Here is a 55391-nt window from a genome sequence, read left to right as displayed (position 1 = left end):
CGCGTCGGCGAGGGACTGCAGGGGCTCGGCGACGGGCTCGGTGTAGACGCCTTCGCCGGAGTCGGTGTTGTCCTCGATCTTGACGGTGAGGTCGCCGTTGATGCACTCCACGAAGATCTCGTCGTCGATGGAGACGTGCGGGTGGCGGCCGGTGACATGGTGCTCGCGGCCGGTGGGGGTCCACTCGAAGTCGTAGGGGTCGGGCCAGACGGCGTCCGCGTCGCCGCGGGCGTCCATATAGGCCGGTTCCTTGCCGGGGGCGAGCTGCCAGCGCAGGACGCGCTGGTCGGCGAGGTTCTCGCCGATCTTGAAGACGGCGAGGAGGCGGCCGTCGACCTCGCGCACCTGGAGCAGCTCGGTGGACCGGTAGTACCGGTACATCTCGGTGAAGTCGGCGGTGAACTTCGGCTGGTCGAGGAGGTGCCCGGGCTCGGTGACCTCGGTGAACGCAAATTCGTTGCCCTCGCGCTTGAAGTCGTGGAGCGCGAAGACGTCGCCGACCTCAGAGTGGGACTTGAGTCCCATGTGGACGTTGTAACCGAAGAGGAGGCGGTTCCCGACGCGGGCGATGTCGCGGGGCACGCAGTTGTTCGCGGTGCGGATGCGCGTGGTGCCGAGGAGGGTGAGCCCGGTGGAGCCGAAGGCGTCGGTGCGGGCGGTGTTGAGCGCCTCGGCGCGCCCGGCGAGCTCGTCGGCGAAGTCGGCGAGGCGGGACGAGAGGACCTCGTACGTGCCGGCGTCGAGGGCGGCACTGGCGACGGCGCCTTCAGCAGCGGTTCCGGTAGCGGTCTCTTCGGCCATGGGTTCCTCTGGATGTTCGGTTGCGGGCCTAGGCTCTTGCGGCTGGAGGCGGGTCGCGGGGCGGGCCTGCGGCCCGCGAGCGGGCCGGGCCATAGGGCGTGCCCCTTCCCACCCGCATCCACCTCCGACCAACCGAAGAAATGGGACGACTGTCCCACACGGGTCCGACATCGGCCGTTTCGGCTGGTCAGCGGCGCGGGCCTGCCGGCCCGGGCCGCTCAGTCGCGGGCGCGGGCCTCACGGCCCGCGCCCTGTCGACTGTTACTTGGCGATCTCTAGCGCAGGCTTCTCGGCGACGCCGAGCTCCTTGGCCTTGCCGAGGAGGCCCGAGAGCACGTCGTGGTCGCCGCCGCCCTGCATGAGCTTGACGAGCGCGGCGGAGACCGTCAGGTTCTTGACGTCCTCGCTGCCGACCCCCGACAGGACGCCCTTGAGGTCCTCGGCGAACGACGTGGAGCCGTTGCTCCAGGTGGCCGCAACCGACTGCGCCACTTCGGAGTGGGCGACGAAGCCGTCGACGGCCTTGCCGTAGCCGATCGCGCCGACGACCCGGTCGAAGAACTGGGTGTCGCCGCCGACCAGCGAGATGTCGGCGTTGCTGAGCCCGGCGGAGATGACCCCGGCCTGCTGCTCGGCGATCGAGCGGCGGGCTTCGATCTCCATGCCCCGCAGCTCCTTCTCCATCTCCAGGCGCAGGCGGTACTCCTCGTGCCCGCGGCTGGCGTCGGAGAGCGCGTCCATCGCCACGGCCTTCTCGGTGAGGCCCACGGACTCGGCGAGGAGCCGCTCGCGCAGGGCGTTCGCCTCGGCGGTGCCCTTCGCGGCCTGGGCCTCGGCCTCGGCCAGGCCCTTCGCGGAGGTCGCGGTCGCCTCGGCCTTGCCGATGGCGGCCTGGGCTTCGGCCTCGGCCTTGCCCTTGGCCTCGGCGGCCTTCGCCTCGGCGAGCCCGCCCTTCTCGATCGCGTCCGCCTCGGCCTCGCGGACCTGGACGGCGGCCAGACCCGGGGCGGCCGCGATGGCCTGGTCCCCTTCGGCCTGGCGGATCTTGGCGCGGGCCTCGAGCTCGGCGGCCTGCTGGGCCGCTTCGGCCTCGGTGAGGCGCTGGCGCGCAAGGTGCTTCGAGGCGGCTTCGCCGGCCTCGGCGGCCTTGATGTCCTTGACCAGGCTCTCCTGGGCCTCGGCCTCGGCGAGGATGATCACGCGCTGGCGCTCGCGCTCGGCCTCTTCGACCGCGCGCAGTCGCTTGATGCCCTCTTCCTGCTCGGCGACGGTCTTCTCGACGGCGATGCGCTCGCGGATGACGTCGGCGATGTCGCGCTTCTGCGCCTCGAGCTCCTTCTGGGCGGCGATGCGGGCGAGCTCTTCCTCGCGCTCGCGGCCGACGACCTCGAGGATGCGGTCCTTCTCGATGCGCTCGGTCTCGACGGCGATGACGCGCTCGCGGTTCTTCTCGGCGACGGCGATCTCGCGGAGGCGGTTCTCGTGCTGGATGCCCGTGGCCTCTTCGGTCTTGATGCGTGCGGTCTCGCTCTTGAGGCGCTCCTCGGCCTGGACCTTCTGGACCTCGGCGGACTCGCGGGCGCGCAGGGTCTCGATCTCGCGCTGCTGGCGGATCTCGGCCTCGGTCTGGCGGCGCTCGAGTTCGAGCACGGCCTCGCGGGCCTCGACGTCCTGGCGCTTGATCTCCTTCTCCTCGGTGCGGCGGTGCTCGTTCGTGGTGACCGCTTCGATCGCGGTGAGCTGGGTGATCTTGCGGATGCCCTGCGCGTCGAGGATGTTCTTGGGGTCGAGCTGGTCCATCGGGGTCTGCTCGAGGTAGTCGATGGCCGCGTCCTCGAGGGAGTACCCGTTGAGGTCGGTGCCGATGACGTTGAGGATGCGGTCGCGGAACTCGTCGCGGTTGGTGTACAGGTCGGTGAAGTCGAGCTGCTTGCCGACGGTCTTGAGCGCCTCGGCGAACTTGGCGTTGAACAGCTCCTGCAGCGTGTCCTGGTCGGAGGCGCGCTTGGTGCCGATCGCGCCGGCGACGTTGAGGACGTCCTCGACCGTGGCGTTGACGCGCACGAAGAACGTGATGGAGATGTCGGCGCGGATGTTGTCCTGGCAGATCAGGCCGTCCTTGCCCGCGCGGTTGATCTCGATGGTCTTGACCGAGATGTCCATGTACTCGGCGCGGTGGATGATCGGCAGCACCAGCGCGGAGGTGAAGGAGACCTTGCGGGTGCGCAGCTTCGTCACGACGAGGGCTTGGCCGGGCGCGACCTTCCGGTACAGCCGGACGACCATGAGTATCACGCCGATGAAGACGAGCGCGCCGACCACGAGGCCGATCAGCGCCGTCGAGTTGGAGGTGTCCATGCGATGGTTCCTAACGAGACTTCGGGGGAACGGGGACTTTCAGGCGGGGCGACGCGCGAGCCAGCGCCGCCGCGGCGGGCGTGACCACACCCTAACCAAGGCGCGCCAGGTTGTGGGTACGCGAGGGTGGTGCGGGCACGAATCGGGGGAGCGCAAACCGGGCACTCGGTGGCAATACGTGGCGGTCCACTGTGAGGTGGGAGTGAACTCACGGTGCGGCGGTGCTCAGGACTCCATGACGAGGCCCGGCGGGAACGCCACCGGTACGACCAGGAAGACCTTCTCGACCTCGTCGTAGTCGAAGACCACGACCTTGGAGTGGCGCGCGAACAGCTCCTCGTCGAGTCCTTCGGGCTCGTGCGGGGAGCGGCGCACGTTGATGAGCAGGAGGCTGCCCTCGTCGTCGGTGATCTCGGCCTGGCCGGAGTCGAGGGTGACGGTGCCGGTGCGCACCACGCAGACCCGGCCGACGAGGTCGGCGTGCGCGGTGGCGGGCGCGTCCTCGAAGAGCCGGCCGAGGGGCTTGGTGAGGAGCTTGGCGCCGAGCATGCCGACGCCGATGCCGGCGACGAGCACGGCGGTGCCGGTGAGGGCGGGCGGGATGAACATGTCCGCACTGCGCACCCAGGTGGTGCCGAGCACGGTCACGATCCAGCCCAGGATGATCCACAGCGAGAGGACGACGGTGAACGGGACCGCGCCGAACCCGAAGGCCGACCAGAAGCCGCCGGCGTCGAGTTCGGCGTCGCCCACGTCCACGATGTCGACGTCGAGCGCGCCGATGATCACCGTGATCCAGTAGAGGACGACGACGACGAGGCCGAAGGAGAAGACGACCGGTGGGAAGGATAGGGCTATATCCAGGAACTCACTCATGGGGCACGGGTCCTTCTTGGCGAAGCCGAGGGCCCGCGGGCAGCGGATGCGGGCGCTTGCGGCGCTGTAGGCGTTCGGCCGGTCTCTCCGGGTCAGCGAGATCGGGCCTGCTTCTAGGGTAATGCACGCGCCCCCTCCGGGGAAGGTTGCGCAAAGCGGACGGTCGGCCCGCCGACCGGCGATGCGGACGGGATCGCGGCGGCACTCCGGGAAGTACCGGGGCCCCTCCCCCTCCCCCCACCCCCCGCTCCCTGTCGCTCGTGTGCGGATGACGGTCGATGACGGTCGTCGTCTTCCCTGAGGCCTCCCCTCCCTTCCTTCTCGCTCGTTCCGTTGGGATTCGCGCTTGGTGGCAATGATGGCGGGGCGAAGCTGAAGCCACGCTGAAGACGCCTGAAGGCGACTTCAGGAAACGCCGCGGGCCCCGGGCCCGCGTCCGGGCCCCGGCACTGGGCAGGGCCGGGGCGCCTCTCCGCGATATGGTGTGACCGGTCGAACAGCTCGTCCGTTCGCAAGGCGGACAGGCCGTCACTCACATCGCGCAAGGAGGTCCGGTGCCCGGTTTCCAGACCGCACTGGCGAACGCGGCCGCAGGCTGCGACGCCGCCGCCGCCCGCCTCGCCCAGGTGGCGCAGCGCCTCGGCGACGCCGCCTTCCAGACCCCGGTGGACCCCGGGCTCCTCGCGGCCGAGCGCCAGGTCGCCGACGCGGCCGCCGCCTCCGCGCAGCAGCTGCGCGCCGACCCCGAACTGCTCCACGCCGGACGCGTCATCCTCCATGAAGGACGGACGCTGCCGCTCGTCGTGCCGTTCGGCGCCCGCGGGCACCTCGCGACCTCGGTGGACGCCCGCGTCGAGGGCGTCGCGAACCTCGTGCGGACCGCGATCCTCCACGCCGTCGGCACCCGCGAACCGGGCGGGCTGCGGGTGGTCGGGATCGACACCGCGACGCTCGGGGCGTCGTTCGCGCCGCTGCGCCCGCTCGCCGACGCGGGCGTGATCGAAGCGGTCGCCACGGACGCGCGCGCCGCGGCCGACGCCGTGGCCCTCGCCGAATCCCAAGTGGCCGAACGTATCGCGGGCCGCCGCACCGACCGGATGCTGCTCGTCGTGGCGTCGCTCGGTGAGGCGCCGCGCCAGCTCGTCGAACGCCTCTACGCGCTGGCGCGCTCGGGCCTGGCGCACGGCGTCACCGTCCTCGGCTGCGGGCTGCCCGAACTGCCGCAGGCCGCCGTCATGCACGCTTCGGCCGGGGCCGTGACGATCACGAATCCGCCCGCGGCGCCGTTCGGGCGCGGCGAAGGCCTGGCCGCGCCGGTGGACTGGCCTGAAGCACTCGACCCGTCCTTCGTGGCCGGTGAGGCGCTGCGGCTCGCCGAGCGCGCCAAGGCCGCCGCGACCCTCACGTTCGCCGACCTCATCCCGGCCCGGCCCGAGTCGGGCGACCCGTCACGGGGCCTCGAAGTCCTCATCGGACGCGACGCGGCCGGGGAAGTGCGGCTGCGGTTCGACGACGCGACCCCGCACTGGCTCGTGGGCGGGCGCACCGGCGGCGGCAAGACCGTGTTCCTCCTCGACGTCCTGTACGGGCTCGCCTCCCGTTACGCCCCTTCGGATCTGGCGCTGTTCCTGCTTGACTTCAAGGAAGGCGTCTCGTTCACCGAGTTCATCCCGACCGAGCGCGACCCGAGTTTCATCCCGCACGCGCGCGCCGTCGGCGTCGAGTCCGACCGCGAGTACGGGCTCGCGGTGCTCAAGACGCTGAACGAGGAGATGACGCGCCGCTCCACGGTCATGAAGCGGTACGGGGTGGCGTCCTTCGCGGGCCTGCGCGAGCACGAGTCGTACCCGCGGATCGTGTGCGTCGCCGACGAGTTCCAGGTGCTCCTCGCCGGGAACGACCGGGTCGCCTCCGAAGCCGTTGCGCTGCTGGAGAACCTGGCGCGCAAGGGCCGGTCGTACGGGGTGCACCTCGTGCTCGCCTCGCAGACCGTCTCGGGGATCGAGGCGCTGTGGGCGAAGAAGGACTCGATCTTCGGGCAGTTCCCGATGCGCATCGCCCTCCCGGGCGCGCGCACCGTGCTGGAGACGAACAACGATGCGGCGTCGCGGATCTCGCTCGGCCAGGTCGTGGTGAACACCGAGGCCGGCACCGCCGGTGCCGACCGCGTCGCGCGCTTCCCCGACACCGACACGCACGTCATGCACCGGCTCCGCGAGCAGCTCGGCGAGGCCCACTCGGGCGTCGGCGCGCCGCGGGTGTTCTACGGATACCGGCCCGTCCACCTCGCCGAGACCCTTCCGGGCGAACGGAAACCGGGACGCGCCCTGCTCGGCCGCGAAGTCTCGCTGCGCCTCGACGCCGCCGGCGTCGACCTCGACCGCCGCCCCGGCCGGCACCTGGCCGTGCTCGGCTCCGACCCGGTGGGCGGCGAAGCCCTCGAAGCGGCCGTCACGAGCCTCACCGGGAACGGCGCCTCGGTCTGGGCCGCCGACTTCACCGGCGCCGCGATCCTGCAGGATATATCCTATAGGATTTCACCCGAGGCGTTCGCGGCATCGCTCGCCGAGATCCCCGACGACACCGCCGTCGCCGCCTGGGGCCTCGACGCCGCCGCCCTCGACCTCAAAGCGCAGCAAGCACTCCGCGCACTCCTGCGCACCGGCCCCGCGCGCGGCGTGCACCTCCTCGGCTGGTGGCGGAACCTCCGCCGCTTCACCGACGACATCGGCGGCTCCGCCGGCCGCGAGGACGTCGCCTGCGCGCTCGTCCTCAACCTCCCCGGCGGCGAGATCATGAGCCACTTCGGACAGCAGTTCCAGCACTGGAACCCCCGCGCGGGCAGGGCCCTGCTCATCGACCGCCACGCAGACACCGGCGGCGGCAGACTCGTCGTCCCGTTCTCCCGCAACGAGGACCACGGGCCCGGCCCGCAGCGCAGCGGCGGCAACACCCCGATGGAGAGGACCCGCCAGTGAGCGCCTTCGACGACTACATCGCGCAGCTGCGCCGCCTCGACGACGCCCGCCGCACCGCCGACGAGGCCGCCGCCCGCACCGCCACCGCAACGGAATCCCTAGGCCAGCGCACCAGCCGCCTCGCCGAGCAGGCCGCCGCCCAGCGCGCCGTCGTCGACGACCTCGCCCGCGCCGCGCGCATCGCGCCCCCGCGCCGCGCACCGAACCCCCCGCCCCTGCACGGCGACCCGACGGCCGACCTGGACGCCGCCGAGACCGATCTGCGCACGGCCGGCGCGGAACTCGAGGAGGCCAGGTACCTCGCCCACCGGGCGCCGCTCCTGCCGCGCTGGCGCGCGGACGAGCGCAACGGGCTGGTCTACGGGCTGTTCGCGCTCGTCTGCGTCCTGGTGCAGCTGCTCGTGCTGCGCAACCTGCGGGCGGAGGACACACTCGGCGTCGGCCTGCTCGCGGCGGTCCTCATCGGGGCGCCTATCGGAGCGTTCGGCTTGGGCTGGTTGACGATCGGCGTCGCCGCCCGCCCGAAGATCGGCGACGAGGAGAAGCGCCTGGAGCGCAATTACCGCCTCGGCCTGGTCGTCTGCGGCTCGACGCTGGTCGTGGCGTGCCTCGGCTTCTTCAGCTAGGTGGCATTCGCGGCTTATAGTCGCGGCAGCAGCACCGCGCGGGGCCGTTCCCGCCCCTTGCCTTGCGTTGCGCGAGCAGAAGGCTGACACCATGTCCGATTCCAGCGAGCACGGTTCCGACATCACCCAGTACGCCCCGGTCCAGAGCCCGGGCGCGGGCGAGCGGATCGCGAACGACATCCCCCTGGCCAAGCCCGTGTACGGGATCGCCCAGGAGATCAACGACGCCGTCAACGGCGACACCTCCATCGCGGACGCCGCGGGCGGCATCGCCGCCGACCTCGGCATGCTCGCGGCGGGCGGGCTCATGTTCATCAAGGACCCCGTCTACGCGCTCGCGAACGCCGGGCTCACGATCCTGCTGGAGCTGGTGACGCCGTTGAACGACCTGCTCGAGATGGTCTCGGGCGACCCGGGTCAGATGCAGCAGCAGCAGGAGGTCTGGGGCCAGGTCCAGGAGGCGCTGGGCGCGCTCGGCGAGGAGGTCGGCACCGCCGTCGAGTCGGGCATCCCGAACTGGCAGGGCTCGGCGGCCGACGCGGCCTACAACCAGCTGTACGGACTGTCGGCCGCGATCGGCGCGATGGGGCACGAGGCGGGCGGCATCAAGCAGCTGCTGGCCTGGGCCGAGGTGGTCGCGCAGACGATCTACGACGTCATCAAGTCGATCCTCGCCGAGCTGGTGTCGTGGCTGATCATGCGGGGCCTGGTGGCGTTGGCGGCCAGTTCGTTCACGTTCGGCGCGGCGTTCGCGGAGTTCCTGATCAGCGGCATGGTGAAGGCGATGTCCGCGATCTCGCGGGCGATCGACAAGTTCGCGAAGGCGGGCAAGATCTTCGCGAAGATCGCGCCGCTGCTGTCGAAGTTCTTCCTGCCCGCGGGCAAGCCGCTGTGGAAGGCCGTGCTGATGCGCGGGCTGATCACGGGCGGCATCACCGCCGGGCTCGGGGCGGCCACCACGGGCATGCAGCAGTTGTCGGGCGGATCCGGCGGGCAGTCCGCTTCAGTCTCGGCGGGGAGCCCGGTGGGGCTCACTGTGGACCTGGACGAGCTGGACGCCCTCGCGTCGGCGCTCGAGGGCCTCTCCGGCAACGGCGAGTCGATCAACTCGGTCGCCTCGGGCGCGGCCTCGGAGGAGATGACCTGGGGGCTGACGGGCCTCTTCTTCGCCTCGTCGTACCAGGGCTCGTGCGAGGAGGCGGTCGCGTCGACCGGGCAGCTCTCGGGGTCGCTCAACGGGCACGGGCAGATCCTGCGGGACTGCAAGGCGGCATACTGCTCCTCTGACGAGGTCGCCGCGGCGGAGTTCGAGGCGAAGTACAACGAGCTGGCCTAGGAGCCGCACATGGAGGTCTTCGCCCAAGGCGTCGTCGAGGTCGTGTTCGGCGAGGCGTCGCGTGCTGCGCGGCGGCGACGGGCTGCGGGGTTCGCGGCTTCGGTCGGCCTCGGCTTCCAGGAGGAGGGCCGCCCGGGGGACGTCGAGGCGTCGGGGTGGTTCGACGAGCTCGAAATGCTGGGCGTGCCGTTCGTGCAGCCGGTGGCCGACACGTTCGCGGGCTCGTACCAGGGGCGGGACGTGCTCGGGTTCGAGAACCCGGTGTGGAGCAAGCGCAAGCGCCGCCACACCCCGTACCGGTTCACGGCGGTGCGGCTGGCCCGGGCGGTGCCGGACCTGCTGGTCACTGCACCGAAGGACGCGGCCGTGAGCGGGCAGTGGTTCTGGCCCGACCCCAACCGCATGCCGCTCCCCGTGCCGCAGGACTCGGACCGGACGGTGCTCGCCGCCGACCCGGCGCTCGCCGACATGGTCCTCGATCGGCTGATCGCGGCCGGGGAGCGGCCGCTCGACCGGTCGTGGACGGTGCGGGAGAACTGGGCCGTCGGCTGGCATCGCGGCCGCCTGCGGACCCGCGGCGCGAACGATGCGGCGGCGGCGCTGCGGTTCCTCGCGGCGGCCGCCGAGGCCTGCGAGCGCTGAACGCCGGGCGACGCGGTGCGATACGGACGTTGACGCCGTGACACCCGGTTCGACCCGGGTGTCGGCAGACGCCGTGACACCCGGTTCGCCCTAAGGTGCCGGCAAATGCCGGGGCACCCGGTTCACCTTGGAGCGCCCGCTGGATCAGACCCGGACGATCATCTTCCCGGTGTTCTTGCCGCGCATCATGTCGAGGAACGCGTCGACCGCGTGCTCCACACCGTCCACGATGGTCTCGTCGTAGGCGATCTTGCCCTGGCCGAACCATTCGGCCATGCGGGTGCCGAACTCTTCGCGCAGGTGCGTGTAGCCGCCGAGGGTGAAGCCCTTGATGGTGAGGCTCTGCTGGATGACCTTGGCGAGGTTGTCCGGGCCGGGCGCGCGCTCGGTGCTGTTGTAGAGGGAGATCGCGCCACAGGCGGCGATGCGGCCGTCGCGGTTCATGACGTCGAGCGCGGCCTCGAGGTGGTCGCCGCCCACGTTGTCGAAGAAGACGTCCACGCCCTCGGGCGCGAGGGCCTTGAGCTGCTGACGGACGGGCGCGTCCTTGTAGTTGAACGCGGCGTCGTAGCCGTACTTCTCGGTGAGGAGGCGGACCTTCTCGGGGCTGCCGGCGGAGCCGATGACGCGGCCCGCGCCGAGGAGCTTCGCGATCTGGCCGGTCGCGGTGCCGACGGCGCCGGCCGCGCCGGAGACGAAGACGGTGTCGCCCGGCTGCAGGTCGGCGATCGCGGTGAGGCCGACGTAGCCGGTCATCCCGGTCATGCCGAGGATGCCCAGGCGCAGCGAGAGCGGGACGCCCGGGATCTCGGGCACGACGGTGAACCCGGCGGCGTCCTCCTGGACGAGGTCGCGCCACCCGTACTGGTGGAGGACGACCGAACCGACCGGGAGCGCCTCGGCGGCGGACTCCACGACGCGGCCGACCGCACCGCCGGTCATGGTCTCACCCAGGACGAACGGCGGGATGTAGCTCTTGGCGTCGTTCATGCGCCCGCGCATGTAGGGGTCGACCGAGAGGAACGAGTTCGCGACCCGCACCTGGCCGGGCGCGAGCTCGCCGTAGGCGACCTCCGCGATGCGGAAGTCCTCGGGCTCGGGCCAGCCCTTCGGGCGGCGTACGAGCTGGATCTGGGTGCTGACGGCTGCTGACATGACGGTTCCCCTCGTTTTTGTAATGATCGTTCTACTAATATATACTGGAACGATCATTACGCAAAGAGAGGTCGGTCATGGGGCGCACGCAAACCTTCGACACCGGTGAAGTGGTCCGGGCCGCCCGCGGGGTGTTCTGGAAGCACGGCTACGAGGCCGCCTCCGTCCCGGCGCTCGAAGCCGCCACCGGACTGCGCCGATCGAGCATCTACAACGCCTTCGGCAGCAAACGCGGCCTCTTCGACGCCGCCGTCGCCTCATACCTCGACGAGATCGTCCGCCCCCGGCTGGAGCCGCTCAAAGCCGAGCTCCCGGCCCCCAACGCGATCCTCGACTACCTGCACGGCCTGCGCACCGGGCTCGAACAAGCCGGCTCCTTCACCTCCGCGAACGGGTGCCTGCTCATCAACACCGCCGGAGCGCCGATCGCCGACGACGCCACCGTGCGCGACACCGTCGCGGCCTACCGCGCGGAACTGCGCGAGGCCATCGGCAACGGCCTCCGCCGCCACCTCGCCGACGTTCCCGCCGACCAGGTCGAGCGGCTCACCGAGACCTGCACGGCCCTCGTCGTGGCCGCCTACGCGCTCACCCGCGTCGACAACGCCAGCGCCCTCAGCAGCATCGACACGGCCCTCGACCTCATCGACCGGGCTTAGGCGTCCTTGCGGCGCTTGAAGAGGTACACCAGGCCCACCGCGGGCAGGACCAGCGGCACGTAGCCGTACCCGGATCCGAAGTGCGACCACACCGAGGGCTCCGGGAACCAGTGCGGCACCGCGAAGCTCAGCGCGCCCACCGCGAGCACCCCGGCCATCTCCACGCCCACCGCGAGCATCGCGAGGGCGCCCGCGCCGCGGATGATCGCGATCGCGGCCACCAGGTAGATGAGCGCGGCGATCGCGCTCAGCGTGAAGCTCACCGGCGCCTCGTCGAACTTCACGACCACCTGGAACACGGCCCGCACGCCCGCCGAGACGGCGAACACCACGTAGACCAGCACGATGAGGCGGCCGAACCCGGCCGCGAGCGCGCGCGGCGCCGCCTCGGCCTCAGACATGGACCTGCAGCTCCCAGATCTGGTGGACGCGCAGCATGAGCGCCGCCACGATCACGCCCGACGCCGCCACGGTCCCTATCCCCCACCGGCTCCGGTCGATCGAGCCCCAGAAGCACGCCGCCACGGGAACCAGAATCGTCGTCACCAGGTAGGAGAAGAAGAGGGCCTTCCCGTCGCCGGCCTCGCCCGGCACGATCGCGATCGACACCGCGAGCTGCACCAGGAGCAGGACCTCCAGTGCCGCGACGCCGATGAGGTGGCGGCGGCCGACGAGCTGGGAGCGGGCGGTGTCCACGAAGAACCAGGCGCTCATCGCCAGCGCGGCGGCCTGGACGGCGAGGTAGAGCCATTCGATCACGCCTCGACGCTAATACAGGCCTCCGGCGGCGAATCCGAGGCCGCACCGCGAAGTGGCCGCGCCCGGCCCGCCCCGCTCGCCCCGCGAGACGCCCGGGCGGTGCGCGGGCCTGCGTCGGGGGCTCGTGCGGCGAGAGGCCGCACCGCGAAGTGGCCGCCGCATGCCTCGGCCCGGCCCCGGCAGCCCCTCCCGTGACGCCTGAGCGGTGCGCGGGCCCGCGCCGGGGCTTCGCGCGGCGAAGCGTGCGGCTCGGAAACTCGGCGGCGTCCCACCGCGCGACTAGACTTCGCGGCATGGCTGATCTCACGCACGTCGACTCCACCGGGGCCGCCCGGATGGTCGACGTCTCAGAGAAGGACGTCTCGCACCGTTCGGCGCTCGCGACCGGGCGGCTCCTGACCACCCCCGAGGTGGTCGCGGCGCTGCGCGAGAACTCGCTGGCGAAGGGCGACGCGCTGGCGACGGCGCGGATCGCGGGCATCATGGCCGCGAAGCGCACGCCCGACCTGGTGCCGCTGTGCCACCCGATCGCGATCAGCGGCGTGAAGCTCGACCTGACGGTGACCGACGAGGGCGTCGAGATCGCGGCGCGCGTGAAGACCGCCGACCGCACCGGCGTCGAGATGGAGGCCCTCACGGCCGTCTCCGTGGCGGCGTTGACGTTGGTGGACATGGTGAAGGCCGTGGACCCCGCCGCCGTCATCGCCGACATCCGCGTGGAGGAGAAACTCGGAGGGAAGACCGGCACATGGCACCGATAAGCACGCTCGTCGTCGTCGCGTCGAACCGCGCCGCCGACGGGGTTTACGAGGACACGTCCGGGCCGATCCTGATCCAGGGGTTCGCCGCCGCCGGTTTCGACGTGGCCGGGCCGGTCGTCGTGCACGACGGCGACGAGGTCGAGCAGGCCCTGCGCGACGCGGTGGACGACGGCTTCAGCCTGGTCGTCACCTCCGGCGGGACGGGGCTGACCCCCTTGGACCTGACGCCGGACATGACCAGCCGCGTCGTCGACTACGAGGTCCCCGGCATCGCCGAGGCCATCCGCGCCGCCGGGCGCGCGAAGACGCCGCACGCGGCGCTCTCGCGCGGCATCGCCGGCGTCGCGGGGAAGACCCTGATCGTGAACCTCGCCGGGTCCACGGGCGCCGCGAAGGACGGGCTGGCGGTCCTCACCGCCGAGCTCATCGAGCACGCGGTGTCCCAGCTGCACGGCGGCGACCACGCCCGCAGCGATGACGCCGAAGCGGCGCCGGAGTTCAGCGAGGTGGCGAGCGTAGCGCAGGTGCACGGCACCGGTGCGACGCAGCCGCTCGGCGAGATCCCAAGCGCGGCAATGGGATCCGGCGGCACCGAGACAACGCACGCGCCCGGCGACGACACTGACGCACACCGGAGGCAACCCTGATGACCACCCCGCTCCCCTGGGCCGTGGCCCGCGAAACCGCTTGGGCCGCAGGCTATGCGGCCAGGACGCCCGCGGTCGAGCTGCCGTTCGGCGAGGCGGTCGGCTCGGCGCTGGCCGCGCCGCTCGTGGCCGTCTCCGACCTGCCCGCGTTCCCGACCTCGGCGGTCGACGGGTGGGCCGTCGCCGGTGAGGGCCCGTGGCGCGTCGAACCGGCGCAGTTCGGCGGGGCCGTACTGGCCGGCCAGGTGCCGGAGGCGCTCAAACCCGGGCAGGCGGTCAAGATCGCGACCGGCGCGCAGGTCCCCGAGGGGACCGAGGGCATCATTCGCCTGGAGCACACCGAACTTGAGGACGGCCTGGTCAACGGGCCCGCCGCGCGCGAATGGCGCGAGGCCGGCGAGGAGGCCGCGCAGGGCGAGGAGCTGCTCGCGGCCGGCACCCCGATCAGCGCGCCCGTGATCGGCCTCGCGGCCGCCGCCGGGCACGCGACACTGCCCGCGCACGCCAGGCCCGCGGTCCGCGTCGTCGTCTTCGGCGACGAGCTGCTGACCTCCGGCGTCTCCCGCGACGGCCGGGTGCGGGACTCCTTGGGGCCCATGGTCCCCCACATGCTGACGGCCGCCGGCGCGGCGGCCGGGCCGAGCATCGGACCGGTCGAGGACACCCTCGAAGCGCACGTCGCGGCGCTGCGCGAAGCGCTCGCCGACGCGGACCTGGTGTGCACCACCGGCGGCACCATGGTCGGCCCGGTCGACCACCTCCACGCCGCGCTCGCCGAGATCGGCGCGGAGTACGTCATCAACACCGTCGCGGTGCGGCCGGGCTTCCCGATGCTGCTGGCGCGCACCGAGGACGGGAAGTTCATCGCGGGGCTGCCGGGCAATCCGCAGTCCGCGGTGATCGCGGTCGTCTCGCTCGTCGCGCCGCTGCTCGCGGGCCTACGCGGCCTGCCGCTGCCGGAACTCGGCTCCGTGACCCTCGCCGAAGACGTCCCGGGCCGCGGCGGCTTCACCCACCTGGCCCTGGTCGACCGGGCCGGGCACCGCCTCGGCCACCACGGCTCCGCGATGCTGCGGGGCCTGGCGAACGCCGCCGGGTTCGCCGTGATCGGCCCCGACAGCGCTGGGGCCGAAGGCGCCACAGTCGAACTCGCCACCGTCCCTGGAGCGTGAACCCATGATCCGCGCACACGTGCTCGATGCACCGCTCGACGTCGCCGAGCACGAGGCCGCGGTCGCCGCGGCCGAGGCCGGGGCGGTCGTGTCGTTCTCGGGCGTCGTCCGCAACCACGACCACGGCCGGGGCGTACTCCGGCTGTCCTACGAGGGGCATCCGTCCTCGGGCGAGCTGCTGCGCACGATCGCCGAGGAGATCGCGGCCCGGCCCGGCGTGCGGGGCGTCGTCGTCTCCCACCGGATCGGCGACCTCGCGATCGGCGACCCGGCCCTCGTCGCGGCCGTCGCCGCCGAGCACCGCAAGGAGGCCTTCGACGCCTGCGCCGACCTCGTCGACGAAGTGAAGGCCCGCCTCCCCATCTGGAAGCACCAGTTCTTCGACGACGGCACCGACGAATGGGTCAACTGCCCTTAGCGCCGAGCGGTGCATGTCGGGCTCGCAGCGATGCCCGGCGAGCCCGACCCCGCGCTTGCCGCCCGCCGGGATCGACCCGTACACCGACACCGACGGACTCTCTCAACGACAACGGCCGCGGGGCTGGGCCCCGCGGCCGTTTCGCAAAATGTCGTACCCGTGGTGCAGGGTTTATACCGGGGGCCCATCGATGTCCGATTTGCCGGGACCCTCCGCTCACGTTCGCCGCGTCAGGCCGAACCCTCGCCGCCGGCGCCCTTGCTCTCGTCGCCGCCCTTGGCTTCGCCGCCGTCGTCGTCCTGCTGCTTGCGGCCCACGGTCTTCACGAGCACCACGCCGCCGACCACGACCACCAGGAGGCCGAGCAGGATCGCGGCCAGCGCCGCGCCCGTGTTCGAGTCCTCTTCGGCGGCGCCGGTCGCCTCGTCGGTCTCGCCTGCAGTCGGTTCCTGCGTCGTGGGGTCCGCGGTCACTTCGGCGCCGGTCGTGGCTTCGGCGGTCGGTTCCGCGCCGGGCGCGTACAGGCCTTCGGGGATCGACTCGACGGTGAACGTGATCGCGTCGTCCACCCGGTGCCCGTCCTCGGAGATCACCCGGAACGCCAGCGTGTACTCGCCGGGGGTGGTGTAGAGCATCGGCTGGATGAACGTGTCCCCGTCGTAGGCCGGGTCGGCCACGTCGACGACCGTGCCGGCCGGGTCGGTCACCGCGATCTCGGTCGAGGCCTGGTCGAGGATCTCGGAGAACGTGGCCGAGACTTCGGCGGGCGCTTCGGCGACGGTGGCGCCGTCCTCGGGGTCGGTGCCCGTGAGCGCGGCGTGCGCCGCGGCCGGGGAGGCGAGGCCGAGCGTCAGGAGCGCGCCGCTCGCGGCGGCCAGCGCGAGCGCGGCGGCGCGCCGGGCTTTCGAGCGAAGTGTGGGAGTTCGATCCATTTCGCCATAGTGCCACGGAGCGTTCGGTTCCCCGTTGCGGGAAAGGTCACATCAATCACCAGGTCACAGGAGTGGCGTGACGGACGGTGAGCAACGTCGGCGAATATGGCCCGGTTGGCGCAGATAGTACCGCTGACCCTCGTGTTGACGATCGCGAGAAGTTGTGGTGTGCTTACGTCCATGGTTGAACCGATCCGATGGGGAATCCTGGCGACCGGTGGAATCGCATCGACCTTTGTGGAAGATCTTGCCCTCCTCGACGATTGCCGCGTCACTGCTGTGGCCTCTCGATCGGCGGAGCGCGCCGCCGCGTTCGCCAAGAAGCACGACATCCCCCAGGCCTGGGAGTCCGTCCAGGCCCTTGCGGCGGACGACGAAGTAGACATCGTCTACGTCGCGACCCCGCATTCCCATCACTACCTGCCCACCCTCCAGCTCCTCGAAGCCGGCAAGCACGTCCTGTGCGAGAAGGCCTTCGCCTACAACGCCTCGCAGGCCCGCACGATGTTCGACGTCGCCCGCGAGCACCAGCGGTTCCTCATGGAGGCCATGTGGACCCGCTGCAACCCTGCGATCCGCGAGATGCGCCGCGCCATCAAGGAGGGCATGATCGGCGAGGTCGTGTCCGTGAACGGCAACTTCTCCTTCGCCGGAGACATCCCGCCGAGCCACCGGCTCCGCAACCTCGAGCTCGCCGGGGGCGCCCTCCTCGACCTCGGGGTCTACCCGATCACCTTGGCGCACTTGGTCCTCGGCAAACCCGACTCGGTCCAGGCCCACAGCGTCATGGACACCACCGGGGTGGACGCGCAGACCGCGCTGACCCTCAAGTACCCGAACGCGATCGCGCAGCTCTCCTGCTCCTACCGGGGCGGGCCGGCCAGCGAGGTCACCATCAGCGGCACCTTGGGCCGCATCGAACTGCGCGACTACGCTTACCGCCCGAGCGGCTACACGCTGGTCCGGTACGAGGAGTCGCCCCGCGAGTTCGAGGCGCCGTACGTCGGCCACGGCTACGTCCACGAGGCGCTGGAGGTGCACCGGGCGCTGCGCCAGGGGCGACTCGAGTCGACGCTCGTGCCGCCCCAGAGCACCATCGAGGTCATGGAGATCATGGACGAGGCGCGCGCCCAGATCGGGCTGCGCTACCCCGGCGAGACCCACCCGAGGTAACTCAGGCCTGAAGGCCCGCAGGCGGATCAGTACTCGATCTGCTTGCGGGCCTCTTCGCGCTTCGCCGCGATGGCGGCGTGCTTCTCACGCAGCCACGCCACCCGGTTCTCGGCGGTCTCGATCGCGGTCTGCTCGGCCTCCTCGACGAGCACGCCGCGCCGCGCGGCCTCCTCGCGGAAGACCTGGTCGAGGCCGGGCAGCAGGGCCATCACGGGGCCGGTGAAGAACCCGGTCTCGGCCTCCTTCGTGCGGATCCAGCCCTTGTACTCGATCTCGCAGACCACTTGGCGCCGACCGGCTTCGGGGTCGCGGATGGCGAGGTCGGCGACCATCGCCCAGATCGTGAAGATCGCGGAGGTGGCCTTCTCGGCGACCCAGCCGCGGCCGGGCACGAGCGGCAGCAGGTTCTCGATGCTCTCGCTGAACGAGTCGGTGGAGAGCTTCTGGATGATGCCGTCCAGGGAACGCGTGCGGATGGCCTTCACCTTGGGCCACTTGGCCGTGGAGCCGTCGAAGCCGACCTCTTCGGGGCCGATGTCGATGGTCCCGAAGTTGTCGAGCAGGCCCAGGAGCATCCCGGTCCCCATGGGGGGCTTGCTGCCTGAGGTGATGAGCTTGCCGAGGCTCCACTGCCACTCCTCCTGCACCGGCGAGGCCGGCAGCGGCAGGCGCCGCAGGAGCTCTTCGAGGTCGCCCTCTTTGAACGCGGTCTTCGCGTCGCTCGCGAAGTTGACGGCGCCGTCCCGCTTGGCGACCGCATAGCCGGTGGTGGCGTCCACTTTGCTCTTGGCGAGGCCGACGGCGGCGTCGCGCTTCTCCCGGGCCGCGTCGACGCCCACGTCGACGACCATCTTGCCCGCTTCCTGCGCGCGCTGCTTCATCTGCTCAAGGCGGTCTTTCATTCCCATGCGAGCAAGATACAGCTCTCGGGCCAGTCACCCGGTTTCGCGGCGTCGGGGGCCTGTCGGCGCCGGTCTAGAGGCCGCGTTCGCGGTCGAACCGGGCGCGCTGGTCCTCGGGCAGCGTGCTGCGCACCATGCCCATCACGTCCATGCGGTCGCCGAGCAGCGACTGGGCCATCTCGGTCATCTTGACGCCGTACTCGGCCTTGGCCTGCTCGATGAGCATCATGATCGACGGCGCGAGGGACTGGCGCATCCGCATCGCGTACTCGTCGATGCCGATCTGGGCGACCTTCCCCTCGGCGTCGAGCTTCACGCGCAGGAGGCCGTCCTCAGAGACCACCTCGACCTCGCTGGCGCCCATCTCATCAGCGAGCTGCTCGTACCTCGCCATCATCTGCTCGGCGTCGGCCTGCATCTGCTCCAGGCGCCGCAGCATTTCCTGGGGGTCGCGGTTCCGGTCGGTCATCGTCACGCCTCCGTCTCGGGGTCGACCCGCGGCAGCCCGCCGCCGAACACGTTCTCGCTGACCGGCAGGCCCATGATGCGGCCCATCTCGGCCGAGAGCTCGGCCTGGACCTTGTGCTCGGCCGCCCGGATCGTCTCGACGATCGCCTCGCCGAGTTCGACGCCGCTCAACTGGAACGCGCTGAGCCGCAGATCGAGCTCCCGGAGGTCCCCGGCGGCACCGGTGACGACGCGGACGGAGCCGTCCTCGCTCACCGCCTCGCCCTGCGCCTCGACGGCGAGGCGCTGGATATCGGCTGCCTTGCGCTGCATGTCCGCTGTCGGGTCCGCGTCCACGGCGCCTCCTCTCGATTCCCCGCGACCGGGCTTCGCCCGCGGTTCACCTGATGCTAACCGGGCCCCGCTAGCGACCGAACACAGCGTGCGCACGCCGTCGCACAGTCCGTGCCGGCCTTTGCGCCCGACCGCACCCCGGTCTCCGACACCGACAAAGCCGGGTCCCGACGCGCTTCCGGCCGGGACCCGGGCGTTCACTGCTACTTGCCGTCGAGCTGCCCCTGGAGGTTGCCGAACTCGCCGGCGATGTCGCCGTCGGCCGCTGCGTAGTCGTCGGCGCACTGGCGCAGGCTCGTCGCCGTCCCGGTCTGGGCCGTGGAGAGGTCGCCGATGACCTCGGTGAGGCCCTGGCCGGTGTCGGTGTACTTGCTCGCGAAGATCATGCCCGGGAGGCCCCAGGTCATGTCCGCGGACGTGGCCTCCTGGGCGACCGACTTGATCGAGTCGGTGTTGCTCGCCAGGCCGTCGAGCGCCGAGGCGGTGGCCACCAGCTCGTCCGGGTCCACGGCCAGCTGCCCGCCGCTGCCGCGCGAGATGCCGCTCTCGTTGGGCATCAACGCGTCCATGGCGGCGTTCTTGCCGATGTCCTTGCCCTGCATGACCGCCCCGAGGCCGCCGACGGTGGCGATCGAGAGGCCGGCCTTGGCGCCGATGGCCTTCAGGAAGTCGAGGAAGCCGCCCGCGCCGCGCAAGATCGTAGGGTTGTCCAGCAGGAACTTTCCGAGGAAGCCGTAGAGCATGCGGAAGAGCTTGCTGGCCTCGGAGAACTTCCGGAACGCGCGGCTGAACATCGAGTACGACTTGTAGGCCGCCGAGAGCAGGAACGTGGCGACCGAGGCGCCGAACGTGAATGCGCTGGAGGCCAGCGCCACGAGGCCGCGCATGATCAGCCACGACACGAGTTCGGCGATGATCGAGCGGATGACCGCTTCGATGGTCTCGGCCAGGAGCTTCGACCACTTCAGGAGCTGCTGCACGCCCTCGACCTCGTGCGCGGCCGCGAAGGCGGAGGCCTCGAGGCCGCCGAGCTGGTCGAACGCGGCGTCGGCGGCTTGGCCGGTCCACGAGGTCAGGTGGCTGTTGACGGCGTCGGCGGTCTCGTCCTTGAGCGCGGTGAGCGCCTCGGCGACCTGGCCCCAGACATCGATCTGGACCTGCATCTCGTCGGGGTCGCCCGAGACCGCGTGCAGCATCTCCTGCAGGGGGTCGACGAGTTCGAGCACGATGCTCAAGCCGGCGTTGACGAGTGCGTAGACCGGGTCGCGGACGGCGAGCATCGCGTCGAGGCCGAGGGTGTAGATGTCGCCGGCGAGCCCCGCCGCGGAGGCCATCCGGTCGTCGCCGGCCACCGTGCCGTAGATGTCCTCGGCGGTCTTGTAGACGCTCTTGACGACGGGGGTGCCCTGGGCGATGTCGGTGAGGGTGCCGTCTTCGGTGGGCTTGTCGTACTGCGAGATGTCGGATCCGTGTTGATCGGCGTTGCCTGCCATGGCATCAGACTCCAGTGGGCCGGGGGATGAACACTCCGTGTCGCTTCGGGGTCGGCGACCGGCCCAATCTAACGCATCCGGGCAATCCCCGGTCAAGTGTCGTTCCCTCACATACGGTCGCAGCGACCCGCCAGCGCGCGGAGGAACGCCACCTCAGCGTGCAGACCGCGCTTGCCCCGGCGGCGGATCCGGTCCCCGAACACGACCGCCCAACCGCCGAGGAGCGCCCATGAACGGCGGGGTTTGGCGAGGAGCTCGCGCTCGTCCAGAAGGTGCCGGGCGAACGCGTGGTCGACGGCCGAGACCCGCAGCAGCCGCTCGGCCGTCGCGTCCTGCAGGTGGAACCTGGTCGCCCCTGGGAGCCAACCGCATTCATCGCTCGTCATCACCGGGACCCACTGCCGGACGACCAGTCCGGGGCGCGGTCGCTGCAGCGGGACGGCGACGAAGGCCCCGCCCGGGTGCAGGTTCTGGTACTGGACGTGGTCCTCGCCGAGCGGGACCTTGACGACCCGCTCCCAGGCGATGGCGTGGCCGCCGTCGACCTGCCCGGAGACGACATTGGTGAGGCGCCCCGAACCGATCTCGCCGAAGGTCCGCGCCATGTGGGGCGCCTGGACGGCCGCGTCGTAGCGGAGACCGTTCCTCTCCGCGAAGCGGGCCGTGCGGCGGGCGTGCAGACGCTGATCGACAGAGTCCACGCCCGAGTTGATGAGGCCTTCGAGCAGCATCTCGACCATGTTGTGCTCCTTCGGATAAGACGATGGCCGGGCACGCGGCCCGGCCATCATCGCAATTCGGGCCGAACGACATCGATCATCGTCCGGCCCGGAATCCACTTACGTGTAGGGGTCCGATTCTTCGTTGCCGATGCCCCAGACGTCGTCGTCCTCGGTCAGCCAGGTGCCGGTCTCCTGCTCGCCTTCACCTTGGCCGCCCATGCCGCGGCCGCCACCGGCGCCGCCCATCATGCCGCCGGCCATGCCACCGCGACCGGCGCCCATGCCCTTGGGACCGCCACCGGCCCCACGGCCTCCTGCGCCACGACCGCCGCCGGCACCTGCGCCGGCTCCACGGCCGCCACCGGCGCCGCCCATCATGCCGCCGGCCATGCCACCGCCGAGGCCGCCGGCACCGAGACCACCACCGGCCCCACCGCCCATGCCGCCACCGGCACCGCCGCCGACGCCACCGCCAAGCCCACCACCGAGCCCGCCGCCACCGCCGCCGAGCCCACCACCGGAGGCCAGACCACCGGAGATGTCATCGGGGTCGGGAACGTTGGAGTCCCAGGGGTTGTCGTCGAGCCCGCCGGGGTCGATGCCTCCGTTGCCCGGCGGGTCGATGCCGCCGGTACCGGGCGGGTCGAAGCCATCGGGGTTGGGCGGGTTGAACGGCGGAGTCGAAGGTGTGTCCGGGGTCGGCGAATCGAACGACGGCGGGTTGAGGCTTCCTCCCGCGGAGGGCATGCTTCCGCCGCCGCCGGGGTTCGTTCCGGGGTACTGATTGGTCGGCTGGCCCTCGTTGAACGTCGTCGGTTCGGCTTTCGTCACCGTGGGCTTGAAGGTCGACACTTCGCTGCTGGCCATGTCGCGACGGCCGGTGATGTCGTTGTTGATGTTGTCCAGACGCTGCTGGTAGTTGTCGTCGAGGTCTTGGACGTCCTCGGTGATCTGCGCGTTCGCGTCTTCGGCTGCCAGATTGTTGGCCTGGTCACGCGAGAAGCTTCCCGGCGTGAATCCGTTGGCCTCGCTGTTGTAGTACTCGAAGTAGTAGTCCGAGCGGGCCTGCTCGAAGTTGTTGACTTCGTCGCGGTAATTCGATCCTTCGCCGTCCGGATTGAATCCGGCCATCTTCAGGATGTCGTTGCCGCTCTCGTTCGAGCACGCGTCGTCGATGATCTTGCACTCGCCGCTCCAGAATGCCGGGCGGACGTGGAACTGGGCGCTCTTCCAGAAACCCCTGTCGTCGGTCCAGATCAGCGGAGCCGGGTAGAGGACCTCACCCGAGTCGCCGCCTTGGAGGGCGTAGACCGACTGCTCCTTCTGTTCCAGAAGAGCGAGGGCACCGCTGCCGCCACCGTTGCCGTCGGCGGTGCCGATGTCCTCTTTGATCTTCGCAAGATTGGTCTTGACGATCTCGGCCTGGTCGGTGAAAGCGTCGAGGTCGTCGCCCGCCCATTCCTGGGTCAGCGCTTCCAGGGCAGAGGTGAATTTGCTCTCGAGCGGATCGAAGGTGACGAGGAATTCCTTCCAGCCGTCCTTGACCGCTTCCATGGAGTAGTCGTCTCCGTCCGCGCCCCGGTACTGCGCGACGATTTCGCTGACTTCCATGTCGTTGGGGGTCGCCATCCCGGAGGGGATCGCCTTGATCCGGCCGATCTGGCCCTTGACCGGAATCGCGGACATCAACTGCAGCCAGGGTTCTTCACCGGGGTTGCTCTTGTTCTGGCAACTGCCGTTGGTGCATCCGGAACCGTTGACGAAGTTGCGTTGGAATCGCTGCTGATCCATCGCATTGCCGCCCTGTTCCATGGCGGCGTACGTTTCCTGGTCGTATTCCCCGTAATCGACTTTATCGCTCACGAGCTGCTCCTAACCGATTGTCTCGGTGATCGACTGGTGCACGGAGGGGATGTAGTCGCTCACCAGCCACTGCTGCAGCGCCTCATCTTCGAACGGGTAGGCGAAGTCTTCGACTGACTGCCCGCTCAGGTCGTCCTGGTTGGCCTCGTAGTATTCCCTGCCGAGGTCGTTGCTGTAGCGGATGAGGATCTGGATCATCCATTCGCCGTCTCGGGCGATCGCGTTCAAGCTGTGGGACTGGTCGTCCTTGGCGACGATCAGCACGCCTTCATCCCACTCCGACCCCAGATCGACCCGGTCGAGCTCTTCCCAGGTCGAGCTCTGCTCGGCTTGGGCCTCCTGGTCGTCGACCGTGCGCTCGACGTAGCTCTCCTCGGCTTCCGCCTCGGTGTCCCATGGGATGATGCCGCCCCACAGTTCGCCGTCGTTGGTCATCTCGGTGCCGGTCGCCATGGTGAAGGTCGAAACGGTCACGAGCCCGTTGCACGTCAGCGCCTGCTGGTCCATGCCCGAGCCCCAAGGGTTGCTCGCCAGCTCGCCGTCCTCGACGGCCGCGATCTGCATGTAGTCGCGGACGGGTTGCAGACCGTCCAGGACCTCGCAGGCGTCCCAGGACCGCATCTGCTCTGCCACCGCGCTGCCGGCGGCTTCCTCCGACGAGTCGGAGTCCCCGCCGTCCTGACCCTGGCTGCACGCGCCGGCCAGCAGAGCGGTCGATCCGACGGCCGCGATCATGAGCTTGCGCCAAGCCTTCATTGCTTTCGAACTCCCTTGGTTTTCGGCGACTGCTTGTGGTTGTGTCCCCAGGCGGCACTCACGAGAGCGCGTCTCCGTAGGATTCGTGCTCGGCCACGGTCGCGTCTTCGGAGCTTGCGTACTGGTCGATCACGCCATCGAGCTGCTCCAGCATTCCGTACAGCGCAGCCCGGGTCGTTTCCAGGTTCTGCCAGGTCGTGCTGTGGAATTCCGCGTAGGTGCCTTGCGCAGTGCCTGACTCCGGAAGCGTCCCCCAACGCGGCTCGCGACTGAGGACCTGCCCCTCTTCGAACTTGGTCATCAGCTGCGTCTCGATCGGGTCCAGAAGCTTCTCGCGGATGGTCCGTTGGAACTCACGCGCGGCCTCGGGGTCGAACTTGTTCTGGGCCATAGGGGGTCCTCCGGGGGCATGACAGGTCTCGGGTATAAGTCCAAATTCAGGTTAGCAGGGGCTCGCAACCCGTACAGTCCTGGCGAACTCCAGTGAACGACCAGCTCAAGGCGTTCACGAGCGGCCCTTGCGGCAGCGCGAATCTCAAGGAGCCCGACCTCCCCCCGTACCTGCTCGCGGGCCGCTCTGTCGAGGAGATCCTCCAAGGCGGCGTTCGAGTGGTCGAACGGACCGCCTGACCGGGACCTCGCTCAGCCACCGCTCTTCAGCTGGTCGATGACGGCCGACCACCAGGATTCAGGATCGGCGAACGCGGGCGGGTCGATCTCGTTGAGCTGTCGTTTGAGCTCCACCGCACGAGGCGCTCTGCCGGGTGTGCCGTTGTCCCAGTCGATGAATATGCCGAGGTGGTAGAGGAAGTCCACGAAAGCGGCCAGGCTGGAGTTGACCGGCTCGATCGTCGGCGCTTCGATGTCGAGGAGCATGACCTCACCGGACTCGGCATTGAACACGAACCACATGTCCCGGTTGGCGGGAACCGTGCCGATGAGCATGAGCCGGTACGGCTTCACGTCGGTGATGCGCACCTCGACCTGGTCGTAGAGCTCGACCTCGCCTTCGAGGTACGCGGTGAAGACCTCAGACATGTCCAACGGGATGAAGTCGATGGAAGGGTACGAGGCTGCAGGAGCCGGGAGCACTTCCATCCACAGCTTCCGCGGATAGGGAACGTTGTTCTCAGGTCCCCAGGCCGCTAGGTATTCCGCGGCGCTCGGCATCGCATTTCCTTTCATTGAGGGCTCGCGGTCAGATCAGGCCGTTCGCGTGGAGGAACTCTATCCAATGCTGTGAGTTCCGGGCCTGCTTGCGGTCCTTCGGGTTGAAGCACAGCTCGCCATGACGGGGCCCCATGGCGTACTCGTTGACGAACGCGAAGAGGTCAGGGCTGAACGAGCGCACACGCCGGGCGGGTGCGGGCTCCAAACCGGCGACTTCACCGCTCTCCTTGTGCAGCAGCAAGGTCGCCTTCTCGTGATACTGGGCGATCGCGATCCATTGGCCGCTTCCCGCAGGATCGATCCCGCACGTTCGGAAAGTCTCGGCCAGATCGTCGGTGCGCTCGTACAGGATCTCATCGGGAAAGAACTGCAGCACCCCGTAATCGGATGCGGACTGCTGCCCGTAGAGCCGCCACAAGTCTTGGCGCATAGGCGGTTTCACGGTCATGCTCGCACCCTCGAAATGGCCTATGCCCATGCGGTCGAGGTCCCACGCAGCAAGCTTGGCCGGCTTCTTGAAAACCTTGTTGGCGGCGGCCTTGATCCGGGCGAACTTCTCCTCGAACTCCCGCTCCGAGGCGCCGGGTTCCGCTTCGGTCCATGCCCGGGGCGGCTCGGTCGTCGGCTGGAGGTACTGCCCGTCCCACTGCGCTTTCAGCTGCCGCAGAACATCTGGCTCGTAGCAGCCGGCGGATTCGAGCAGCCCGAGCCACCCGTCCTCATCGCCCAGGTGCACGGTCATCTGCGACGGGTCCATGGCAATGGTCGGATACTCCGGTCCCAGTGCGAAACGGTCGAAGAACTCGAAGATATCGGGAGCGAGCCTGCGCAAGCGGCGGCTGCCGGCCTTGATCTCGTCGGCGCTGGTAACCGCGACGGCGCCGGTTTCGGTGTGCAGGTAGACCGTCGCTTCAGCGCACCTGCCGAACGGCGCCCAACGCTCCGGCTCGGGCTCGAGGAATTCCCACTCCTCGAAATCGTCCGTGGCCTCGTGGCGGCCGGCCTCGATCTTCTCGATCGTCCAGAACACCATCGAACCGCAGCGAGGAGCGTAGGTGATCTCGTACAGCTGCTCGATCTGGCTCGGCGCGGCGCCGGACGCACTGCGCCCCCGCGGCAGCGCCCACAGGCTGTCAGCATCTGTCGGAATCGCACCTCTGACCTGGTCGATCTTGGTCTGCACCCGGCTGCGGTCCATAAAGCCTCCCTCACCATCTGCTCACAGCGATCTGGAAGGTCGCGCCGTTCGGGAGGTCCTTGATCCGGTTCATGATCTGGGCCCCCACGCTGCGGTTCACGCCGCTGTCGAGCATCCACATGTTGGAGGCTATATCCAACCCTCCGGCCTGCAGTTCGTGGATGTGGTCGGCATCCATCGTGTCGAACGTGTCCTGCATGGTCTTCCGCTTCGCAGCATCGGGCTCGGCGTTGATCTGGTCTTGGATCTTCTTCCGGTAGTCCGCCTGGGCCTTGCCGGTCCGGTTGATCTGACTTGCTGGGGTCTTCTTCAGCTTGCCGCGCGAGCCCAGGCCCTGGAGCGCCTTGATCTTCTTCCGGAAGTCCCCCGTGGGGTGCTTCGTGTTCCTTTTGAGGATGATCACGTAGTCGGGTCCGCCTTTACCGCCCTTGGCGACCTTGAAGACGTTGTTCCTGCCCAGGACCTTGCTGACCAATTTGCCGCCGACGGCGTTCCTGGCGATCTGCGCGTTCGTGCGCGGCCTAGCCATTGAGCACCATCTCGATCGCCATGCTGATGAGCTGGTCGACGATGATGCCCGTGATCGTCTTGAAGATCGGGATCTGGACGAGGGAGGCCCCGAAGGTGACCGCGGCCGTCGCGATCGCCTGTGCGATCTGGAAGGCGAGCATCACCAGTTGCACGATGACCTGGACCTTCAGAGCGAGCACGACTCCGGCCGCGATGGTCAGGCCGATGTTGATGATGTTGGTGGGATCTGCGGCGTCGGCGATGTTCCGGACTGCCGACTCGGCATCGTCCCACTCGCTCTTGAACGCTTCGATCTCCTTGCCGACGTTGTTCTCCAGGAGCGTCGATGCGGCGGCGTTCAGCGACTCGATCCTCCCCGAGATCTGGTCCGCCATGCCGGTCCACTCACCGGCGAGATTGAAGATCGATTCCTCGTCGGATTCGGGGAAGTCGTAACCGAGCATGCTCAGCAGGCCGGTGAGTTCTGAGGGTAGTTGCAAGCCCATGGGGGTGGTACCTCCTCGGAGGCCGGGGTTGAGGTCAGGTGCCGAGCTCGCCGAGGAGCTCGTTGAAGATCTGCGCGGCCTCGTCGTCAGTGGCCTGGTGGTTGTCGGCCATCTCGCGGACGCATTGCGCGTAGTCGGCGATCTCTTCGATGTTGGTTCCGAAGCATTCGCTGAGGGCGTCAGCGCAAGCCTGGTGGGCGATGCCGACGAGCGTGCCGATCTCGTCGCCGCCGAAGGCGTCGGCGAACTGCTCCAGTGCACCGGTGAACTGGTCGAGGAGTCCCTGCACTTCTTCTTTGGCGGCGTCGAGCTGGTCGGCGGCTTGGCGCATGGAGTCCGGGTCGATGTCGAAGCTCGGCACGGCTACTTGCCTCCGTGGATCTTCGACATGACCTCGTCGATCGAAGCACGCATGGCCTGGAACTGGCGCAGCGAGCGGTCCTGGATCTCGGCGACCGACTCGTTGATGGCCTCGAGGTCCGGCAGGGGTTCGTCCGTTCCGATCGCTTCGGCGCGTTCGTCCAAGGCGGCGTTGACCATGCGTTTGATCTCGCCGAAGAGCACTTCGGAACCGATGCGCATGATGCGGGGGTCGAACTCGAACTTGTCGACGCGGCCTTCGGTTCCGAGGGTGAGGCGCAGAAGCCCTTCCACGCCTTCGACTACCACTGGTGCTACTTGACCGGCCTCAGGGGATTTGATGGCCGTGCTCAGCGTGGCGCGGGCGTCCGCGAGCTGCTGAGCGATCGCGTCCTCTCCGAACATGTGATCTCCAGTCGCTTTGGGCTATCTGAGGATCACTCATCATATATCGGCAGTGCAAACCGGAGGGTTCGTCGATTCGTTGCGCAGCAACCACTTCCGTCACTCTGCCGTGTCGCGTGCGAAGAACACTGCGGCTGCTCCAGAGAGCGTTGCAGCACCGCTCAGGCGTAGAGGTCGTCGCCTTCGGCGAGGCGGGTCATGTCCGTAGCCACTTGCTGGTCGACGGTGCCGCCGGTGTCGATGGCGGTCTGGAGGCCGGCGATGAGGCCGTGGAGGGTGCCGCGGAGGTACTGGAGGTTGCGCCAGGTCGTGGCGTGGAATTCGGCGTACTCGACGGCGGCGTTCTCGGCAGCGCCGGGGGCGGTGCCGAAGGCGGGGGCCTTCTTCAGGTCGCCGTCGCTGAGGGACGGGATGATCTCGTTCTCGAGCTCTTCGAGGCGTTCGGCGAGGAACTGCCGGTAGCGCTCGAGTGCGGCCGGATCGAAAGCGCGCGTGGGCATGTCGGGGTTCCCTTCCGAAGGAGTCGTGGGCGGCTAGGCGTAGGGGTCGTCGTCCTCGTTGACGAAGCCCCACATGTTCTCGTCCTCGACCAGGTCGACGTCGGGTTCGCGGTCCTTGTCGTCCATGTTCATGCCGCGTCCGGCGCCTGCGCCGCCGCCGCCGCTCATCATGGACGTGGAGGCGCGCGAGCCCGGGGCGGCCGCCGCCGCGCCGCCCGCTGCGGCGCCGAGGGCCGCGCCGCCGAGGGCGCCGCCCATCGAGGCGCCGGATGTCGAAGCGGTGCCAGCGGGTGCGGCACCGGCGCCGAAGCCGCCGCCTCCTCCACCGAAGCCGCCCGCGGTACTGGTGCTCGCGCCGCCGCTGGCCAGGCCGCCGCTCGGCTCCTCGCCGTCGTCCTCTGCGGGCTTGTCGGGCTCCACAGGTTCGGCGAGGGTTTCGCCGACGGGCGGGTCGAGGGAGGGATCTTCGCTGGCCATGGGCTGCGCAGTGCCGGTGGGCTGCTCCATCGGCGGGGGTTCGAGGTTCATGTACGCGGGGTCGGCGGTCGCCGGGTACTCCTTGTCGCTGCGCACGGTCCGCACGGAGCGGTCCTCGGCGTCGGTGTCGGTGCTCCGCTGCTGGATGTCCTCATTGGATTCGGCCTGGCGGGCGTCGTAGGCGCCCCAGCTCTGGTCGACGAGCGTCCCGTAGTGCTCCATCGCGTCGGCGACGGCGAGTTCCTTGGCCTCCACCACCGTCAGGCCCTTCGCGGGGTCCAGGCCGTCTCGCTCGATGTTGACGGGGCTGGCGTAGTAGTCGATGTAGTGGAGGATCCGCTCGTCGATGTAGTCGATGACCTCGGTGGCGAACTCCGGTTCGGCCCCGCCCAGGGCGAGCACGTGCTCGGCGTCCTGGCAGGTGTACTCGATGCAGTCGCCGTGCCACCACGCCGGCCGCACATGCACGGACACCCAGCTGTGCCAGTCGCCGTCGATCCAGAACTGCGGTGCGGGGTACGGGATCTCGCCTGAGGTGCCGCCCTGGATCGAGTACAGCGCCTCCTCAGTGGACTGGAGACTGGCGACCGTGCCGTCGATGTCGTCGATGAGGTCCTCGACGAGTTCGCGCGTCTGCGTGCAGGCGGACTCGAAGGCCTCGAAGTCGGTGCCCGACCAGCCTTCGGCGAGGTCGTTCAGGTTGGACTTGATCTGCTCCGACCAGTCCGAGAGCCGCCCGGCCACGTTCTCGGTCCAGGCGTGGCGCAGGTGCTCGAGCGAGTGCGCGTCGGCGCGCTCGGGCCGCACGGCGGCGACGGCGGCGCGGAAGTCGGCCTCGGTCGGGAACGCCATCCCGGCTTCCTTGGGACGCAGGCGGTACAGCTGGCCCGTGACGGGCACGGCCGAGACGAGCTGCTGCCAGTCGAGTTCGGCCGGGTGCTCGGTCGGGTTGCCGCAGTTGGGGTTGGAGCACGGCGTCCGGCCCGCGGGGAGGCTCTCCTCGACCACCGGAACGACCGCATCGCCGGCGGGAGGCGGCGGCGCCGCCGGCGGCGCGGCACTGCCGAACGCGGGGGCACCCAAGGCCGGGGCGGCGGCGTCGAGCCCAGGGTAGGACCCGCTCGAGTTGTCGCTCATCGATACGCACCTCGCGGCTTCAGGGGTGACCGGATGGGTTCACGGTAGCAACCGGGCGCCATCGATGGGAACCTCCGAACGGCGGGTTCACCGCTCGGGGGGCATGTCGTCCCCAGTCTCCCAGAATCGGCCGGTGACCGCGCGCCGCAGGCCACCGCGGACGTCCGCCCTCGGCGCGGCGGGCGGCTCGTGCGCCGCGGCGGGGCCGAGCCGGTCGATGCGGCAGTGCCACAGGTGCAGCACCGGACGCAGCGGGTCGGGCACCGCCGTCACCGTGACCGCGAGGTCGATCCGCGCGACCTCGCCCGCCTCGACGTTGATCTGCGCCGCGGCGGTGTGCGGCCGGTGCGCCTTCCCCTCGACCGGGAGCGGCGCGGCGGGCGTGCGCACTTCGAGCCGGTGCGTTCCGGGCGGGACCTCGAGCCACATGCGGGTCCAGAACGCCCCCAAGGCGACCCCGTCGAGCAGGACCTCCGGCGGCGGCACCGCGTACCGGTGCCGGATCGGGACGACCTCGCCGACCGCGTTGAACGCCTTGGCCTGCCTCCCGTCGATGCGCGCCTGACCCTCGGGCAGCTGCAGCGCCAGCTCATCGGAAGCGAGGTCGCCCTTCAAGAACCGCGCGTCGAGCAGCACCGCCGCGGACCCCGGCCCCAGCTCGGGCAGGTCCCCGTCGGCGTCCAGCACGAGCGGCGCGACCGCACCGCGCGTGAACGGGCGCGTGTCGAGCGGCGCTTCGGGCGCCAGCCGGTTGTACCGCCGGTGCGTCCACAGGACCCTGAAGCCCCACACCGCCAAGGCGCCCAACCAGATCGCGCTGGCGACGGACATGACGACGTCGATCGGGAGCCCGGCGAAGGCGAGCGTGCCCGCGAGCGTCGCCGCGACGAGGAGCGAGGCCATGAACGCCAGGAAGCTCCTGCGCTCCTTCGCGTTCGCGGGCAGGTACTGGAAGTAGTTCAGCCGCCCGCGCGGCCCCACGGTGTGCCCGTGGAGGCCCCTGAGGTTCCACCGCACCTCCGCCTCGCCGTACGCCCGGTGCGCCTCCCCGAGCATCCCGATGTAGTCGAGCTTCGTGGTCTTCCCGGCCTCGATGTCGAACGCCCGCCACGTCCGCGAATGCTGGCTCTGCACCTCGATCAGGTGCCGGCCCACGGGAAGCGGGACTTCGATGCGGCCCCAGCCGGTCGCCGTCGGCGTCCCGTCGACGAGCACCACCGGCACGAGGCTCGAACGCAGGTCGCTCCAGACCGCGATCGGGTCGCCCGCCTTGCGGCGCTCAGAGACGTTCACGGCCGCCTGCGCCGGCGTCTTGTCGGTCGCGCCGCCGCAGTGGCCGACCCGCAGGTTCAGCACGCCCCCGCCGTCCGCCGGATGCGGCTCGCCGATGCGGATGAGCTCCCAGCCCGGCCGCGGCGGCTTGAACGAAGGGCTCCCCGTGCGCATCAGGACCAGTCCAGGTCTTCGGGGTTCTTCATCGACTCGGGCGCGTTGTCCTCCCACAGCCAGTTGAGCGCCGAGTCGGGCACACCGAGCAGCGGCCCGCCGCCGTCGAACCCGGTCTCCCAGCCCTCGTCCTCGCCCTTGTACGCCGGAAACGCCGTCGAAGCCGCCTGCGTCAAGTGCCCCGCGAGCGCCCAGCCGCTGGCCAGCGCGCCGGTGGCGTGCCGCCCGCCCGAGGTCATCGTGGCCGCGTTGAGCCCGTAGACGAGCAGGCCCTCGATCATGTTGGTGAGGCCCGCGCCGGCGATGTCGAGCGGCGAGACCGGGTTGCCCTGGGCCTTCTGGAACGCGAACGTGAAGACCGACATCGCGCCGGTGATCGCCGCGCACCCGGTCGAGATCGAGATGAGGGTGGCCTCGAAGCTCTTGGCGGTGGCCAGCAGCGCGGCGGCGGTGACGTTCGCGCTGGTCAGGATCGCGGGGGCGCCGACGGCGCTGACGACGCCGCCGAGCGCGGCGAGGTACGCGCCGAAGTAGACGGCCATGATGGCGGTGGCGGCGGTGAGGAACATCCAGAAGACGGTGAGCATCACCGCGAACGCGAGCAGTTGCGCGCCGACGAGGTAGGCGTTGACGGCGAGCTGGGTGAGCTGGGCCTTGACGTCCCCGGCGGCGGCCTTGAACGCTTCGGCGTCGTCGCCGGACCAGTTCTCGTCGTTGACTTTGTCGAACTCGGCCTGGAGCGCTTCGACCGCTTCGAGGTTCTTCTCCGCCAAGGCGATCCAGGCGCCGGCGCCTTTCATGATGTCGCCGGGGTTGCACTGGTTGAGGTAGACGACGGTGGCGAGCGCCTGCGTGGAGAGCCCGAAGGCGATGGCGGGCGCGGCGATGCCGATGGCGCAGCCCTTGATGACGGCGTTGTACTCGCCGGCCATCGCCTCCCCGGCCTCCATGATGCGCTGCCCCGTTGACATGGTCGCCCGCTCCTATCCGTTCGCGCCGAACGCGGTGGCGCAGGCTTCGTCGGTGTCGTCCATATCCTGCGCGCACGCGTCAAGTGCGGCGTTGACCTCGCGGAAGCATTCGGCGGCTCCGGCCATGGACTCGGTGACAGTGGACGTGGCGATGGAGTAGGCGGCGGCCATGGGGAGCGTGACGGTGGTGTAGAGCCCGCGGTCGATCTCGCTCATGACCTGGAGGAGCTGGTCGGTGCTCTCCAGGATCGGGACCACGTTGGCCTCGATGTCGGCGCCGAGCTGCCGGACGAATTCGCTGTCGAAGACGCGGGTCATCGGGGTCCTGCCTTTCCCTGGTTGCTGAGGTCGCTGATCCGCTGGCTGAGTCGTTGCACGTGGTCGGCCATGTCGCTGGCGGCGCGGGTGGCGCGGTCGGCGGCGGCGGGGGCCTGCTCGGTCTTGGCGGCGAGGTCGGCGGGGAGGGCGTCCCGGGCCCGCTGCTCGGCGGCGCGGCGCAGTTCGCCGCGGGCGCGGGCGATGAGGTCGGTGAGGGCTTGGCCGAGTCCGTCGAGGCCTCGTTGGCGGGCGGCGGGGGCGATCCAGACGGCGGCGACGGCCAGGGCGGCGCTGGCGGTGACGGCGAGGTCGCCTTCGTCGCTGTGGAGTTTGACCTCGAGGCGGTCGCGGTCGGCGGCGGGGCCGGTGCGGGCGGTCTGGGCGGCGCGCATGGTCTTGAGGACGCCGTCGAGGTGCCCGGCGAGGGCGCGGTCGTGCTCGGGGTCGCGGCTGAGGGTGTTCGCGGGCCCGATGGGGCTGGGCGTCCCGTCGATGCCGAGGCGGCCGCGCATCATGGCGGCGAAGGCCTCGTAGCCGCCGGTGGCGGCGGCCTGCTGGAGTTCCCCGATCGCCTTGACGCCGTTGGCGACCGCGGCGTCGGCTTCGGCTCCGGGGCGGGGCAGCCGGGCGGCGAGCTCGGTGACGAGGCGGGCGATGGTGCTGGTGGGCTGACGGAAACCGGCGGCCGTCACCGCGACGATGATCTTGTCGTCGTCGAGGCGCAGCGTCACATATTCATCGATGTCGGTGAAAGTCTGGCCGGGATCGGTCACAGCGGCGGCTCACTTCGGTGGACGTCACCATGACAATACCGAACAAACGAGTGCGGAGCGCACCGCTGCGCGAGGGGTAGGGACTACCGTTCGGGCAGCTCACCGGCGTGGAGGGCGTTGCTCTGACCGCCGTGTCAGCGGTCGGCTTCGGCCTCGGTCCTGCCGTTCTCGCCGTTCTCCAAGGGCCACACGGTGGCCTCGACGGAGCCGACGAGTTCGAGGGGGCCGACGAGGGAGGCGGTGCGGGCGACGGTGAAGTCGTCGAGGGCGAGGAGGCTGATGCCGCCGCGGCTCTGGGCGACGGCGGCGTAGTAGGCGCCGGTGCCGCGGTCCTGGAAGACCCAGCCGGGCCGGGTGTCGGTGGGGATGGTCGGGACCTTGGAGCGGGCGGCGGGGAGGCTGCCGGTGGCGGCGGTGTCAGGCGCGTACGGCGACCGCGGCTCGGAGTACGCCTGCTGGTACTGCTGCGGGTGGCGCGGTTCCGGTGCGGCGTGCGGGTAGTCCTGCGGCTCGGGTTCCATGGGGGTCTCCGTGTAGTCCGGCATCTGGTAGCGGGTCGGATCGCCCGACACCGGGATGGGCGGCGGGTTCATCGGCTGGTCGGGCACGTTGATGAGCGTGCGCATCTCGATGTTCCCCGCAACGTAGCTCACCAACCACAATCCGAGGGCGAGGGCGGCCAGGTCGACGCCGACCGCGAGGAGCACCCGCACGTTGGCGTTGAGCCCGGTCCCGAACTGCGCCAAGGAGAACAGGCCCGCGGCGAGGGCGAACATGACGAGGCCGAGGAGGGCGCCGGCCATGACGGCGGGGCGGCCGAAGCGCGGGACGGGCGCGGAGGGCCACTTCTCGGAGGCCCGCACCCCGCCGAGGGCGGCGGCGGAGAGGGCGGCGACGGCGAGACCGGCGACGGCGAAGGCGATCGCGGCGGCGGTCAGCCGCCCGGCGATGTCGTCGATGTAGTCCATGGTGGTCTCCGAGAGGTCGTTGCTCGGCCTGGTGGCCGGCGGTGTGGGCTGGATTCGGTTGTGGCGGGCGGTGCTGGGTACTCGGGCTCTATTGTGCGGTGCCAGGCCGTCTCCGAGCGTAGGACACCGTCCTCCCTGAGTTTAGTGTCGGATTGCCGACACGGAGTGATCGCGTCCATCGGATTGCCATCCGCTGCCGAATCAGATTCACTGTCTCCTGGCAGCGCTTGCAGTCGCTCTTCGGCCCGACGAAGGTGCGTTCTGTCAGCACCGCGGCATATGATGAGGGCAAGACCCGGCATTGGGTTGGGAGACAAGAAACATGAGTGAAAATTGCGTTACGTGAGACAACAGTGACTCCTGTGACGGAAGGATGGGACTGACGATGATGAGTGAGACACTCTGGACGGTGGCCGCGCACGCCCAGGCCGGCGCCGAGATCAACACGCAGGGGATCATCGGCTTCTTCCTGTCGAAGATCGCCCCGATCCTCTTGGCCATCCTGGGACTCATCTTCATCGCGCGCTCCAACAAGGGCGAGGTCAGCCGCGTGCTCACCTCCTCCACGATCGCGATCATCGGCATCGCGTTCATCGCCGGAGCCGTGGTCCTGGTCGCCGTAGGCAGCGGCCTGGTCGACGTCCTCTTCAGCTCCGAGGACTAGCAGAGCCCCCACATCGCCCCTGAAGCAAGGCCGGACGGAGGACAGCCATGCGCTTGCGCACCGACGACGACATCTACCGTGCCCGGCTGCTGTACCTCGGCCCTCCCGGATACACCCTCCCCGTCCACCTCCCCTACGGGCAGTACGGCGCCTTCGCGGCCCTCCTCGCGCTGTTCATGCTGCTCCGCTGGACCTTCACCGGCGACGTGGACCTCTTCCCCGCCATCGAGATCTCCCTCGCCCTCGTCGCCACCTCGCTGATCTTCCGCTACGTCGACTCCGACCGCCCCGCGACCACGGTCGTCCGCACCCTGCTCACCGACTGGAAGCACACGCGCGACGCCGGCGACGAGAAGCGGATCCCGGCGTTCACGACCCGTTCGATCCGCTTGCGGCCCACACTCGTGGAGCCCGTCCGAACTGAGGAGCGTCTATGAGCGGCGAGGATCGCCGACAGCCCGTCGCCAAGTTCTCCGCCCCCCGACCCCCCGCACCCGTGCGGGACCGGGAGCGGCAGACCGGCGACCTCGGCGACGACGCCACCGCCCTGGCGGACGCGGTATTCAGAGCAGAGCCGGTCAAGTCGGTCCGCTCAGCGAGCCCGCCCGCGCCGGCGCCCACGCAGCCGAGCCCCGCCGCCCAGCCCTCCCCTGTAGAGCAGGGTCGCCCGGCCTCCTCTTCGGACTCCGTCCGACACGCTTCGCCACCTGCGCCGATGACGCCGCCCGCAGGGAGTCGTCCACAGGCTTATCCCCAGGGTTATCCACAGAATCCGGGGAGTTATCCACAGGGCTATCAACAGCGTTACCCACAGGCTCCGACCAGCGGAAATCCACAGGGTTATCCACAGCACAACGGAAGTTATCCACAGCAGGGGCAGAGTTATCCACAGGCTGTTGACCAGCGGCGCGGGAATGTTTCCACAGGTCGTACAGCAGCTGAACAAAAGGGTGCACAACGGGTGCCGGGCCAGGACCTCGTCCCGGTCAAGCAGGCCCGCGCCGAGGAAGCACAGCTCCAGACGACGGACCTCAAACCGACCCGCGTCAAGCCGCTGCCCCGCGACAAGGAGAAGCAGCCGCTCCGCGAGCTGAGCCTCACCGAGATCGCCGGGCACGCCACGTTCACGCCCGCCTCGGTCACCGCCTGGTACAAGCTGCCCGGCGTGCGCTGGTCCTTCCGGCCCGACCTCGAGCGCGAGGCGCTCATCATCGCCATCGCCGAGCAGTTCGCCGGCCTCGCGGGTATGCGCGTCCACCTGCGCCGCACCACCCGGCCGTTCCCGGCCGACCAGTGGGCCCGCACCGTCGACCACAACACCGCCCGCCCGCTGCGCACCGTCCCCGGCGGCACCAGCTGGGCCGACCACCTCGTGGCCGCCCAGCGCCACCTCCAGCAGCTCTCGCACGCCGAGGGCGAGACGTTCCTCGGCATCACCTTCAGCCGCCGCGGCGCCCTCGACCAGCTGGGCGAGAAGGTCGGCCGCATGTTCGGCCGCGGCACCAAGCTCTCCGAGCGCGAGAAGATCGAGAAGCGCAGCCTCCAGTTCGACGAGGTCCTCGGCTCCTTCGGCGTGCGCGCCCGCCGCGCCACCACTGCCGAGCTCGAATGGCTCGTCTACCGCTCCGTCGCGCTCGGCATGGCGCCGCCGCGCCTGCTCTCGGGCTCGAACGGCGAGTGGGAGTCCGGCGACGTCCTGGCCCTCACCGAGTCGATCGAGCGCTACCGCAGCCCCTACGGCTCCACCGTCAAGCTCGTCAACCGCCTCACCGGCGAGGAGAAGCACACCGCGGTCCTCACCGTGGGGCGCATGGAAGAGCTCGAGATCCCCCAGCGCCACGAGCCGTGGCTGCACTTCCACGAGCGCTGCCCCTGGCCCGTCGAGCTCTCGAGCCGCATCGACATCCTCGGCCCCGGCGAAGCGTTCCGCGACCTCGACCACCGCCTGCGCCTCATCCGGAGCCAGCAGCGCGACTACGACGAGCACGCGATGGACGCCCCGCCGGAGCTCCAGCGCCTCGCCGAACGCGCCCTCGGCGTGGGCGACGAGATGACCACCGGCCTGCCGATCGACGCCGCCCGCGCCCACGGCTGGCATCGCATCGCCGTCACCGCCGACACCAAAGAGGAGTGCCTGGAGCGCGCCCGCACGCTGATGCAGATGTACCAGCGGGACATGCGCATCAGCCTCCAGCACCCGAAGAACCAGGACTGGCTCGCCCGCGAGTTCATCCCCGGCGAACCGGTCGCCCAGACCGGCTACGTGCGCCGCATGCCCGTCAAGCTCTTCGCCGCGGCCCTGCCGCAGGCCGCCTCGACCGTGGGTGACCAGCGGGGCGACCTCATCGGCCGCACCGCCGGCACCTGCCGCCGCCCGGTCTTCCTCGACATGCACTTCGCCACCGAAGTGCGCGAGAAGTCCGGCCTCTCGGTCTTCGTCGCCGAACCCGGCGGCGGTAAATCGACGCTCATGGGCGCGATCGGCTACCTCGCGGCCCGCCGCGGCGTCCAGGTCACGCTCCTCGACCCTTCGGGCCCGCTCGCGCGGCTGTGCGAGATGCCCGAGCTCAAGCCGTTCTCGCGGGTCCTCAACCTCACCGGCTCGGAGTACGGGACGCTCGCGCCATACGCGCTCATCCCGTCCCCGAAGCGCGAGCACTACGAGGACTCCCCTGACGGCCAGCGCGAGTACGACATCGCGGTCTCCAACGCGCGCAGCGAACGGCGCATGCTCGTGCAGGACATCTGCGCGATGCTCCTGCCTCCTCAGATCCAGCGCGAGGCCTCCACGGCGCGGCTCCTGCGCCACGCGGCCCGGCACGTGCCGGCCGAGGAGGACTCGACCATCGAGGACATCGTCGAGTCCCTGCAGGACGCCGAGGACCACGTCACCGGCGACGGCGCCGAACTCGCCGCGCTCCTGCTCGACACCGCCGAGATGCCGCTCGCGAAGCTGTTCTTCGGCAGCCCTGACAAGGGCGTCCTGGAGGACGACACCGCGCTCACGGTGATCACCATGTCCGGCCTGCGCCTCCCCGACCTCGGCATCGAACGCGAGTACTGGAGCGCCGAAGAGGCCCTGGCCCTGCCGATGCTCCACACCGCGCACCGCCTGGCCGTGCGCCGCGCCTACGGCGGGGACATGCACCGCCGCAAGCTCGTCGGCCTCGACGAAGCGCACTTCATGGAGGGCTGGAAGTCCGGCCGCTCGTTCCTGGTCCGCCTGGCCCGCGACTCCCGCAAGTGGAACCTCGCGGCGCTGGTGGCGAGCCAGAACCCCAAGGACATCCTCGGCCTCGACGTCCAGAACCTCGTCTCCACGGTCTTCGTCGGCCGCATCGCCGAGGACCGCGAGGTGGCCGAAGAAGCGCTGAAGCTGCTCCGCGTACCCACGGGGGTCGGGTACGAGAGCGTCCTCGCCTCGCTTTCGGAGGTGGACGCGGCGGAGACGCAGAAGCTCCCCTACCGCGAGTTCGTGATGCGCGACGTCGACGGACGCGTGCAGCGCATCCGCGCCGACTTCAGCTGGGTCCGCAACCTGCTCGAGTACCTGAACACCACGCCCGGGGAGGCGAAGTGACCGACCCCTCCGCCGATCACGACCTTGCTCCTCCTACCCCCGCACCCCGACGACCGGGCCTCGCCAAACGCGCGGCCGGACGTCTAGGCCGGGTCCTGCTCGCCTTGACGGCGGCTGCCGGGGCCCTAGTGTTCACACCGGGTATGGCTGGGGCGCAGGCTGATGCGGAGGGGTGCACGGATTATGAGTGGCACACCGCGTGGTCTCAATGCGTCGAGGAACTGCCGACGGGACAGGAACTCCAGTGCGAGGCCGCGCCGCAGCCGGCCTCACCCGACTCCGGCATGGCCGGCTGGTTCGCCGACCCGAGCAACCTCGACAAGAGCGAGGGCATCGGCACCTACAGCCGCTACGGCTACGCCGGCTACCAGCTTCCGATGTACGGATCCCAGGAAATGGCGATCGGCGGCGGCTGCGTCGACGCGGTCTCGGTCCCCAACGGCGCCGACACCGCGAACGCCCTGGCGAACATGGAGTTCAACCTGTCGGTAGCCACGGTCGGCGCGGCGAATTCGATGCGCCAGGCCGCGTGGGAGCCCGACAACATGTGGGGCTGGTCCAACGAATTCATGGAGCAGGGCACCGAGGTCCTGTACCGCCAGATCTTCACCGTCTTCGGCGCGGTCACCGTCGGCCTCATCGGCCTCTACCTGCTTTGGCGCTCAAAGCAAGCCGACATGAACAACGCGGTCACGACCGTGGCCTGGGCGGTGCTCATCCTCGTGCTCGTCACCGCCGTGGTCCGCTGGCCGGTCAAGGCCGCCGAGTACACCGACCAAGCCCTGACCATCGGCATGAACCTCAGTACTGTGCTCATCAACGATGACCAGGTCGAGGGCTGCATCCGCGAAGACGGCATGGACCGCGAACGCTACGACGAGCTCAAGGAGCTCAACGGCGAGGACTTCTGTATCGACACCCGCACCGCCGCCGTAGTCGCCTCCGACACCGTCGCCGGTCAGGTGCTCTACCAGAACTGGCTGCGGACCATGCTCGGTCAGAGCGAAGAGGTCACGTTCCAGGAGCGCGACGGCGAAGTGGTCGAGGACGCCGACGGGAACCCGGTCGTCACCGAATCCAACGCAGCTTACAAGTACGGACCCGCACTCTTTGCCGCTCAAGCCTTCTCATGGCAGGAAGACGCCGAAGCCGACGACCCCGGCACCCGCAATGACCTCATTGAGGAAAAGCAGGAACTCTGGCGGAACCTGGTCGCCCAGATCCAGACCGAGGACCCCGAGGCCTACGCCAACATCAGCGGGCAGCGCGCCTGGGAGCGCACCGGAACCGGCTTCCTCGCCCTGCTTACCGCGATTTTCTTCTCCCTCTTCGACCTCACCGCGTCGATCCTGATCATCCTGGGCTTCATGATCGTCCGCTTCGCGATCGTCGCCCTGCCGATCATCGGCACCATCGCGCTCCTGCGCCCGGCCGGTGGCCCATTCAAGCGCCTGGTCAACACGGTCCTCGGCGCGATCATCAACGTCGCGATCTTCTCGCTCGCCGCCGTGATCTACATCTGGGCCTCGAGTCGCATCCTGGGTACGGCAATGCCAGTCTGGCTACAAGTTGTCCTTATTGGACTGCTAGGCGTAGCGGCTTGGCTTCTTCTGCGACCAGGCAGGCGCATCGCTGGACTCGTCGCAGGCGGCGGCGTCGCCGACTCCCTTCTTGGCAGACGGACCAGCGAAACCGAGCGCGAGGCCGAACGCGAGCGAGAGCGCGAACGGACCTCGCGCCGCCGCGACGACGCGCGACCCGAAGAGGTCCCCGACTCCGTGCGCACGCCGCGCGGCACTGACACCCTGCCAGAGCAGAAGACGGGAGCCGACCAACCGGCCGGCGCCGGCGGCCAAAGCGGGACGGCTGCGTCCAGCGGAGGCGGCGGCTCTGGTGGTGGAGAGGTCTACCGACCTTCGAGAAAAGAGTGACCGATGAACCGAGCCCTCCGGATCATCTTCTCCCGTTACGGGATCGTTGTCATCATCCTGATCCTCGTGCTCGGCGTGATCGCACTGGCCAGCCAACGCGCGCAGACACCGCTCGACGGCGGGAACTCCAGCAATAGAGGCTCGACCTCAGAAGCGAGCTCCGAGGCCTTCACCGAGGACGACGGTCTCGCGACCGAGAACTGCGAAGGCGACGACTGCTACCCCGAGGAAGAGCTTCCGCAGGAAGCAGTAGACCAGTCGGTCGAGTTCGCTGAAGCCTGGCTCAATCCGAACGGCTACGGCCCCGACGGCTGGTACGACTCGATCATTCCGTTCCTCACCGAGGATCAGGCCGAACTGTTGCAGGGCGTCGACCCCAGCGAGGTCCCCGCCACGGAGATCACCGGAGCACCGGTCCCCGATGGCCTGAAGGTCGCCTTTCCTATGGACACGGGAACTTTGACGCTCACCATGACTGAAGGCTCCAACAACCTGACCGGGACCGGCTGGCTCGTCTCGGCGATCGACTGGGAGCAGTCATGAGTGCCGTCGGCGACGATCAGACCACCGCGAAGGAACGCTACGCGGACCCCACCGCCCCCAAGATCCCCAAGAAGCTCCGACCGTGGATATGGATCGTCACCGTGGTCAGCGTGTGCTGCCTCGGCGCGGTCGTCTCCATCGTGCAGTTGCTGTCCGACCAGTCGAACGGCGACGACGGCACAGTGAGCCTGACCGGCTGCGGCACGACCTCCACCGTCGACCCGAACGCCGAATTCCCCGCGATCGCTCCTTACACCTCCGAGGAGATCAAGAACGCCGCGATCATCATCTCGGTCGGACAGGACCTCGAGATTCCGGCCCGGGGTTGGATCATCGCCGTCGCGACGTCGATGCAGGAGTCGAGCCTGACGAACCACGGCCACCTCGGCGACCAGAACGACCACGACTCCCTCGGCCTGTTCCAGCAGCGCCCGTCTTCGGGGTGGGGCACGCCGGAGCAGATCCAGGACCCGGTGTACGCCTCGACGAAGTTCTACGAAAAGCTCATGACCATCGACGACTGGGAGACACTGCCGCTCACCGTCGCGGCACAGCGAGTCCAGATCTCCGCCTTCCCCAACGCGTACGCCAAGCACGAACCGAAGGCGACCGAGATCGTCAACACCCTGACCGGTGGCGGCGGCCGAGTCGCCGCAGTCGACACGCAGCTCGGCAACTGCACGCCGTCGGGCGAACTCTCGGCCTCGGGATGGATGATTCCCGTCAAGGGGCCGCTCAACTCCGGATTCCGGACCCCTGAGCGGCCGACCCACAACGGCGTCGACATCGGCGCACCGCGCGGCGCGACCGTGGTCGCCGCGGCGGCGGGAACCGTGATCACCGCGGAGTGCAACGCCAGCCTGTACGGAGCACCGTACTCCTGCAACCAGGACGGTTCGCCTGAGGTGGCCGGCTGCGGCTGGTACGTCAACATCGTGCACGCCGGCGACTACCTGACCCGCTACTGCCACTTCCAGTACGCACCGAATGTGAAGGAGGGCGACGTGGTCCAGGCCGGTCAGATCCTCGGCTATGTCGGTTCGTCGGGCCGGTCGAGCGGCCCGCACCTGCACTTCGAGACGCACCTGAACGCCGACCGCAGCCCTGCGGGCGCGGTGAACCCGGTCGACTTCATGAACCAGATGGGCGCCCCGCTCGGATAGCGACCAAGTGGGTCGCCATGTGTAGTAGACCCGAGGCTGCGCTGAGGGCAATGCGAACCGGTCGATCGGGAATCTGTGGTCGCGCACGCTTTCGTCGGGCGATCTGAGCAGTTCTGAACGCCGCGCCGCGCGAAACGCCCGACAGGTTGTGCTGCAGGTATTTCGAACCTTCATAATGAAAAGGTCGGCGCACTGCCCCACCGCGGTGCGCCGGCCTCTCCCTCATCCTCCGGTCATCCTTCGCGACCGCGAGCGATCGACCTCCAGACCGACACGGCTTCTGCAACGATTCTTTCTGCGTGCTTGTCTGCCCACTCGACTTCCATCGGCGCACACACTCGCAGGCCAGGGCTGTCGGTATCGAGTCGGATCACCGAGCCGAGCGGCCCTGTCCGCTGCTCCCATGCCCGCGCCATCGTGATGCGAAAGCGCGCTTGGGAGGGGATCGCCGCGAAGTAGAGCCGCCGTCCGCCGATCACGGCCGCGAAATGCAGGCCGTCCAGGTCGGCATCAGTAGACGCAGTGGGGCGCTCGTCGATACCCCCGACGTATTCGAAACTCATATCGCCACCGCCTCGCGGAAGGCCTGACGCTCATCGAAATGCCGCTCCCAGTTGCCGAGGTAAGGGCTGATCGGGTTGGTTCGGCGCACTCCTTGGAAAGGCGTTCCGCCCATCGACGGGCGCAAGTTGGACTGGACCAAGGGCACGATGCGGAGCGGCATGGTCGGGCCTTCCACGGGTGGCAGATCAGCCGCCGAGCCAATGCCGAGCACCCGGAAAAGCAAGGCGCGCATGGTCACCCAGAAATCCATCCAGCGGTCGGCGAACGTGGTCGAGGCGATCATGTGCGCGTGGTGCAGCTCTTGCGAACCGGCCAGGAACCGCGTCCAGGCGTCTTCCCGGAGCTTGCCGAAGTCGTACCGGTCTTCGTGGTCGTCCTCCCAGAACCGGCGGCGGCGCCGCTCCGGCGGTTCGGGAGGCTCGATGCCATCCCGGCCGGGAAACGGGCGACGCCGTTCGGCCCCTTCGGAGGTCGGCCCGGGTGAGGGGCGATGGGCGCGGTCGGATCGGGGCTGGTCGTCCTCAGTCTCGCGGGGCGGGTCAGGCAGTTCGCCTCGGCGGTGCCTGCCTGTACGGCTGTCAGGAAGCCAGCCCTCCGAACCGAACGGGCCCGGGTCAAGCAGATCGTGCGGACGATCGCGGTCGATGATCCACGTGTCGCCGGGCCGGTGCCGCAGATGCGGCGGCTCGTAGCGCGGGGAATCCGGGTTCGATTCGGGGAGGCTAGGGTCGGAGGCGTCGGGGTCGTAGCGGTACGCGCCGAGTGAGTTCGAACCGACGGAAGTGGCGTAAACCCCCTGTTCAAGGCAGGAGTAATCACCCGGAAGGCGGTTCTGATTCGCTCCGGAATGGCTGTTTGCGGGCAGCCCGAAATCGAGTATGGTCGTAGTTGCCAAGGGAGCTTGCTCCTCTGGTTAAGGGGCCGCCCGGTGGTCTGGACTCGCCAAAGTTAGAGCCACCGGGCGGCAGATTTGTCTCTGCCATATTCAGTTGGGTACGGTCTTCGCGCAAACGGATCAACCGAAGGTGCGAGACGCGCTGACCAAATGGTGAGCGAACATCGCCCGGTTGTCAACCGCCGCTTCCGGCGCGTCGCGAAGTCTTATGTGGATTTAGGCTCCGAAGCCTTCAGAACAGGCCGTCTCCACCTTCGAGTGATACAACGCAGTTTCCTTGCACGCCAACAACAAAGTCAAATTCCTGCTTGTTCAGGTCTGCCTCAAGGAAGACTTCGACCGCGAAGGCCGTGACTGACGTCTCTGAGGACTCAGCGGGGTCGACGGCGCTGAGGAAGCGCACCGTTTCGCCGTTCGCTTCGGCCCACACGGTGATTGCGGCATCAAGATCTTCGGGCGTTATGCCTTCGAAGCTGTCGTCGCATTGGAATGACTTGGCGGCCTCGGGATCTCGATCGTTAACGATCGACCGCATGAAATCAGTGACCAGTGCTTGTGCGTCGACCGGTTCACCAGTGCCATCACTCGGACTAGGTTCCTCGCCCTGGATACGTACTGCGTTCGACACGCAGTAGACGCCGTCGGACTCCTGGACGGTAACGATGAATTCCTCGTGGCGCTGAGAGCCTTGGTAGATATACGAAACCGTCGCGGCGACGGTGACCCCATCACTCGAAGTTACCGGATCGCCGGTCTCGAGATCTACATCGGTGATGCCGCCAAGCTCATCGGAGTAGGACTGCCGGAGGTCGTTCAGATCGCTCGGGGTGACTTCAGGAGAGGCATCTTCGCAGAGGGTGTCTTCCGACCGTTCCAGGTCTTGGTTCGACCCGTACCGCAAGTACCGCCAAGCTGCATTGTTCGCACTGGATGCGGCCTCGTCTCGCGAGTCTGTGTTCTCGGGATTGCCGCTGGCCGCGATACCCGGGGCGGCCCAGCCGCCCAAGCCCAGAAGAACGGCCCAGAGGGCTGCCATGGCCCCAACCCGACCCCACTTCCTTGGCGGGTCGGCGAACTCGGTGTCCTCGGCCTTGTCGACCGCAACGACGCGGTACTGCCTGCCGTCCGAGCTGCGGACCGTGGACCCGCGGCTAGCACGGCGCGGACCACGAGCGGTACGAACGACACGCCGGAACAACCTACCCATGACCCCACCCTATTGGACCGCACCCACCGACCTCAACCAGAACTCACCCTCGAATCTCCACCGCATGCTCCTGTCTGACGGAACATCGGCAGTTCCAACAGGGCGGGGTGTAGGTGCGGAGTCAGAATCGAGGCCAACCTACTCTGGTTGCGCCAACGGAACCTTCACGTAAGCGCTGAACATCTTCGCAAAGACACCGTCCTTGTCGAGGTCATTGCTATCGACAAGCCGAGGATCCACGATCAGGCTTTGGTACTTCTTTTTTTCTAGAACTACGGTTTCATAGTTGAAATCGAAAAATGCAGAAGACTGCGGGTTCTGGTCGAGCAGAATCCGAGTCGCATCAAGGATCAGGGACAAGCCGCGAAAATGGTGTTCCCAACCAATAAACTTGCCAGGTTCGAATACGACCGCAACATATCGATCAACCTCGAGTCGAACACTGTCTGATTCAGTATGTGGATTCCTAGACTGGTGCACGAGATTGCACCACCATTCATCGTTTTTCAGCGGAGCAGGGCTTTCGGCGTGAACCGGCGACAGATTCAGTTTGGAAGCGAGATGTTCAGACAAATCCTCGAGGGGAATCGCAGAAATATACAGATTGTACGAAATGGACATCTCACGCTCCACTAAGGATAGAAGTTAATGACCTGGCCGTCTTTGATGATCTTGATCTCTTCGAGCCCGCTTATAGGGTACCTCTCAAGCCTTGCCCGCAGGTCGGCTGGGTTCAGAGACGAATCGTCGAGATTCAGAACGATATGGCTCGCCTGATCGTTCGACACCTTCTTATTGATCGAGCTCATGATGTTGCCAGGGCTGCCGGATGTCGGAGCGTAGCAATCGAAGTATGTGCCTTCGATCTTATAGTCGGGATTCTTACCGTTGTCTCGACCTGGCGGGTTCTGTTCGACATCGAAGCCGTTTTGCGCGAGAGTCACAGCCGACTCGTTTTCCCGCGTCAGTGATCGCCGGTTGTCAGCGGTACCGGCGAGCTCGGTTTCCGGACCGGTGGGCCGATTGCTGGGATCTGGGGTTCCGGAGGGGTCGACGACACCCGAATCTCCATCGCTGGACTCGTCTGCGCCTTTGCCATTGCCGCTGGGGTCGCCATCTTCGAGCTTGCCCTCGATGGCGTCGTGGTTTTCTGCGGTGCTGTTGCCTTCGAGGCCCTTGTACTTGGGCGGTATGTCGACCTTGTCGAAGTTGCCGGGTGTGCCGTTGGGACCGTTGGGCCTATTGCCTGCGAGAGCAAGTCCGATACCGATGAGCAGGAGGAGTTTGAGGGCGCGTCGCATCGGTTCGCTCAGCCGCACACGAGGGTCTTGAGGTTCATGAGTGACTGCACCAGGGCCATGCCGTAGCCCATGATCATTCCGGCCCATTTCACGACCGCACCAACGATCTGGACGGCGATCAGGGGGAGCGTGACTACGAAAATCGCCTCGATCACCCACGCGATAACGTGTCCGACCAGCTCTGCGATCAGGTCCCGCACCAGGTCGTGCGTAACCTGGACCAAACCGCCGGCAGCTTCGGTCGCCGCACCGATCGCAGCGGCGGTCGCGCCCAGGCCGCCGATGCCGTCCACGTTGTAGCCCATCAGGGTCTGATAGGCGACATGCGCGTCGCCGGACCATTCGGACAGGTCCGAGTCGAGACGGGTGGCGAGTTCTTCGGAGACGCTGAACAGCTCGGCCGCCATGTTGTTCCACGTCGCTGCGTGCGACATGACCACATCGGCCTTGCCGGTGAGCTCCTCCAACATCTCCCGCAGCGGCTCGAAGTACTCCATGGCCCAGCCGATGCCGGCCGAGAACAGCGAACCGAACGGGTCCATGACCGACCCGACCGTCTCCAGCGCCAAGCCGACACCGCCCAGGCTCGCCTCGACCCAGGACCCCTCCTCGATGGCCTTCTTCACGTCCAGATAACTCTCGGGGATGCCCGAGCCGGTCCAGTCGGTCCGGGTCGAGGTGACCGGAGCGACCAAGGGGTTGTCTGACATTTCGGTCTCCTGTCAGTAGTAGAGCTGGCCTTCGAGGTCGTCGAATGCGGCCCCCGAATCGGTGTCGGCGGCTTCGTAGTCGTCGGCGGTGGCTCGCAGTTCGGTCGCGGCCTTGCTGAGGTTGCCGTAGGCCTTGTTCACGAGCCGGTCCTGCTCGGCGTGGCGCTCTTCCAGGAGGCCGGAGATCCAGCCGCACAGGATGCCGTACGCCTCGTCGTCCTGGACGATGGAAATGCTCGCGTCGTGGACAGCCTGCAGGCGGTCCCCAAGGGCTTCAAGCTGGTTCGCGTGTTCGCGCAGCTGGTCCGGATCGACGCTGTGTCCGTCTGCCATCGCGTCAGGCCTCCTCTTCCGCTTCCGGAGGGGTCAACTGCTGGCGGACGCGCTCGGTGAGCGCGCGGGCCGTCGGCGATTCAGTGCCGAGGGTCGAGGAGATGATCTCGACCGAACGCTCTGCGACTTCGGCCTTCGCAGCCCGGACCGTCGCCATGATCGTGTCCGCGAGCTCGCCCGGCGCGGCCTTGCGGATCTTCTCGCTCATGCGCAGGTTGACGAGGTTCCCGCTCGAGTCGACCGTCACCTCGACCATCTGATCCGGGTCGGTGACGGTGACACGGACGGCCTGCATCTGGTCACTCATCGACTTGGTGTCGGCTGCCAGGGCTTCGATACGGCCTTGCCAGGCGTTGATGCGGTTCCGGGCGGATTCGGGGTCGGGAATGCGGTCGATCAACGCACCTCACCGCCGCTTGGGGCAGCAAAACGCGCAGAGGGACGTCGTCGCATGGTGGCGATGGCAGACAAGGGTGGGGTGTCCTGTTCTCGCAGTGAGGGATCAGTCATGGAGATGTTACGCAGTACCTACAACTGCTGGGGTTCACGTCCTATATGTCGAGAGTGCGAAGGGCGCCGCTGAAAGAGAAGCGTGTGCAGGCCGAGCTCGACCCATTTTCGTGCGGGGCCGGGCGCGAGCCGGGAGCGCCGATCAGGTGGCCCCACGTGACTCCGCATCCCCCTCCTTACGAGCCGCCGGTCTTGAGGAGTGGCCTCTTGAGCTGGGAATTCTTGGGATACTGGCCCTTGAGGGGGCTGGGGATGAAGTACCGGATCATGGAGCAGACGCGGCCTGGCGGGCTGGTGGAGCAGGTGTACCGGGAGGTGCTGGCGCCTGCGTTTCCGGCTGAGGAGTTGGAGAGCGAGGCGGGCGTCATCGAAACGCTGGAGGCCGGGCTCGGGAGCCTGCTCGTGGCCGTCGATGACGCGGGGCGGCCGGCTGGGGCGGCGTTTGGGCGCTGGTCGGAGGCGTCGCGGGTGCAGCTGCTGGCGTACTTGGCGGTGAAGCCGAGTACGCGCGGGCACGGGCTCGGCGGGCGGCTGCTGCGCGATGCGGTCGAGGCGTGGCGCGAGCGGTACGACCCGTGCATGATCGTCGCCGAGGTCGAGTCCCCGGACGCGCCCGCGGTGCACGAGGCGTACGGCGACCCGCGCCGCCGCCTGGCGTTCTACGAGAACGCGGGCGCCCGCGCGCTCGACCTGCCGTACTTCCAGCCCGGCATGGGCGGCCCCGCACGGCGCGTGCAGGGAATGCTGCTGCTCGTCCTCCACGCCGACCCGTCGTTCACGCAGGAAGGCGCCGACCGCCTCGCGGGCGGGCCGCTGCGCACGTTCATGGAGGCGTACCTCGAGTCGGCCGAGGGCGCGAGGCCGACCGACTGGGACGCGAAGGCGTTGTTCAAGGCGATCGACCAAGAAGGCGGTATCCCCATGGGGCGCACGGAAACGGACCGCTGAACGACGTAGTGGGGGTTCCCGGGCCCGCATCGGTGCACTACAGTCGCTCCCAGTGCGCCAAGCCGCACCCCCGCCAGCGAACACGAACTGGGAATGATCGAGCGACCCGCCACCCCCGCCCCGAGGGCCCTCAGCGATAGCGACGCGGCCCCGCCGCCCGCCCTCGCGCCGAGGGCGTGCCCGTGATCGCCGCCTGCTTGACGGCCGCGCTCACCGCGCTCGTGTCGGCGTTCTTCCCGATCACGCCCGTCGAGCCTTACCTGCTGGCGCTGGCCGCCGCTACCGAGTACAGCCCGATCGCGCTCGGTGTGGCTGCGGCCGTTGGCCAGACGATCGGGAAGACGACACTTTTCCTTGGGGCGCGCGGCGCGTTCCGGTCGGCTCGGCTGCGCCGGTGGGTCGAGGCCGCCGAGGAGCGGCGTGACCGGCGGCGTGCCAGCGCCGCGGGGGAAGACGCCGCCGCAGGCTCAGGAACCGCTCCGATCGCGACCGGCGTGCGCGTGCGCCGCGGTCCGTTCGCAGCGCTGATCGAGATGGGACGCAAGCTCCTCGCCCTGCTGGACCGCCCGTCCCTGGCCGTGCCGATCCTGCTCCTCAGCGCCACAACGGGTCTGCCGCCGCTGATGGCCACGAGCATCTACGCCGCAGGCACCCGCATCAACCTCCCGCTGTTCGTGGCGGCCTGCCTGGTCGGACGCTCGATCCGTTTCATCGTGATCGCCTACGCCCCGCAGCTCGTACTCGCCGCGGGGCATTAGGTCGGTCGGTCCGCCATGCCCTCCGAATTTCCGCTCCCCGTTCACCGCGTCGAGGTGCTGGACGGTCTCGGGGTCGTCGACTTCGACGCTGGTCCCGATCGGGTCACGCTGAAGCTCGCCGGGGATCCGATCGCGCGTGACGGCCATGATGGCGGCGGTTCGATCATGCGGCTGGCCCGTCGTATTGCGCCGCAACCGGACGACGAGCCGCTGCACCGTCCACAGACGTGGGTCGAGCCGCACGAGTGGGACGTGCTGCGGCAGTGGGTGCGGCACGTCGAGCCTGAGGACGATCCGGTGGCACCGCTGCGTCCGCTGCTGGGGCTGCTCGCGCCCGGCCGGTACGGGATCTGGGTCGGGACCATGCCGAACGTCCATGTGCGGGCGGTGCAGACCGGCAAGGAGACGCGCTGGTACGCCGACAGCGACATTCCGAGCTTCGGCCACACGATCATCCCGACGCATCATTGGCCGCCGCCGGACAAGGCGGCTGTTGCGGCGTACCGGGACCGGATGATCGACGAGCGGGCGCAACCGGCGCTGATCCTGGTCACGCACCCGGAGTCGGAGGCGCACTACCTGCTGGACGGGCACCATAAGCTCGCGGCTTACCTTGCGCTCGAACGTGATCCGGTGTGCGTGGTGATCGAGTCCTGCTGAGGACCCGTCCGACCCCTCCAATATGGAGGGCCGGGCGTTGCGGGAGGCGACGGTGAAGCCGCTGCCACAACTGCCACACTCTCGCTGACCGGTCCCGTCACGGCCGGTCAGTTGCGGCGGTCCTCCAGGTAGCGCATGAGGTTCGCCGCGGACTGCTGGAGTTTTGCGTCGCCGTCGATGACATCGCGGAGGTCGTCGGGCGGGCACGGCCGGCGGTCGGCGAGGCGGGCGATGTCGAGGAAGTGGGGGGCGATGCCGGTGCGCCGGTAGGCGGCCAGCTTGTGGTGGCCGTCGATGAGGAACGACGCGCAGTCCTGCTCGTCGCCGGGCGGTTCGGAGCGGAGGATGACCGCGAGCGGTCGGTCGCCGTCCTCGATGGCGTCGACGTAACCGATGATGGTCTCCTCGTCGCGGGGTGGCCACACGTCGGTGGGGATGACGGCGGTGCCCTCGGTGCCGATGGGCTCGTACGGGTACCACCAGGCGGTGCCGTTCTCGCCGAACGGTTCTATGTGGACGTTCGCGTCGCGCCAGATCCGGACTCCGTAGTGGCCGGGCTGCAGGAGGCCGAGGATCGGCCGCGCGAGCTCGACCGGGTCGGTGTCGCGGGTGGCGTGGCGCAGGCGCCCGCGCAGGTCGCGCAGGGACCCGCGGAAGGCCGCGTCGCGGGTGCGGATCGCGAAGCGGTCGATCGAGCCGGAACCGGTATAGCCCTCGACGATGAGGGGTCTCCAGCCGACGCGGAGCGCGCTCGCCCCGTCGTGGCCGCCCACTGAGAGGGTGCCGTCCCCGTCCTGCACCTCAAGCACCCGGTACCCGAGGGACTCGGCCAATCGCGTGATCATCTGCTCCTCCGTCCAACCGTCGACCGCTCTCCCGCACGGCGTTCGCACTCGCCGCAGCGCCGCGACGAACCCGTCATTTCGGGCGGCGCGGGATCTTCGTCCAGCCTAGTACCCCTTCGCGAAACGCCTGAACACCACTGGTCTGACCTGGGTGTTCTCTCTGCGCGCGTGATGGTTGCCGAAACGGGGTACCCCGTTTCGGCCGCGAACCACCTACAATGAGCAACTACCCCCTCATTGCCCCTGGAGGTCAGCTGTTGGCCGTCCCCCCGCACCCCGCCTACCACTACCCCCCGCCGTACCCCCCGAACTGGCAGCCCCCGCGTCCGCGCATGCCGGGGATGACCACCACTGCGATCGTGCTGATGTGGGTGATGGTCGCTCTGAGCGTGGTCGGGGGCGTGTTGACGCTGGTGACGCTCTTGGCGCTGCAACCGGTGGCCTCGTCGCCACTGTTCGAGCCGCTCGGGGACTGGACGGTGTGGCTGATGGCCGTCACCGCCGTGCACGGCATGGTCTGGGCCGGGTTTCGCGCGTACTTCGCTTTGCAGATCGCCAAGCGCAGCGCCAGGGCGCGCCGCGGCGCGGTCTGGGTCGAATCGATCGGGCTCGCGTTCCAGCTGGCGTACCTGGCCGCCTCGTTCGCCGCGCTCTCCAATATCCGGCTCACGAGCGGGTACCACTACAACTTCACCTTCGACTGCACCGGTCTCGTACTCCCGATCCTGGTCATCTGCTTCTTGTCCGCTTCGCGGTCGCTCTGGTGGTGCGACCGCTGAGTCCCCTTTGATCCGCCCGATGTTAGGAGAACCCCCCATGAGCAATCCCCCGCTTCCCCCCGCACCCCCGCCCGGCCCGCCGCTCGGCTCCGGGCCCGAGACCATGCCCGGCTCCACGAAGGGCGCCGTCGTGCTCCTGTGGATCCTGTTCGGCTTCGGCATCTGCGGCGGCGCCCTCTCGGTCTTCGGGTACACGATGCTCGCGGCCCTGGAGGACACCGGCGACGTGGTGATCCCGTCGTCCTTCATGCCGTTCCTCATCATCTCGGTCGTGCAGATCCTGGTCTGGACGGTCCTGCGCGCGATCTTCGCGGTTCGCATCGCCAAGCGCAGCGCCGGCGCCCGCAAGGGCGCCATCATCCTCGAGCTCGTCGGCCTGGCCCTCTCGGTCCTGTCGTGGATCTTCACCCCCGAGGTCGAGGTCACCGGCACCGCCGACGCCGGGAGCAGCGCCGCGGGCGGCGTGATCGGCGCGGTCATCGGCATCGCGCTGGCCGCCATCATCATCGGTCTTTTGTCCACTGCGGACTCCAAGCGCTGGTGCAACGAGTAGCACTGCACGACGCGGCCGCCGGGGGGTTCGATCCTCCGGCGGCCGCTTCGCGGTTAACGCGTTGCCCGGAGTGGCGCGCGGGTCCTAAGGTGATCTCCGAAAGTGAGGGTTGCTCCGTGACCAAGTTGAACCAGATCATCGCGATCGAGAAGAGCGTCAAGGCGAAGGCCGCGCGTGCGCTCGGCGACGCCGGGCGCGAGCTCGCCAAGGCGCCGCTGCTGTCCGGCATCTCCCGGACCTACCAGCCGAAGGACGAGGAGGGCGAGCAGCTGCCGCCCGAGTCGACGAAGGTGCAGCGCCGCGTCGAGGAGCAGCTGCGCGAGGTGTCCGCGGCGATGACCCGGCTGTTCGACGTCACGGCCACGAAGGACCGCACGAACGCGCTCGCCACCGCTGACATCACAGTGGACGGTGAGGTGCTCGTCGCCGACGTCCCCGTCACCTACCTCCTGTTCCTGGAGAAGCAGCTCGCGGAGCTGCAGGCATTCGTCAAGGCCCTGCCGGTGCTCGACGCGGGCGAGTCGTGGACGTACAACGACGCGTCCGACGCCTTCGCGACCGACGCGGTGAAAACGGTGCGCACCAAGAAGATCCCGCGCAACCACGTCAAGGCCGAGGCGACCGAGGAGCACCCGGCGCAGGTCGAGGTGTACTACGAGGACATCCCGGTCGGGTACTGGACGACCGTGAAGTTCTCGGGCGCGGCCCCTGCCAAGCGGGTCGCGCAGCTCTCCGAGCGGCTCGAGAAGCTCCAGATCGCCGTCAAGTTCGCCCGGGAGGAGGCCAACGGGACCGAGGTCGTCGACGAGAAGATCGGCGCCAAGGTCTTCGGTTACCTGCTCGGCGAATAGGCCCACAGACCCCCCTGTTTTGAGCGACAGGGGTGGCGCCCGAAAAGCGCCGAACACGCTGAAACTGAGATTCAGTCCGAGTATCAGGCGGGAACACGGTCCCCTGCGGAATTTAACCCCGCAGCGTACGGATCCGTTTCTCCGCCGAAACTGAGACTCTCGCTCCAGCTTCAGCATTCGCCACGCCGCGCGTATCCGCGAGTAGTTCCTCTAGGTCACTGATGTTGGGGGTTCGAATCCCTCCCGCCGCACCACATGCGGCGGTAGCTCAATGGCAGAGCACGGTGCTAGCAGCAGACTCAACGGCTACCGCAGATCGCAGCGGCCACTATGTGGCACATGGCGGCCCGGTGTCGAGGTCAACGACCCGGGCCGCACCTATGCCCTGGCACGGGCGCGGCACAATGGTCGCCATGACCGACGACCGAAAGGGCCATGCCGCGTAGGCCGCCCGCGCGAGTACGCGCACAGCAGCACCGCCGCGTCACCTCCGTGAGGGACCGGCCCCTCCCCCGCATCCCCGGCGCCTCAAGCGCTCTGCAAGGCGCGATCACGCGCCTCGAGCACGACGACCCCCGTTTCAGCCCCGGCGATGTCGCCTCGGCGTTCCGCGTCTGGCAGCGGGTGAACAGCGGCCCCGCCCGCCGTGCACGGGACCATGCGCTGCACGCCGATTGCGAGTACTGCAATCCGCCGAGCCGCGACGTCCTGGAACTGGCCCTGCACCTCTTGCCGCGCCGCTCCGCCCAGGAGCTGCGGCGGCTCGTCGCACCGCTCGACGAACGGTTCCTGCAACTGACCATCCCCCTGCCGAGCAAACCGCCCGGCCCGTGGTGGACCCTGCGGACCTAGCGACGGCGGCACCCCGAACCCGGACGCGCGTCGGCGGCATCCGGCCGCCGGCGCCCTCCGACCCGACCGCCCGGGCAGGCCCGACAACCCCGGTAGGGCTGTCCCTACCCGCGAAATGCCTGCTCGCAGGGTCGTTGCGGCGCCCGGATCGGACGAAGATTAACGACATGAACAAGATCTTCAAGCAGCTCGGCGCCGACTCCGCGTACCTGCTCTCCTCGTTTCCGATCGCGCTTCCCGCGTTCGTCATCACCGTCACCGGCTTCGCCGCCGGCATCGGGACCGCGGTCGTCTGGGTCGGCGTCCCGATCCTCGCCGCGACCCTCTTCGCCATGCGCGGCCTCGCCGCCGCCGGACGCAGCCAGCTCGGCAACGTCCTGAACCAGCCGGTCAACCAGCCGCACTACAAGCGGGCCCCCGAAAACGCCTCCGCGCTGCGCCGCGCCCTGACGCCCGTCACCGACGGCCAGTCCTGGCTGAACCTCCTGTGGGGCCTGGTCAACTTCCCGCTCGCCGTCGCCGGCTTCTGCGTCGCCCTGAGCTGGTGGATCGCCACCGTCGCCTCCCTGGCCTACCCGCTGTACGCCTGGATCATCAACCGCGCGGTCGACGGCACCAACGGCGGCGACGGCCTGGAGTACGCCACCCGCTGGCTCGGCTGGGGCGACTCGTACGCCGCCGCCTCCCTCCTCGCCGTCCTCGGCGGCCTGGTCATGGCCCTGCTGCTGCCGCTGGTCCTGCGCGGCTTCGCCATCACCCAGGCCACGCTCGCCAAGGGCCTGCTCGCCTCGCTCACCGAGTCGGACGCGCCCCGGCCCCTGAGCCCGGTCCGCACCGCCACGATCGACGCCGAGGTCACCCGCGTCCAGGAGCGCCTCGCCGCCTAGGGCCTGTCCTGTGCATCAGGGAGCGGCGGTATCCGAGTCCGTTTGTTCGCTCGCAAGGCGGAAGGCCCGCCAGATACCGGTGTTGTATCTGGCGGGCCGACAACGCAGCGTGCGGGCAAACGGGCCGGATAACGACCGGTCTGATGCACAGGACAGGCCCTAGACCGCACCACCGGAAACCCCGACCGGGGGGGCGCCCCCCCCCCCCCCCCCGGCGGGGGGGGGGGGGCCCCCCCCGCGGGGGGGGGGGGGGGGGTGTGGGGGGGGGGGGGGCGGGCGGGGGGGATG

62 protein-coding genes (1 of these 62 only partly in view) are annotated in these 55391 nt (G+C 68.9%); 25 read left to right on the top strand and 37 right to left on the bottom strand.

What is annotated here, in order from left to right:
- The 3 genes from O2L52_RS17250 to O2L52_RS17240 form a co-directional block, all read right to left on the bottom strand.
- On the bottom strand, positions 1-801 hold the 5' portion of the coding sequence (locus tag O2L52_RS17250) for a DNA repair ATPase (protein WP_270117014.1). Its footprint begins 4122 nt before the window's first position; only the first 801 of its 4923 coding nucleotides appear in the window; the start codon lies at positions 799-801; the stop codon falls past the left edge of the window.
- Between the two features lie 261 nt (positions 802-1062).
- The gene (locus O2L52_RS17245; protein WP_270117013.1) at positions 1063-3159 is read right to left on the bottom strand and encodes an SPFH domain-containing protein; all 2097 of its coding nucleotides are present in this window, start codon (positions 3157-3159) and stop codon (positions 1063-1065) included.
- A gap of 225 nt (positions 3160-3384) precedes the next feature.
- Positions 3385-4035, bottom strand: coding sequence for a hypothetical protein (locus O2L52_RS17240; RefSeq protein ID WP_270117010.1), 651 nt, complete (start codon positions 4033-4035; stop codon positions 3385-3387).
- Between the two features lie 554 nt (positions 4036-4589).
- On the opposite strand from O2L52_RS17240, the gene O2L52_RS17235 reads away from it, so the two are divergent.
- The 4 genes from O2L52_RS17235 to O2L52_RS17220 all read left to right on the top strand — a co-directional run bounded on the left by O2L52_RS17235 (position 4590) and on the right by O2L52_RS17220 (position 9617).
- Entirely contained in the window at positions 4590-7013 is a 2424-nt protein-coding gene (locus tag O2L52_RS17235; protein ID WP_270117009.1) for an FtsK/SpoIIIE domain-containing protein, read from the top strand.
- Complete coding sequence (locus O2L52_RS17230; protein WP_270117008.1) at positions 7010-7639, top strand: hypothetical protein; 630 nt, start codon at positions 7010-7012, stop codon at positions 7637-7639. The genes O2L52_RS17235 and O2L52_RS17230 overlap by 4 nt, the downstream gene beginning before the upstream one ends.
- 91 nt (positions 7640-7730) lie before the next feature.
- On the top strand, positions 7731-8975 hold the full coding sequence (locus O2L52_RS17225; protein WP_270117006.1) for a hypothetical protein: 1245 nt from the start codon (positions 7731-7733) through the stop codon (positions 8973-8975).
- Between the two features lie 9 nt (positions 8976-8984).
- A complete protein-coding gene (locus tag O2L52_RS17220; protein WP_270117004.1) occupies positions 8985-9617 on the top strand; it encodes a hypothetical protein in 633 nt (210 codons plus the stop codon).
- A gap of 144 nt (positions 9618-9761) precedes the next feature.
- Here O2L52_RS17220 and O2L52_RS17215 read toward each other — a convergent pair whose 3' ends face one another.
- Positions 9762-10772, bottom strand: coding sequence for an NADP-dependent oxidoreductase (locus O2L52_RS17215; RefSeq protein WP_270117002.1), 1011 nt, complete (start codon positions 10770-10772; stop codon positions 9762-9764).
- Positions 10773-10849: 77 nt separating this feature from the next.
- Between O2L52_RS17215 and O2L52_RS17210 the strand changes: the two genes are divergently transcribed.
- Positions 10850-11431, top strand: coding sequence for a TetR/AcrR family transcriptional regulator (locus tag O2L52_RS17210; protein WP_270117001.1), 582 nt, complete (start codon positions 10850-10852; stop codon positions 11429-11431).
- Here the strand turns inward: O2L52_RS17210 and O2L52_RS17205 are convergent.
- A complete protein-coding gene (locus tag O2L52_RS17205) occupies positions 11428-11832 on the bottom strand; it encodes a hypothetical protein (RefSeq protein ID WP_270117000.1) in 405 nt (134 codons plus the stop codon). The two genes, O2L52_RS17210 and O2L52_RS17205, sit on opposite strands and share 4 nt — an antisense overlap.
- On the bottom strand, positions 11825-12190 hold the full coding sequence (locus O2L52_RS17200; protein WP_270116998.1) for a hypothetical protein: 366 nt from the start codon (positions 12188-12190) through the stop codon (positions 11825-11827). Before O2L52_RS17200 ends, O2L52_RS17205 begins: the two co-directional genes overlap by 8 nt.
- Before the next feature lie 293 nt (positions 12191-12483).
- Here O2L52_RS17200 and moaC point away from each other — a divergent pair, with 293 nt between their 5' ends.
- From moaC to O2L52_RS17180, 4 genes are read left to right on the top strand one after another with little or no spacing between them, the layout of a single operon-like run.
- On the top strand, positions 12484-12951 hold the full coding sequence (gene moaC, locus O2L52_RS17195) for a cyclic pyranopterin monophosphate synthase MoaC (protein WP_270116997.1): 468 nt from the start codon (positions 12484-12486) through the stop codon (positions 12949-12951).
- Entirely contained in the window at positions 12939-13598 is a 660-nt protein-coding gene (locus tag O2L52_RS17190) for a MogA/MoaB family molybdenum cofactor biosynthesis protein (RefSeq protein ID WP_270116996.1), read from the top strand. The genes moaC and O2L52_RS17190 overlap by 13 nt, the downstream gene beginning before the upstream one ends.
- Positions 13598-14770, top strand: coding sequence for a molybdopterin molybdotransferase MoeA (locus O2L52_RS17185; RefSeq protein WP_270116995.1), 1173 nt, complete (start codon positions 13598-13600; stop codon positions 14768-14770). Before O2L52_RS17190 ends, O2L52_RS17185 begins: the two co-directional genes overlap by 1 nt.
- A 4-nt stretch (positions 14771-14774) precedes the next feature.
- Complete coding sequence (locus tag O2L52_RS17180) at positions 14775-15188, top strand: molybdenum cofactor biosynthesis protein MoaE (protein ID WP_270116994.1); 414 nt, start codon at positions 14775-14777, stop codon at positions 15186-15188.
- Between the two features lie 230 nt (positions 15189-15418).
- Here the strand turns inward: O2L52_RS17180 and O2L52_RS17175 are convergent, their stop codons facing one another.
- The gene (locus O2L52_RS17175; protein WP_270116993.1) at positions 15419-16120 is read right to left on the bottom strand and encodes a copper resistance CopC family protein; all 702 of its coding nucleotides are present in this window, start codon (positions 16118-16120) and stop codon (positions 15419-15421) included.
- 180 nt (positions 16121-16300) lie between these two features.
- Here O2L52_RS17175 and O2L52_RS17170 point away from each other — a divergent pair, with 180 nt between their 5' ends.
- A complete protein-coding gene (locus O2L52_RS17170; protein WP_270116991.1) occupies positions 16301-17293 on the top strand; it encodes a Gfo/Idh/MocA family protein in 993 nt (330 codons plus the stop codon).
- Between the two features lie 26 nt (positions 17294-17319).
- Here the strand turns inward: O2L52_RS17170 and O2L52_RS17165 are convergent, their stop codons facing one another.
- The 8 genes from O2L52_RS17165 to O2L52_RS17130 form a co-directional block, all read right to left on the bottom strand.
- Positions 17320-18201 carry a hypothetical protein gene (locus tag O2L52_RS17165; protein WP_270116990.1) on the bottom strand — a complete coding sequence of 294 codons (882 nt, stop codon included), beginning with the start codon at positions 18199-18201 and terminating at the stop codon, positions 17320-17322.
- A 67-nt stretch (positions 18202-18268) separates the two neighbouring features.
- Positions 18269-18664, bottom strand: coding sequence for a YbaB/EbfC family nucleoid-associated protein (locus O2L52_RS17160; RefSeq protein WP_270116989.1), 396 nt, complete (start codon positions 18662-18664; stop codon positions 18269-18271).
- A gap of 2 nt (positions 18665-18666) precedes the next feature.
- On the bottom strand, positions 18667-18999 hold the full coding sequence (locus O2L52_RS17155; RefSeq protein ID WP_270116988.1) for a YbaB/EbfC family nucleoid-associated protein: 333 nt from the start codon (positions 18997-18999) through the stop codon (positions 18667-18669).
- 200 nt (positions 19000-19199) lie between these two features.
- On the bottom strand, positions 19200-20489 hold the full coding sequence (locus O2L52_RS17150) for a WXG100 family type VII secretion target (RefSeq protein ID WP_270116987.1): 1290 nt from the start codon (positions 20487-20489) through the stop codon (positions 19200-19202).
- 107 nt (positions 20490-20596) lie between these two features.
- Positions 20597-21229, bottom strand: coding sequence for a hypothetical protein (locus O2L52_RS17145; protein WP_270116985.1), 633 nt, complete (start codon positions 21227-21229; stop codon positions 20597-20599).
- A gap of 99 nt (positions 21230-21328) precedes the next feature.
- Positions 21329-23074, bottom strand: a complete 1746-nt coding sequence (locus tag O2L52_RS17140; RefSeq protein WP_270116983.1) for a hypothetical protein — start codon at positions 23072-23074, stop codon at positions 21329-21331.
- Between the two features lie 9 nt (positions 23075-23083).
- Complete coding sequence (locus O2L52_RS17135; RefSeq protein WP_270116982.1) at positions 23084-23830, bottom strand: hypothetical protein; 747 nt, start codon at positions 23828-23830, stop codon at positions 23084-23086.
- Positions 23831-23888: 58 nt separating this feature from the next.
- On the bottom strand, positions 23889-24221 hold the full coding sequence (locus O2L52_RS17130; RefSeq protein ID WP_270116981.1) for a hypothetical protein: 333 nt from the start codon (positions 24219-24221) through the stop codon (positions 23889-23891).
- A 92-nt stretch (positions 24222-24313) separates the two neighbouring features.
- Here O2L52_RS17130 and O2L52_RS17125 point away from each other — a divergent pair, with 92 nt between their 5' ends.
- Positions 24314-24460, top strand: a complete 147-nt coding sequence (locus O2L52_RS17125; RefSeq protein ID WP_270116979.1) for a hypothetical protein — start codon at positions 24314-24316, stop codon at positions 24458-24460.
- Positions 24461-24472: 12 nt separating this feature from the next.
- Here the strand turns inward: O2L52_RS17125 and O2L52_RS17120 are convergent, their stop codons facing one another.
- The 13 genes from O2L52_RS17120 to O2L52_RS17060 all read right to left on the bottom strand — a co-directional run bounded on the left by O2L52_RS17120 (position 24473) and on the right by O2L52_RS17060 (position 34569).
- On the bottom strand, positions 24473-24868 hold the full coding sequence (locus O2L52_RS17120) for an SUKH-4 family immunity protein (RefSeq protein ID WP_270116977.1): 396 nt from the start codon (positions 24866-24868) through the stop codon (positions 24473-24475).
- Positions 24869-25028: 160 nt separating this feature from the next.
- Positions 25029-26198 (bottom strand): hypothetical protein, encoded by a 1170-nt coding sequence (locus O2L52_RS17115; protein WP_270116975.1) that lies wholly within the window; start codon positions 26196-26198, stop codon positions 25029-25031.
- Positions 26199-26208: 10 nt separating this feature from the next.
- The gene (locus O2L52_RS17110; protein WP_270116973.1) at positions 26209-26727 is read right to left on the bottom strand and encodes a polymorphic toxin type 15 domain-containing protein; all 519 of its coding nucleotides are present in this window, start codon (positions 26725-26727) and stop codon (positions 26209-26211) included.
- A complete protein-coding gene (locus O2L52_RS17105) occupies positions 26720-27214 on the bottom strand; it encodes a WXG100-like domain-containing protein (RefSeq protein WP_270116972.1) in 495 nt (164 codons plus the stop codon). Before O2L52_RS17105 ends, O2L52_RS17110 begins: the two co-directional genes overlap by 8 nt.
- Positions 27215-27248: 34 nt before the next feature.
- Positions 27249-27575 carry a WXG100 family type VII secretion target gene (locus O2L52_RS17100; RefSeq protein WP_270116971.1) on the bottom strand — a complete coding sequence of 109 codons (327 nt, stop codon included), beginning with the start codon at positions 27573-27575 and terminating at the stop codon, positions 27249-27251.
- 2 nt (positions 27576-27577) lie between these two features.
- A complete protein-coding gene (locus O2L52_RS17095) occupies positions 27578-27979 on the bottom strand; it encodes a hypothetical protein (protein WP_270116970.1) in 402 nt (133 codons plus the stop codon).
- Between the two features lie 161 nt (positions 27980-28140).
- A complete protein-coding gene (locus tag O2L52_RS17090; protein ID WP_270116969.1) occupies positions 28141-28479 on the bottom strand; it encodes a hypothetical protein in 339 nt (112 codons plus the stop codon).
- Positions 28480-28512: 33 nt separating this feature from the next.
- Positions 28513-30093, bottom strand: coding sequence for a WXG100 family type VII secretion target (locus tag O2L52_RS17085; RefSeq protein WP_270116968.1), 1581 nt, complete (start codon positions 30091-30093; stop codon positions 28513-28515).
- Between the two features lie 87 nt (positions 30094-30180).
- Positions 30181-31539, bottom strand: a complete 1359-nt coding sequence (locus O2L52_RS17080) for a hypothetical protein (RefSeq protein WP_270116967.1) — start codon at positions 31537-31539, stop codon at positions 30181-30183.
- On the bottom strand, positions 31539-32510 hold the full coding sequence (locus tag O2L52_RS17075) for a hypothetical protein (protein ID WP_270116966.1): 972 nt from the start codon (positions 32508-32510) through the stop codon (positions 31539-31541). Before O2L52_RS17075 ends, O2L52_RS17080 begins: the two co-directional genes overlap by 1 nt.
- A gap of 12 nt (positions 32511-32522) precedes the next feature.
- Positions 32523-32828 carry a hypothetical protein gene (locus O2L52_RS17070; RefSeq protein ID WP_270116963.1) on the bottom strand — a complete coding sequence of 102 codons (306 nt, stop codon included), beginning with the start codon at positions 32826-32828 and terminating at the stop codon, positions 32523-32525.
- Positions 32825-33601, bottom strand: coding sequence for a hypothetical protein (locus O2L52_RS17065; protein WP_270116962.1), 777 nt, complete (start codon positions 33599-33601; stop codon positions 32825-32827). Before O2L52_RS17065 ends, O2L52_RS17070 begins: the two co-directional genes overlap by 4 nt.
- 134 nt (positions 33602-33735) lie before the next feature.
- Positions 33736-34569, bottom strand: coding sequence for a hypothetical protein (locus tag O2L52_RS17060; protein ID WP_270116961.1), 834 nt, complete (start codon positions 34567-34569; stop codon positions 33736-33738).
- Positions 34570-34957: 388 nt separating this feature from the next.
- Here O2L52_RS17060 and O2L52_RS17055 point away from each other — a divergent pair, with 388 nt between their 5' ends.
- The 6 genes from O2L52_RS17055 to O2L52_RS17030 all read left to right on the top strand — a co-directional run bounded on the left by O2L52_RS17055 (position 34958) and on the right by O2L52_RS17030 (position 42450).
- Positions 34958-35233 (top strand): hypothetical protein, encoded by a 276-nt coding sequence (locus tag O2L52_RS17055; protein WP_270116960.1) that lies wholly within the window; start codon positions 34958-34960, stop codon positions 35231-35233.
- A 47-nt stretch (positions 35234-35280) separates the two neighbouring features.
- Complete coding sequence (locus tag O2L52_RS17050; protein WP_270116959.1) at positions 35281-35670, top strand: hypothetical protein; 390 nt, start codon at positions 35281-35283, stop codon at positions 35668-35670.
- A 524-nt stretch (positions 35671-36194) separates the two neighbouring features.
- A complete protein-coding gene (locus tag O2L52_RS17045) occupies positions 36195-38813 on the top strand; it encodes an ATP-binding protein (RefSeq protein WP_270116958.1) in 2619 nt (872 codons plus the stop codon).
- Between the two features lie 284 nt (positions 38814-39097).
- Positions 39098-40744 (top strand): hypothetical protein, encoded by a 1647-nt coding sequence (locus O2L52_RS17040; protein WP_270116956.1) that lies wholly within the window; start codon positions 39098-39100, stop codon positions 40742-40744.
- 3 nt (positions 40745-40747) lie between these two features.
- On the top strand, positions 40748-41287 hold the full coding sequence (locus O2L52_RS17035) for a hypothetical protein (protein WP_270116955.1): 540 nt from the start codon (positions 40748-40750) through the stop codon (positions 41285-41287).
- A complete protein-coding gene (locus O2L52_RS17030; RefSeq protein WP_270116953.1) occupies positions 41284-42450 on the top strand; it encodes a M23 family metallopeptidase in 1167 nt (388 codons plus the stop codon). Before O2L52_RS17035 ends, O2L52_RS17030 begins: the two co-directional genes overlap by 4 nt.
- A gap of 233 nt (positions 42451-42683) precedes the next feature.
- Here the strand turns inward: O2L52_RS17030 and O2L52_RS17025 are convergent, their stop codons facing one another.
- From O2L52_RS17025 to O2L52_RS16990, 8 genes are all read right to left on the bottom strand, one after another.
- Positions 42684-43013 (bottom strand): hypothetical protein, encoded by a 330-nt coding sequence (locus O2L52_RS17025; protein ID WP_270116952.1) that lies wholly within the window; start codon positions 43011-43013, stop codon positions 42684-42686.
- Positions 43010-43909 carry a hypothetical protein gene (locus O2L52_RS17020; RefSeq protein WP_270116951.1) on the bottom strand — a complete coding sequence of 300 codons (900 nt, stop codon included), beginning with the start codon at positions 43907-43909 and terminating at the stop codon, positions 43010-43012. Before O2L52_RS17020 ends, O2L52_RS17025 begins: the two co-directional genes overlap by 4 nt.
- 232 nt (positions 43910-44141) lie before the next feature.
- Positions 44142-44945, bottom strand: a complete 804-nt coding sequence (locus O2L52_RS17015) for a hypothetical protein (RefSeq protein WP_270116950.1) — start codon at positions 44943-44945, stop codon at positions 44142-44144.
- Between the two features lie 309 nt (positions 44946-45254).
- Positions 45255-45737: a hypothetical protein gene (locus O2L52_RS17010; protein ID WP_270116949.1), complete on the bottom strand. Its 483-nt coding sequence runs from the start codon at positions 45735-45737 to the stop codon at positions 45255-45257.
- An 11-nt stretch (positions 45738-45748) separates the two neighbouring features.
- Complete coding sequence (locus O2L52_RS17005; protein WP_270116948.1) at positions 45749-46417, bottom strand: CdiA C-terminal domain-containing protein; 669 nt, start codon at positions 46415-46417, stop codon at positions 45749-45751.
- An 8-nt stretch (positions 46418-46425) separates the two neighbouring features.
- The gene (locus O2L52_RS17000; RefSeq protein ID WP_270116947.1) at positions 46426-47127 is read right to left on the bottom strand and encodes a WXG100 family type VII secretion target; all 702 of its coding nucleotides are present in this window, start codon (positions 47125-47127) and stop codon (positions 46426-46428) included.
- A 12-nt stretch (positions 47128-47139) separates the two neighbouring features.
- Positions 47140-47460: a type VII secretion target gene (locus O2L52_RS16995; RefSeq protein ID WP_270116946.1), complete on the bottom strand. Its 321-nt coding sequence runs from the start codon at positions 47458-47460 to the stop codon at positions 47140-47142.
- 4 nt (positions 47461-47464) lie between these two features.
- Entirely contained in the window at positions 47465-47860 is a 396-nt protein-coding gene (locus O2L52_RS16990) for a YbaB/EbfC family nucleoid-associated protein (protein ID WP_270116945.1), read from the bottom strand.
- Positions 47861-48222: 362 nt separating this feature from the next.
- Between O2L52_RS16990 and O2L52_RS16985 the strand changes: the two genes are divergently transcribed.
- From O2L52_RS16985 to O2L52_RS16975, 3 genes are all read left to right on the top strand, one after another.
- Entirely contained in the window at positions 48223-48918 is a 696-nt protein-coding gene (locus tag O2L52_RS16985) for a GNAT family N-acetyltransferase (protein WP_270116944.1), read from the top strand.
- A 182-nt stretch (positions 48919-49100) separates the two neighbouring features.
- A complete protein-coding gene (locus O2L52_RS16980) occupies positions 49101-49676 on the top strand; it encodes a hypothetical protein (RefSeq protein WP_270116943.1) in 576 nt (191 codons plus the stop codon).
- A gap of 15 nt (positions 49677-49691) precedes the next feature.
- Positions 49692-50336 (top strand): hypothetical protein, encoded by a 645-nt coding sequence (locus O2L52_RS16975; RefSeq protein ID WP_270116942.1) that lies wholly within the window; start codon positions 49692-49694, stop codon positions 50334-50336.
- A 107-nt stretch (positions 50337-50443) separates the two neighbouring features.
- On the opposite strand, the gene O2L52_RS16970 is transcribed toward O2L52_RS16975, so the two are convergent.
- Positions 50444-51181 carry a hypothetical protein gene (locus tag O2L52_RS16970; RefSeq protein ID WP_270116941.1) on the bottom strand — a complete coding sequence of 246 codons (738 nt, stop codon included), beginning with the start codon at positions 51179-51181 and terminating at the stop codon, positions 50444-50446.
- A gap of 341 nt (positions 51182-51522) precedes the next feature.
- Here O2L52_RS16970 and O2L52_RS16965 point away from each other — a divergent pair, with 341 nt between their 5' ends.
- The 5 genes from O2L52_RS16965 (at position 51523) to O2L52_RS16945 (ending at position 55103) form a co-directional block, all read left to right on the top strand.
- The gene (locus O2L52_RS16965) at positions 51523-51960 is read left to right on the top strand and encodes a hypothetical protein (protein WP_270116940.1); all 438 of its coding nucleotides are present in this window, start codon (positions 51523-51525) and stop codon (positions 51958-51960) included.
- A gap of 37 nt (positions 51961-51997) precedes the next feature.
- On the top strand, positions 51998-52513 hold the full coding sequence (locus tag O2L52_RS16960) for a hypothetical protein (protein ID WP_270116939.1): 516 nt from the start codon (positions 51998-52000) through the stop codon (positions 52511-52513).
- A gap of 116 nt (positions 52514-52629) precedes the next feature.
- Positions 52630-53364 carry a DUF7873 family protein gene (locus O2L52_RS16955; protein WP_270116938.1) on the top strand — a complete coding sequence of 245 codons (735 nt, stop codon included), beginning with the start codon at positions 52630-52632 and terminating at the stop codon, positions 53362-53364.
- 492 nt (positions 53365-53856) lie between these two features.
- Positions 53857-54216 carry a hypothetical protein gene (locus O2L52_RS16950; protein WP_270116937.1) on the top strand — a complete coding sequence of 120 codons (360 nt, stop codon included), beginning with the start codon at positions 53857-53859 and terminating at the stop codon, positions 54214-54216.
- 167 nt (positions 54217-54383) lie between these two features.
- Positions 54384-55103, top strand: coding sequence for a sensor domain-containing protein (locus tag O2L52_RS16945; RefSeq protein WP_270116935.1), 720 nt, complete (start codon positions 54384-54386; stop codon positions 55101-55103).
- Positions 55104-55391 lie beyond the last annotated feature (288 nt).

Origin of the sequence: Glycomyces algeriensis (assembly GCF_027622855.1) — a bacterium.
In the GTDB taxonomy this organism is placed as follows: domain Bacteria; phylum Actinomycetota; class Actinomycetes; order Mycobacteriales; family Micromonosporaceae; genus Glycomyces; species Glycomyces algeriensis.
The sequence above is the reverse complement of the archived record's forward strand: the minus strand, read 5'-3'. Positions and strand labels throughout refer to the sequence as shown.

Coding starts and splice junctions, on each gene's coding strand:
- O2L52_RS17145 (WP_270116985.1), bottom strand. CDS start 21,229: ATGGTCGAGATGCTGCTCGAAGGCCTCATCAACTCGGGCGTGGACTCT.
- O2L52_RS16965 (WP_270116940.1), top strand. CDS start 51,523: ATGACCACCACTGCGATCGTGCTGATGTGGGTGATGGTCGCTCTGAGC.
- O2L52_RS17120 (WP_270116977.1), bottom strand. CDS start 24,868: ATGTCTGAGGTCTTCACCGCGTACCTCGAAGGCGAGGTCGAGCTCTAC.
- O2L52_RS17215 (WP_270117002.1), bottom strand. CDS start 10,772: ATGTCAGCAGCCGTCAGCACCCAGATCCAGCTCGTACGCCGCCCGAAG.
- O2L52_RS17085 (WP_270116968.1), bottom strand. CDS start 30,093: ATGAGCGACAACTCGAGCGGGTCCTACCCTGGGCTCGACGCCGCCGCC.
- O2L52_RS16960 (WP_270116939.1), top strand. CDS start 51,998: ATGAGCAATCCCCCGCTTCCCCCCGCACCCCCGCCCGGCCCGCCGCTC.
- O2L52_RS17115 (WP_270116975.1), bottom strand. CDS start 26,198: ATGGACCGCAGCCGGGTGCAGACCAAGATCGACCAGGTCAGAGGTGCG.
- O2L52_RS16985 (WP_270116944.1), top strand. CDS start 48,223: ATGAAGTACCGGATCATGGAGCAGACGCGGCCTGGCGGGCTGGTGGAG.
- O2L52_RS17245 (WP_270117013.1), bottom strand. CDS start 3,159: ATGGACACCTCCAACTCGACGGCGCTGATCGGCCTCGTGGTCGGCGCG.
- O2L52_RS17040 (WP_270116956.1), top strand. CDS start 39,098: ATGGCCGGCTGGTTCGCCGACCCGAGCAACCTCGACAAGAGCGAGGGC.
- O2L52_RS17165 (WP_270116990.1), bottom strand. CDS start 18,201: ATGGGAATGAAAGACCGCCTTGAGCAGATGAAGCAGCGCGCGCAGGAA.
- O2L52_RS17025 (WP_270116952.1), bottom strand. CDS start 43,013: ATGAGTTTCGAATACGTCGGGGGTATCGACGAGCGCCCCACTGCGTCT.
- O2L52_RS17005 (WP_270116948.1), bottom strand. CDS start 46,417: ATGCGACGCGCCCTCAAACTCCTCCTGCTCATCGGTATCGGACTTGCT.
- O2L52_RS17090 (WP_270116969.1), bottom strand. CDS start 28,479: ATGCCCACGCGCGCTTTCGATCCGGCCGCACTCGAGCGCTACCGGCAG.
- O2L52_RS17030 (WP_270116953.1), top strand. CDS start 41,284: ATGAGTGCCGTCGGCGACGATCAGACCACCGCGAAGGAACGCTACGCG.
- O2L52_RS16945 (WP_270116935.1), top strand. CDS start 54,384: ATGAACAAGATCTTCAAGCAGCTCGGCGCCGACTCCGCGTACCTGCTC.
- O2L52_RS17095 (WP_270116970.1), bottom strand. CDS start 27,979: ATGTTCGGAGAGGACGCGATCGCTCAGCAGCTCGCGGACGCCCGCGCC.
- O2L52_RS17135 (WP_270116982.1), bottom strand. CDS start 23,830: ATGAAGGCTTGGCGCAAGCTCATGATCGCGGCCGTCGGATCGACCGCT.
- O2L52_RS17190 (WP_270116996.1), top strand. CDS start 12,939: ATGGCACCGATAAGCACGCTCGTCGTCGTCGCGTCGAACCGCGCCGCC.
- O2L52_RS17175 (WP_270116993.1), bottom strand. CDS start 16,120: ATGGATCGAACTCCCACACTTCGCTCGAAAGCCCGGCGCGCCGCCGCG.
- O2L52_RS17055 (WP_270116960.1), top strand. CDS start 34,958: ATGAGTGAGACACTCTGGACGGTGGCCGCGCACGCCCAGGCCGGCGCC.
- O2L52_RS17130 (WP_270116981.1), bottom strand. CDS start 24,221: ATGGCCCAGAACAAGTTCGACCCCGAGGCCGCGCGTGAGTTCCAACGG.
- O2L52_RS17035 (WP_270116955.1), top strand. CDS start 40,748: ATGAACCGAGCCCTCCGGATCATCTTCTCCCGTTACGGGATCGTTGTC.
- O2L52_RS17110 (WP_270116973.1), bottom strand. CDS start 26,727: ATGGCTAGGCCGCGCACGAACGCGCAGATCGCCAGGAACGCCGTCGGC.
- O2L52_RS17210 (WP_270117001.1), top strand. CDS start 10,850: ATGGGGCGCACGCAAACCTTCGACACCGGTGAAGTGGTCCGGGCCGCC.
- O2L52_RS17080 (WP_270116967.1), bottom strand. CDS start 31,539: ATGCGCACGGGGAGCCCTTCGTTCAAGCCGCCGCGGCCGGGCTGGGAG.
- O2L52_RS16975 (WP_270116942.1), top strand. CDS start 49,692: ATGCCCTCCGAATTTCCGCTCCCCGTTCACCGCGTCGAGGTGCTGGAC.
- O2L52_RS17205 (WP_270117000.1), bottom strand. CDS start 11,832: ATGTCTGAGGCCGAGGCGGCGCCGCGCGCGCTCGCGGCCGGGTTCGGC.
- O2L52_RS17015 (WP_270116950.1), bottom strand. CDS start 44,945: ATGGCAGCCCTCTGGGCCGTTCTTCTGGGCTTGGGCGGCTGGGCCGCC.
- O2L52_RS17010 (WP_270116949.1), bottom strand. CDS start 45,737: ATGTCCATTTCGTACAATCTGTATATTTCTGCGATTCCCCTCGAGGAT.
- O2L52_RS17000 (WP_270116947.1), bottom strand. CDS start 47,127: ATGTCAGACAACCCCTTGGTCGCTCCGGTCACCTCGACCCGGACCGAC.
- O2L52_RS17060 (WP_270116961.1), bottom strand. CDS start 34,569: ATGGACTACATCGACGACATCGCCGGGCGGCTGACCGCCGCCGCGATC.
- O2L52_RS17240 (WP_270117010.1), bottom strand. CDS start 4,035: ATGAGTGAGTTCCTGGATATAGCCCTATCCTTCCCACCGGTCGTCTTC.
- O2L52_RS17185 (WP_270116995.1), top strand. CDS start 13,598: ATGACCACCCCGCTCCCCTGGGCCGTGGCCCGCGAAACCGCTTGGGCC.
- O2L52_RS17180 (WP_270116994.1), top strand. CDS start 14,775: ATGATCCGCGCACACGTGCTCGATGCACCGCTCGACGTCGCCGAGCAC.
- O2L52_RS17070 (WP_270116963.1), bottom strand. CDS start 32,828: ATGACCCGCGTCTTCGACAGCGAATTCGTCCGGCAGCTCGGCGCCGAC.
- O2L52_RS17075 (WP_270116966.1), bottom strand. CDS start 32,510: ATGTCAACGGGGCAGCGCATCATGGAGGCCGGGGAGGCGATGGCCGGC.
- O2L52_RS17050 (WP_270116959.1), top strand. CDS start 35,281: ATGCGCTTGCGCACCGACGACGACATCTACCGTGCCCGGCTGCTGTAC.
- O2L52_RS17220 (WP_270117004.1), top strand. CDS start 8,985: ATGGAGGTCTTCGCCCAAGGCGTCGTCGAGGTCGTGTTCGGCGAGGCG.
- O2L52_RS17105 (WP_270116972.1), bottom strand. CDS start 27,214: ATGGGCTTGCAACTACCCTCAGAACTCACCGGCCTGCTGAGCATGCTC.
- O2L52_RS17170 (WP_270116991.1), top strand. CDS start 16,301: ATGGTTGAACCGATCCGATGGGGAATCCTGGCGACCGGTGGAATCGCA.
- moaC (WP_270116997.1), top strand. CDS start 12,484: ATGGCTGATCTCACGCACGTCGACTCCACCGGGGCCGCCCGGATGGTC.
- O2L52_RS17225 (WP_270117006.1), top strand. CDS start 7,731: ATGTCCGATTCCAGCGAGCACGGTTCCGACATCACCCAGTACGCCCCG.
- O2L52_RS17150 (WP_270116987.1), bottom strand. CDS start 20,489: ATGGCAGGCAACGCCGATCAACACGGATCCGACATCTCGCAGTACGAC.
- O2L52_RS16970 (WP_270116941.1), bottom strand. CDS start 51,181: ATGATCACGCGATTGGCCGAGTCCCTCGGGTACCGGGTGCTTGAGGTG.
- O2L52_RS16995 (WP_270116946.1), bottom strand. CDS start 47,460: ATGGCAGACGGACACAGCGTCGATCCGGACCAGCTGCGCGAACACGCG.
- O2L52_RS17160 (WP_270116989.1), bottom strand. CDS start 18,664: ATGACCGACCGGAACCGCGACCCCCAGGAAATGCTGCGGCGCCTGGAG.